This is a genomic window from Roseomonas sp. KE0001, from assembly GCF_016107285.1.
Classification (GTDB): Bacteria; Pseudomonadota; Alphaproteobacteria; order Acetobacterales; family Acetobacteraceae; genus Pseudoroseomonas.
Genome location: NZ_RCVQ01000012.1, coordinates 1 through 55,993, shown reverse-complemented (window position 1 = coordinate 55,993; position 55,993 = coordinate 1). Strand labels below are relative to the sequence as shown.

Here is a 55,993-nt window from a genome sequence, read left to right as displayed (position 1 = left end):
CCGAGAACGGCTGGGCCTACGACTACCTGCCCAAGCTCGACGTGCCCTCCTACGACGTGCTGCGCATGTTCGAGCTGATGAACCACGGCAAGGTCAACGGCTATCTCTGCCAGGGCTTCAACCCGGTGCTGGCCTTCCCCAACCGGGGCAAGGTGGTGGCCGGGCTGTCGAAGCTGAAGTTCCTGGTCACCATGGACCCGCTGGAGACGGAGACCGCGCGCTTCTGGGAGAACCACGGCGCGTTCAACGACGTGAACACCGCCAGCATCCAGACCGAGGTCTTCCAGCTTCCCACGCGGTGCTTCGCGGAGGACCAGGGCTCGCTGACCAATTCCGGGCGCTGGCTGCAGTGGTTCTGGCCGGGCGGCACCGCGCCCGGTGAGGCCAGGCCGGACACCTGGATCATGGCGCAGATCTTCCTCCGCATGCGCGAGCTGTACCGCAAGGAGGGGGGCGCCTTCCCGGATCCGATCCTCAACCTGTCCTGGGAGTACCACGACCCGAACGAGCCGGAGCCGGAGGAGCTGGCGAAGGAGATCAACGGCCGGGCCCTGACCGACCTGACCGATCCGAACGATCCGTCGAAGGTGATCGTGGCGGCCGGCAAGCAGGTGCTGAACTTCACGCAGCTGCGCGATGACGGCTCAACCATGTGCGGCTGCTGGATCTATTCGGGCTGCTTCAACGAGGCCGGCAACAACATGGCCCGGCGCGACAACAGCGATCCGGACCAGACCGGCACGCATCCCAACTGGACCTGGGCCTGGCCGCTGAACCGGCGGACGCTCTACAACCGCGCCTCCGCCGACCTGAACGGCAAGCCCTGGGACCCCAGCCGCAAGATCATCGAATGGGATGGCACGCGCTGGACCGGCTATGACGTCCCCGATATCGGTGTCACCGCCAAGCCGGGCGAGGTCATGCCCTTCATCATGAACCAGGAGGGGGTGTCGCGCCTCTTCACGCGGGGCATGATGCGGGACGGGCCTTTCCCGGCGCATATGGAGCCCTTCGAAAGCCCCATCGCCAACGTGATGAACCCGCGCATGCGGGGCAATCCGGTGGCGCGGCTTTTCGAGAGCGACCTGGCGCAGTTCGGCACCTCGGAGGAGTTCCCCTTCGCGGCGACCTCCTACCGGCTCACCGAGCACTTCCACTACTGGACGAAGCACAACCGGGTGAATGCCGCGCTGCAGCCCGAGTTCTTCGTCGAGATCTCGGAGGAGCTGGCGGCGCTGCGGCAGATCACCCCGGGCGGCTGGGTGCGCGTCTGGTCGAAGCGCGGCTCGGTCAAGGCGAAGGCGGTGGTGACCAAGCGCATCCGGCCGCTGATCTGCGATGGCAAGACCGTCCATGTGGTCGGCATCCCGCTGCACTGGGGCTTCACCGGCTCGGCGAAGAAGGGCTTCGGCCCGAACTCGCTGACGCCCTTCGTGGGCGACGCCAACATCGAGACGCCGGAGTACAAGGCCTTTCTGGTGAACATCGAGCCGTCCTCGGCGCCCGGGGTGACGTCATGAGGCGGTCCGTGAAGGGGATAGCGGCATGAGCGACAGTCCGCGCACCGCGGTCAGCAACCCGCCGACCCAGCCCATGGCCAGCAACTTCGGCGAGCGGGATCTGGTCCGCCGCTCGGCGACGGAGGACCTGCCGCCGCCCGAGCGGCAGCTCACCCCGGTCGCCAAGCTGATCGACGTCTCCAAGTGCATCGGCTGCAAGGCCTGCCAGTCGGCCTGCGTGGAGTGGAACGACACCACGCCGGCGATCGGCGAGAACACGGGCGTCTACGAGAACCCGCACGATCTCACCGAGAACATGTTCACCCTGATGCGGTTCACGGAATGGGTGAACCCGGAGACCGACAATCTGGAGTGGCTCATCCGCAAGGATGGCTGCATGCACTGCGCCGATCCGGGCTGCCTCAAGGCCTGCCCGGCCCCCGGCGCCATCGTGCAGTACACCAACGGCATCGTGGACTTCATCCACGAGAACTGCATCGGCTGCGGCTATTGCATCAAGGGATGTCCCTTCAACATCCCCCGCATCTCCAAGGCCGATCACCGCTCCTACAAGTGCACCCTCTGCTCCGACCGTGTCGCGGTGGGCCAGGGGCCGGCCTGCGCCAAGGCCTGCCCGACCCAGGCCATCGTCTTCGGCACCAAGGAGGACATGAAGCAGCATGCCGCCGGGCGCATCGCCGACCTGAAGTCACGCGGCTTCGCCAATGCCGGGCTCTACGATCCGCCGGGCGTGGGCGGCACGCATGTCATGTATGTGTTGCACCACGCCGACAAGCCGCAGATCTATGCCAACCTGCCGGAGAATCCGCGCATCTCGCCCCTGGTGCAGAGCTGGAAGGGCGTGACCAAGTATGTCGGCCTCGCCGCGATGGGCATGATGGCGGTCGGCAGCATCGTCCATGGCGTCTTCGCGCGGCCCAACCGCGTTTCGCGGGAGGATGAGGAGAACGCCGAGAAGCTGGTGGAGGGCAAGCCCGTGCCGCCGCCAGGGGAGCATGCGTGATGGTGGAGCGCGTCCAGCCCGGCGATGCGGTGCATCCCGGCAAGCCGGTCACGGTCAACCGCTACGGCGCCGGCGCCCGGCTCAACCACTGGATCACGGCGACCAGCCTGATCCTGCTGGCCCTCTCCGGCCTGGCGCTGTTCACGCCCTCGCTCTACTTCCTGACCGCGCTCTTCGGCGGCGGACAGAACACCCGTGCCTTCCACCCCTGGATCGGCGTGGTGCTCTTCCTCAGCTTCTTCATCTTCTTCTTCCAGCTCTGGAAGGCGAACCTGCCGGAGAAGGTGGATATCGTCTGGCTCAGCCGCATCCGCGACGTGATCGGCGGGCGCGAGGAGCGGCTCCCCGAGCTCGGCAAGTACAATGCCGGCCAGAAGTTCATCTTCTGGGCGATGACCGGGCTGATCCTGCTGCTGATCGTCAGCGGGGTGGCGATCTGGGAGGCCTATTTCGCCGCCTATGTCTCGATCCCGATGCGGCGGGTCGCGGTGCTGGCGCATTCGGTGGCGGCGGTGCTGATCATCTGCGTCTTCATCCTGCACGTCTATGCGGCCTTCTGGACGCGTGGCACGCTGCGCGCCATGACGCGGGGCACCGTCACCGGCGGCTGGGCCTGGCGGCATCACCGCAAGTGGTTGCGCGATCTGGCGGGGCAGCGCAAGACCGGCCCCGCCGAATAATCCCGAGGCGCATGTGGCCGGTCCGGCCCGCGAGGTGAGATGTCCGCTTTCCATGGGCTGCAGCCCGACCCCTCCGCCATCGGGCGGCTGAGCAAGCCGCCCTTCGCCCTGCTGCCCGATCCCGCGGCGCTGTTCCGGCAGCGCGCCGAGCGGCTGGAGGTTCTGGCGGCGGAGAACCCGCTCGGCCCCTATCTGCGCTTCCTGGCCGGGATCTGCGCGGCCCAGGCGGAGGTCGCCGCCGGCCTGCCGCCGCCCGACCCGCTTCCGGCCGGGCAGGTGGAGCGGGCGCGGGACGGCCGCATGCCGCCGCTCGACCGCCACGCCCTGGCGCGCGACGCCGCCCTGCCGGGCCTGGTCACCCGCTTCCTCGACAGGCTGGCGCCATCGACCATGCCGGAGCCCGCCGCCGCCGCCATCGCCGCCCTGCGCGAGGCCGGGCCGGAGGCGCTGGGCGCGATGCTGGAGGCCGTCGCGGAGGATTCGCTCCCGGTGGAGCAACTGCCGGAGCATATCCTCCTCGCCGCCGCCCTGCAGGTCGCCATGGCGCGGTGCGCCGCCACCCTGCCGGCGGAGCGGCTGGTGCCGATCGAGACCGGCGTCTGCCCGGCCTGCGGCGGCCCGCCCGCCGCCTCCCTGGTGACCGGGCGGCCGGGCGCCGAGGGCGCGCGCTACGCCGCCTGCGCCGCCTGCGGCACGCAATGGAACGAGGTGCGGATCAAGTGCCTGGCCTGCGGCTCGACCCAGGGCGTGGGCTACAAGGAGGTGGAGCCGGCGGCCGGATCGGACGAGGCCGCGACGGTGAAGGCCGAGACCTGCGACGCCTGCCGCTCCTGGGTGAAGATCTTCTACCAGAACCTCAACCCCGCCCTGGAGCCCATCGCCGACGACGTGGCCAGCCTCGGCCTCGACCTGATGATGCGCGAGACCGCGTATCGCCGCGCCGGCTTCGACCCCTTCCTGATCGGGTACTGAGCCATGGCCGCGCCGGACGCGCTGCGTGCGCTGCCCTCGGTGGATCATGTCCTGCTCCTGGCCGGCGGCGCGATCGAGCGCTTCGGCCGCGCGGAGGTGACGGCCGCGGTGCGGGAGGAACTGGCCCGGCTGCGCGCCGCCGGTGGCGCCGGCCTGGAGCGGGAGGCCGCCGCCGCCGCCGTGGCCGCCGCCGCCCTGGACCGTCTGGCGGCCCGGGAGCGCTCGGGCCTGCGTCCGCTCTTCAACCTGACCGGCACGGTGCTGCACACCAATCTCGGCCGCGCGCAACTGGCCGAGGCCGCCATCGAGGCCGCGACGGCGGCGATGCGCGAGGCGGTGGCGCTGGAGTTCGACCTGGAGAGCGGCGGGCGCGGCGAGCGGGACGACCACCTGCGCGACCTGTTGCGCGAGCTGACCGGGGCCGAGGACGCCACGGTGGTGAACAACAACGCCGCCGCCGTGCTGATCGCGCTGAACACGCTGGGCGAGGGGCGGGAGGCCATCGTTTCGCGGGGCGAGCTGATCGAGATCGGCGGCGCCTTCCGCATGCCCGACATCATGGCGCGCGCCGGGGTGCGGCTGGTCGAGGTCGGCACGACCAACCGCACCCATGCGCGCGACTACCGCGCGGCGCTGCGGCCGGAGACCGGGCTGCTGCTGAAGGTGCATCCCTCCAACTACCGGATCGAGGGCTTCACGGCCGAGGTACCGGGCGCGGAACTCGCCGCCATCGCCCATGAGGCCGGCGTGCCGCTGCTGAACGACCTTGGCTCCGGCACCCTGGTCGATCTGTCCGCCCATGGGATGGCGCGCGAGCCGACGGTGAGTGAGGCGGTGGCGGAGGGGGCGGATCTCGTCACCTTCTCGGGCGACAAGCTGCTCGGCGGGCCGCAGGCCGGCTTCATCCTGGGGCGGCGGGACCTGATCGCCGCCATCAACCGCAACCCGATGAAGCGGGCGCTGCGTGTCGACAAGATCCGCCTCGCCGCGCTGGAGGCGACGCTGAAGCTCTACCGCGACCCGGCGCGGCTGGTGGACCGGCTGCCGACCCTGCGCCTGCTGGCCCGGCCGGAGCCGGCGATCGCCGCCCAGGCGCGGCGCCTGCTGCCCGAGGTGGCGCGGCGCCTGCCCGGCGGCATCGCCGTGGCGGCGGCGCCCTGCCGCAGCCAGATCGGCTCCGGCGCCCTGCCGCTCGACACCCTGCCGAGCCATGGCCTGCGCCTGACCGCGCCGGCCGGCCGCATGCTCGAGGCCCTGGCCACCGCGCTGCGCGCCCTGCCGCGCCCGGTGATCGGCCGGCTGCGCGACGGGGCGCTGCTGCTCGACCTGCGCTGCCTGGAGGACGAGGCGGGCTTTCTCGCCAGCCTGGACGGATTGCCGCATGGGCTGGCTTAGCCGGCTGCTCGGGCGTGCCGCGCCCAGGGATGGCATGGGAGATGGCATGGGGGAAGGCATGGAGGTCGCCATGGCCGTCTTCCAGGCCGGCGACCCGGCCCGCGCGCTCGCTCTCTGGGAGCCGCTGGCGCGCGCCGGCGATGCCCGCGCCGCCGCCAATATCGGCGCCTGCTTCGCCGAGGGGATGGGCGTGCCGGTCAATGCGCCGCTGGCCCGGCAGTGGCTGAGCCTGGCCGCCGGGGCCGGCCACGCGCCCGGTCAGCGCAACCTGGCCACGCTCTATCTGCGCGGCGGCGAGGGGGTGGAGGCCGATCCGGCCCGGGCCGCCGAACTCTACCGGGCCGCCGCCGCGCAGGGCGATGCCCAGGCGCAGGACATGCTGAGCTGGATGCTGCTGGAGGGCGAGCTGATCCCGCCCGATCCGGCCGAGGCGTGGCGCTGGGCGCGGGCGGCGGCGGAAGGCGGCATCGCCTCGGCCATGACGCGGATGGGCATGCTGTATCACCATGCGCTCGGCGTGGAGCGCGACGTGGCGCTGGCGGCGCGCTGGTGGGCGCTGGCCGCCGCGCGCGGCGATGCCGATGGGCAGGCCATGTTGGGCGCGGCCTTGCATCTCGGCGCCGGGGTCGCGCCCGATCCGGTGCAGGCCCTTGCCTGGCTGCTGCGCGCCGAGCGGAGCGGCAGCGCCCTGGCCACGCCCTTCCTCGGGCCGGTGCGCGCCGGGCTGGACGCGGCGGCCCGGGCGCGCGCCGCCGCCCTGGCCGGGACGCCGCTGCCCGCACCACCGGCGGCGGAGGCGCTGCCGCCATGATCGTCGGCACCGCCGGCCATATCGACCATGGCAAGACCGCCCTGGTGAAGGCGCTGACCGGCATCGACACCGACCGGCTGAAGGAGGAGAAGGCGCGCGGCATCACCGTCGATCTCGGCTTCGCCTATCTCGGCGCCGAGGGCGGGCCGGCCCCGCTCGGCTTCGTCGATGTGCCGGGGCACGAGCGCTTCGTCCACACCATGCTGGCCGGCGCCACCGGCATCGACTTCGCCCTGCTGGTGGTCGCCGCCGACGACGGCGTCATGCCGCAGACCCGCGAGCATCTCGCCATCCTCGACCTGCTCGGCCTGCGGCGCGGCGTGGTGGCGCTCAGCAAGGCCGATCTCGCCGATGCGCCGCGCCGCGCCGCGCTCGCCGGCGAGATCGCGGCGCTGCTGGCGGGCACCGGCCTGGCCGGCGCGCCGGTGCTGCCGGTCTCGGCGCGCAGCGGGGAGGGGATCGCGGCGCTGCGCGCGGCACTGGAGCAGGCCGCCGCCGAGACCCCGCCGCCGGGCGGGACGGGCGCCTTCCGCCTGTCGGTGGACCGCAGCTTCACCCTGACCGGGGCTGGCACGGTGGTCACCGGCACGGTGCTCTCCGGCCGCGTCGCCCAGGGGGAGGCGGTGCTCGTCAGCCCCGCCGGGCTCGCCGCGCGCATCCGCTCGATCCATGCGCAGAACCGGCCGGCGCCGGAGGGGGTGGCCGGGCAGCGCTGCGCCCTCAACCTCGCGGGGGAGGGCATCACCCGGGAGGCCATCGCCCGGGGGGACATGGTGCTGGCGCCGGCGCTGCACGCGCCGACCGACCGCATCGATGCCGAATGCCGCATCCTGCCCGGCGAGCCGAAGCCGCTCGGCACCTGGTTCCCGGCCCGGCTGCACCATGCCAGTGCCGAGGTCGGCGCGCGGCTGGTGCCGCTGGGCGATGCCCTGGCACCGGGCGGCGGCGGCCTCGCGCAGCTGGTGCTGGACCGGCCGATCGCCGCCGCCGCCGGGGACCGCTTCGTGCTGCGCGATGTCTCGGCGCAACGCACCATCGGCGGCGGCCGCTTTCTCGACCTGCGGCCGCCCGCCCGCAAGCGCCGCACGCCCGAGCGCCTGGCGCAGCTCGATGCCCTGGCCGGGCGTGACCCGGCCACGCGGCTGCGCCGCCTGCTGGAGACGCCGCCGCGCCACGTCGAGCTGGTCGCCTTCGCGCGGGACAACGCCCTGCGGCAGCAGGAGGTCGAGGCGCTGGCCGCCGATGTCGGGGCCGAGATCCTGGAGGCGGGCGGCCAGCGGCTGGCGCTCGCGCCCGAGGGCTGGCGGGATTTCCGGGACGGGCTGCTGGAGCAGCTCGCCCGCCACCACGAGGAGAACCCGGATCAGCAGGGGCTGGGGCGGGAGCGGCTGCGGCTCATGCTCCGCCCCCGCCTGCCGGCCCCGGCCTTCCGCGCCGCGCTGGAGCGCCTGGCGGCGGAGGCGGCGCTGGTGCTGGAGGGCGCCTTCCTGCGCCTGCCGGGGCACGCGGTGCGGCTCGGCGAGGCGGATGAGGCGCTCTATGCCCGCATCGCCCCCCTGCTCGGTGCCGAGGCGCGCTTCCGCCCGCCCCGCGTGCGCGATATCGCCGGTCTCCTGGAGGCACCGGAAGGCGAGGTGCGGCGGGTGCTGAAGGCCTGTGCCCGGCTCGGCCGGGTCGATCAGGTGGCGCATGACCATTTCTTCCTGCGCGCCACCACGGCGGAGATGGTGGGCCTCGCCCGGGACGTCGCCGCGCGGGCGGAGGAGGGCTGGTTCGGCGCCGCCGCCTTCCGCGACCGCATGGACAATGGCCGCAAGGTCGCCATCCAGATCCTGGATTTCCTCGACCGGCTCGGCGTGACCTTGCGCCGCGGCGATCTGCGGCGCATCAATCCTCATCGGGTGGACCTGTTCGGACCGCCCGGGACGGAGGGAAGAGAGGCGTCCCCGGTGGGGCGTCCGGACTTCAAATCCGGGTGGGGCAGCGAGACTGTCCCGGGTGGGTTCGACTCCCATTCTCTTCCGCCACCTCTCCCCGGGAAGGGCCGGGAATGACCGCCCCGATCGACACCGACTTCGACGAATGGCTGGCCGCCACGCATGGCGAGCTAGGCGACTTCACCATGCTCTTCGTGCTGATGCGGATTACCGAGACCACGGTGGAGCCGCTGCGCGGCGCCTGGCTGCATGTGGTGGGGGACGAGACCCGCTGGCCGGAGATGACCGCCCTCTTCGCCGGCGCCGGGGTGTCGTGGTCCGCCGCCGTCTTCTACCGTGCCGGGCGCGAGGGGCTGGTGCCGGACGCCGAGGCCCGCGCCCGGCTGAACGCGCTGACCCGCAAGCTGCACGAGGACCGCACGCTGATCCGCGACGGCGAGTTCTTCAATGCCGAGGGGTTGCGGCTGCGGCTGGAGGACCAGCCGGCGCATTGAGGCGGCGCTGGAGCAGCTGGGGCGCCAGGGCGTCGCCGCAGGAGGGAAGCCCCTCCAGGGGGCGGACCCCGCAGGCCTGCAGATAGGCGGCGATGGCATTGGCCTCCTGAGGGGGGCGGGTGGCATCCTCGGCATGGCCAGGGGGGATGAGAATTACCGTGTCGTACCGCGCCCGCGTCAGCAGCACCCGGTAGGTATTGCGGATATAGCGCCGCATCTCCGGGTGGCTGACCCGGTTCCATCGCGTGCCGGAAAAGCGACGCGCCTGCCAGTGGCCGGCCTCGCGGATGAAGTCGCCACCCCAGGCCATCCCCACCATGTCCAGCTCGAGGCCCTGACAGGAGTACTCGGTGGCGCAGACCTCGAGCGCGTCCGAGGCCCGGATATCCGGCCAGCGGCGGAGGAACCAGTTGACCACCTCGTCGTCGGCGCCGTGCAACTGCACGCCGAGCCCCTCCGCGCGCAGCCGCCGGGCCTTGGACGAACAGACCAGCCCGGCCCGGCGCAGCCCGCGGACGCGCGAACGGAGGGCGGTACGCAGCGCATGGAGGTCGCGGGTCATGAAGAAGGGCAGTCTCCCCGCGGCGGCAATCTCGGCGGCGTCCTGCGGGCGGTCATTCAGCACCGCATCAACCCAGAGCGTGGCGCGATCGTGCAGGACCGATCGTATGGGGATGGCGAGGTTCAGGTCCGGATCAAGCGTGAGCCAGCCTGGCTGTTCCTCCGCCAGACGCTGGGCCGGCTCCGCCGCCTGCAGCGTGGCTGGCGCCGCCACGGCGCGCCAACCGCCGCCGCTCCGAGCTACCACCCGGCCCCATTCCGCCAGGCCAGCCTCGCCGGTGTTGATCTCCTGGCCATTGCCGATCAGGGCGATAATGACGGACCACCCTGGTACCCGATGCATGATCTCCAGCATATGCGCTGGCTCGGACGTGGTCAGGATGGAGCGCCGCCGCTGCGTGTCGCGGCCGGCCTGATCCGCATTCCAGGCGCGCTGCGCCTCGTCGAAGACCACGACGTGTTCGGACGGCGCGGTTTCCGCCTCGCGTACGTAATGCTCCAGAAAGCGATGGACATTCTGCAGCAGCGTGCGTGTCTCGCGCCCTGGCTGGCGGCGGGATCGGCCCTGTTTCGTTGCGTCCAGAAGCAGGGCGCCACGCAGCACCGCCACCAGAGGCGCGTTGCCGGTCAGGAAAGCGGCTCCCTCCGTCGCATGGGTGCCGAAGACGAGGTTGAGGCCGCAGAGTGTCTTGCCGGCCCCGGGGATGCCGGTGACGAAGATGACGCAGCGGGCACTGTCGGCGCGGGCCTGGTCAATCGCCCGACGGATCGCGGCGGTGGTGAGACCAAGGTTGATGGCATCCGTCCTGGAGGCGGCGATCTCCTCGACGCCGTGACGGGCGAAAAGGCGCTGCGCCGCCTCCACGATGGTGGGGACAGGATGATAGGGCGCCGCCATCCAGGCCAGAGCATCAAGCGGCCGGTCCGGTGCGGGGATGCTGGACTGGATCCCTGCCAGCAGCGCGGGGAGGCTCTCGGCGGAGGCGCGCAGCACGGAGGTCACGCCATGCCAGAGCAGCGGCCAGTCATTGCGCGGTGAGGGTGCCGCGCTGGCCAACAGAATGGGAACAACCGGATGCTGACGGCAGGCGGCGTGGAAGTCCCGCAGGGCGAGGGCATAATCCTCGGCCTGCGCGGCATCCTGCGGCGAGAATCCGGCGGCGTTGTTCTTGAACTCGATGACGAGAATGGCGCGATCCGTCAGCACCACCGCGTCGATACGCTTCTCCAGCCGCAGCAGGTCGCATTCCAGCAGGATGACCCAGTCATCGCTGCGCGGATCAGGAAAAGCGCTTTGCAGCACATGGATGAGCGCGCGCCAGGATTCCAGCTGCGCCGGCTGCACCTCCCTCAACTGCCGCGCCTGGGCGGCGGCGAGGCGTGCGGCCCAGTCCGTCGCCGGTTCCCGACGCAGGGCGGCGACCGTGGTGGTGACCCAGCCCCTCATGGCGTGACCCTTCTCGGCCAGGTGGCGAGGCCGATGCTGGCCAGCATCAGCAGGAAGCCGAGCGCGTGCAGCGGCTGGAAGGCCTCGCCCAGCAGGACGACGGCCACCACCGCGGCCGTCGCCGGCAAAAAGACCGTGAAGATGCCCGCGACGCCGGCCGGCGCCCGGCGCAGCCCGGCATACCAGAGCAGCAGGCAGAGCACCGAGGCCGTCAGGCTGTGGAAGACCAGCAGGCCCGCCGTCTCCGGCACCGCCAGCGCCGCCACGCTGCCCAGCACCGGCAGGCAGAAGGGCAGCAGCATCAGCGCGCTGAAGGCCTGCATCCAGAAACTGGCGGTCAGGACCGGCACCCGCCCGGCGATGCGCTTGGCCAGCAGCACATAGGCGGCCTCACCGCAGACGGCGAGAAAGACCAGGGCATTGCCGAGCAGGCTGCCGTCTCCGCCGTCCCCCTCCGCCATCCGCGTCAGGGTGATCGCCGCCATGCCGGAGGCGGCCAGGAGCGCGGCCGCCCATTGCCGGGGCGCGAGCCGCTCGCGCAGCCAGAGGGCGGAGCCCAGCGCGATCACCGCCGGCAGGGTGGCCAGCACCAGCCCGGCCTCCAGTGCCGAGGTATGGCGCAGGCCGGAGAGCAGCGCGGCGTTGTAGAGCAGGGTGCCCAGCAGGGCCTGCGCCGCCAGGTTGCGCAGCACCGGGCCGGAGGGCCGCGCGCCGCCTTCCCGGAGCCGGGCCAGCGGCCAGAGCAGGAGGCAGGCCAGCAGACAGCGCAGCCCGGCGATCATGGCGATGGGCAGGGCCGCCGCCAGCAGCTTCGCCACCGCCACATTGGCGCCGACCAGCGCCATGGCGGTGGCGAGCTGGGTATAGGCGATCAGCAAGCGGGACTCCGTGGCGGCCGGGGCGCCAGGGTCGCAGAGGCGGAGCGGGGCGCCAAGCCCGGCGCCCGCTCCGTCATCCCCGGGCTCAGCTCTTGGCCAGCCCCGCCGCGCGCATCGCCTCGCCCATGGCCTTGTCCGTCTCGGCCATGACCTTGCCGAAGCCGGCGCCATCGGCCCAGTCCATGCCGAAGCCGCGCGACTTCATGAACTCGGCGTACTGCTCCGACTTCGCCACCTTCTCCAGCGCGGCGGTCAGCTTCGCGGCGATCTCGGCCGGCAGCTTGGGTGGGCCGCCGATGCCGCGCCATACGGCGGTCTGGTACTCGACGCCGAGGCTCTCCTTGAGGGTCGGGATGTCGGGGAAGAGCGGGTCGCGCTGCGGCGCCATGATGGCGAGGCTGCGGGCGCGGCCGGCATCGAGCATGGCCCGCGCTTCGGGAATCGAGCAGGGCACGATGTCGATGCCGCCCGCCACCAGGTCCTGCATGCCCGGCGCCGCGCCGTTCGAGGGCACCCAGCGGACATGGTCGGGCTTCAGCCCCATGGCCTGCAGCCAGCCGACCAGGGCGAGGTGCCAGATGCCGCCCTGTCCGGTGCCGGAGGCCTTGAGCTTGCCGGGGGGCGCCGCCTTGATCGCCTCGGCGAGCGCCTTGATGTCCTTGTAGGGCGCGCTGGCGCTGACCTGCACGCCGGGCGCGTCGCGGTTCACCAGGCCGAGCGGCGTGTAGTCCGCATAGGTCAGCGGCGTCAGCCCCTGCCAGTGCATCATCGTGATCTCCACGGTGATGATGCCGATGGTGTAGCCATCGGGATTGCTGGCGTTGATCGCGGCATGGCCGACCACGCCGGAGCCGCCCGTGCGGTTCACGACATTCACCGGCTGCCCCAGCTCCCTCTCCAGCAGCGAGGCGACGATGCGCGCCGTGGCGTCGGTGCCGCCGCCGGCGCCCCAGGGGCAGATCAGCTGCAGGGGCCGCACCGGATAGCGCGTTTGCGCCAGGGCCGGGCGCGCCAAAGCCGTGCCGGCGAGGGGAAGGGCGGCGGCGCCCAGCAGCACGCCGCGGCGGGAGATCGGTGTCATGGACGTGTCTTTCCTGTCGTCAGGCTTGCTCCGGCATGACTGCCGGTTCATGGCGATCATAGGCGTGAAACGCCGCGCCAGCCAGGATGAAGCCTGGCCCGCGCGGCGATGGATCGGCCGGTTCAGCCGCCCTGCGGAGCGGGGCGCCGCGGGGCGCGGCGCCGGCGGCGGATCAGCCAGGCGGCCACCGGCCAGAGCAGGGCGGCGAGGGTGATGGTGGCCAGCACGGCCGAGATCGGCCGCTCGAAGAAGGGCAGCAGGCTGTTGTCCGACTTGATCAGCGAGGTGACGAAGCTCTGCTCCACCATGGAGCCCATGACGATGCCGAGGACCAGCGCCGCCACCGGGTAGCCGTTGCGCTCCATGATGTAGCCCAGCACGCCGAAGAAGCCGACCAGCAGGATGGCGAAGAGGTTGTTGCCGGTGGCGAAGGCGCCCATGGCGCAGAGCATCAGGATGACCGGCATGATCGAGGCGCGGGGCGCGCGCAGCACCCGCGTCGCCAGGCGGATCATCAGGATGCCGAGCGGGATCATGATGATATTGGCCAGGATGAAGATGATGTAGAGCGCGTACATGCTCGACGCCCGCTCGGTGAACAGCGTCGGGCCGGGGTTCAGTCCCTTCATGTAGAGCACGCCGATGGCGATGGCGGTGATGGTGTCGCCCGGGATGCCGAAGAGCAGCGCCGGCACCCAGCCGCTGGCGAGCGAGGCATTGTTGCTGGCGCCGGCCTCGACCAGCCCTTCCGGATGGCCGGTGCCGAATTTCTCCGGCGTTTTCGAGAAGCGCTTGGAGAGGGCGTAGCTGACCCAGGCGGCCATGTCGGCGCCCGCCCCCGGCAGCACGCCGATGATGATGCCGACGACATTGCCACGCCACATCGGCCACTGGAACCTCCTGGTCAGGCTCCACTGCCCGGCCAGGATGCTGCCGAACTTGCGGCGCGGCAGCGGCGGCGGCTCGGCGGTGGCGAGCGCGCGCATCACCTCCGACAGCGCGAAGACGCCCACCAGCGCCGGCAGCGGCTCGATGCCGCCGAGCAGGTCGGTCATGCCGAAGGTGAAGCGCGGCGCGCCGGCCGGATTCTCCATGCCGATGCAGGAGAAGAGCAGGCCGAGCAGCATCGAGGCGATGGCCTTCACCGGCGAGGAGCGCGCGACCAGTGTCGCGCACATCAGGCCGAGGACGGCGAGCCAGAAATACTCGAAGGAGGAGAAGTTCAGCGCCACCTCGGCCAGCGCCGGCGCCATCACCATCAGCGACAGCGTGCCGACGATGCCGCCGATGGCGCTGAACCACAGGCCGATGCCGAGCGCCATCTCCGCCTGGCCCTTGCGGGTCATGGCATAGGCCTCGTCGGTATAGGCGGCCGAGGCCGGCGTGCCGGGGATGCGCAGCAGGCAGCCCGGGATGTCGCCGGAGAAGATCGCCATGGCCGAGGCGGAGATGATGGTCGCCACCGCCGCGATCGGTGAGAGATAGAAGGTGACCGGCACCAGCAGCGCCGTCGCCATGGTGGCGGAAAGGCCCGGCAGCGAGCCCACCACCAGGCCGTAGATGGCGGACAGAAGGATGGCGACCAGCACATCCATCTGTCCGACCATGATGAAGCCGTCGATCAGGTCGCTCATGGCGTCACCAGGGCAGCGCCAGCAGGCCGTCGGGCAGCGGCACGCGCAGCAGCTCGTAGAAGGCCAGATGCAGGCCCACGGGGCCGAGCAGGGCCAGCGCCACGGCGAGCCTCCAGCTTCCGCCGAGGGCGCGGGTCATCACCAGGATGCAGATCGCCGCGGTGATCAGGAAGCCGAGGGTCTCCGAGACCAGCACGTAGAGGACCAGCAGCAGCGGCGCGAGAAAGGCCCGCCATTCGGCGAAGCGCGGCGGCCGCGGCACCGTCTCGCCCGGTTCGGCCGGAATGGTGTCGTCCGGCGCTTCGAAGCTGTGGCCGACGCCGAAGGCGATCATGGCGCCGCATCCCATCAGCCCGAGGCCGATGACGGCCGGAAAGACGCTCGGCCCCACATCCTGGCCCGGCACGCCAGGTTGCAGGGACGCGCCATAGGCCGTGACGCCGCCCAGCGCGATCAGCAGGGCGCCGGTCACCTTGTCGGAAAGCTGCAATGGATCGTCCCCTTCCTTCCCACAACGGCGGGCCGGGCTTGCGCGCCAGGTTCCAGCATCCGTCGGCGGTCCGGATTGTGTCGGCGCTTCAACGAGGCGGTCAAGCGCGCCGATGTCAGCGGGCGGAGTCAGCCGGGCGGGTCGGGACGGTAGAGCCGGATCACAGAGGCGGTGTCGCTCATGCCCTCGCCGCGCGCCACGTGTTCCGCGAAGCGCGCCGTCGCGGCCTCGACCAGCGGCAGCGCCACGCCGTGCTCGCGCGCGAAGGCCAGCACCGCGTCGAGGTCCTTCAGCATCTGCCGCGCGCGGCCGGCCGGCGGTTCGAAGGCGCGTTGCCGCATCTGCGGGAAGATGCGCTGCAGCATGCTTCCATCGGCATGGCCGCCGGCCAGGGCGGCGGGCAGGGCGTCGGCGTCCAGGCCGGCGGCCTCCGCCAGGGCTAGGGCCTCCGCCATCGCGACATAGCCGGCGCCCACGATGGCCTGGTTCAGCACCTTGGCCGTCTGCCCGGCGCCGCTGGGGCCCAGATGCGTCACCCGCGCGCCGAGCGCCGCCAGCACGGGCGCGGCGCGCGCGACATCCGCCTCCGCGCCGCCGGCCATGATGGTGAGCCGCCCCTCGCGCGCCGCCTGCGGCCCGCCGGAGACCGGCGCGTCCACCCAGCCCCAGCCGGTCTCGCGCGCCAGCCGCTCCGCCATCCCGCGCGTCGCCGCGGGCTCGATGGTGGAATGGTCGATCAGCACGCCGCCCGCCGGCGCCCTGGCGGTGGCGATGCCGCCCGGCCCGAAGACCACCTCGCGCACGGCATCGGTGTGCAGCACGCAAAGCAGCAGGATGTCGCTCGCCGCCGCCACGGCCGCGGGCGACTTCGCCGCCACGGCGCCTTGCGGCAGGACGGCCTCCAGCCGCTCCGGCTCGCGGTTCCAGGCGGTGACCGGGAAGCCGCTTTCCAGCAGCCGCAGCACCATGGCCTCGCCCATGATGCCGATGCCGATGAAGCCCAGGCGCGGCGCGCTCATGGCGCCGTTCCGCCGGTGCGGTAGACGGCGCGCGCGGTGTCGCGGAACAGCAGGGCCTGGGCGGCGCGCGGCAGGCAGGCCGTGATCGACTTGAAGCCGGAGAGGATGCTGTCGAGGCTGCCGCAGAGGCTGTCGACCGGGAAGTTGCTGGCGAACATCGCCCGCTCCGGGCCGAAGAGATACACTGTCTCCAGCACGATCCAGCGGTTCTCGACGGCACGCCAGGGGCGGCCCGGCAGGCCGAGGCCGGAGATCTTCACCCGCGCGTTCGGGCATTCGGCGAAGCCGGCCATCGCCTCGCGCCAGCGGCGCAGCGAATCCGCGTCGCGCGCGGCGGGCAGGCCGGCATGGTTCAGGATGATCAGCGTCTCCGGGAAGTCGCGCGCCAGGGCCACCGCCTCGGGCAGGTTCCACCAGGGTGTCTGCAGGTCGAAATGCAGCCCGTGCCGCGCCAGCCGCTCATAGCCGCGCCGCCATGCGGGGTCCGACATCAGCGTGCGCCGCGCGCCCCGCTCGGCCGGGCTGGCCGGGCCGCCGGGCTTGTGGCGCACGCTGCGCACCAGCGGGCACTCCGCCTGCCGGGCCAGCAGCGCCGCGGCATCCGGCCGGTCCAGCCAGGCCTGGGCGACGATGGCGTTGGGCAGGCCGTGGCGTTCCGCCAGCGCCGCGGCGTAGCGCGTCTCGCCCGGACCGTCCGCCGGATCCCACTCGGTCTCGACATAGACGGTCTCGACGATGTCATGCCCGGCGGCGTCGCGGCGGTAGTCCTCCGGCAGGTAGCGGCGCTTGAGGGCGCTGTAGTCGCCGTAGCGGAAGGGGATCGCGGCCTCCGGCGCCAGCCAGGGATTGCGGCCGTGCTCCGGCTCCCAGAAGTGCTGATGCGCATCGACGATCGCGCCGTCCCAGGGATTCTCCCCGCCCATGATCCGGCTTCAGCCCCTGGCCAGACCGAGCGCGCCGAGCAGGTCGGCGGCGGTGCGCGCATAGTCGCGGGCGAAGCCGTCCGCCGCCTCGGCGGATTCCCAGACCGGCACGATGCCGCGCTGGCGGAGCGCCTCCCGCACCTCGGGCCGGGCATGGGCGCGGCCCAGCGCCTCGCGCATCGGCCGGTGCACGTCCTCCGGCAGGCCGCGCGGCGCCACCAGGGCGAACCAGTTCTCGAAGGTCCAGTCGAGGCCGGATTCCCGCAGGCTGGGCACGGCCGGCAGCATGGCCAGGCGCTCGCCCCCCATCACCGCGAGGCAGCGTGCCTGGCCGCCATCGATCAGCCCCTTGCCCTCGATCGGCGAGCATGTGGCCATGCTGATGCCGCCGGCCACCACGTCCTGCATGGCCGGCGCGCCGCCCTGGGATGGCACCCAGCGCACCGCGTTCACCTCCATGCCGGCGGCGCGCAGCATGCCGGCGAGCGCGATGTGCCAGGCGCCGCCGACGCCCGCGCCCGAGGCGGTGTACTGCCCGCGCCGGCCGTCGCGGATGGCGGCCAGGACATCCTGCACGCTGCGCCAGGGTCCGTCGCCCTTCACCGTGACACCGGCCGGCAGGGTGGCGACGCGGGAGAGGATGTCGAAGCTGTCGGGCGAGATCTCGGCCATGCCGAGGGTGCGGAAGTAGGAGATCTCGGAGGTGGCGAGGCCGATCGTGTAGCCGTCCGGCCGCGCCGTGAGGATGGCGGTGTGGCCGACCACGCCATTGCCGCCGGTGCGGTTGACCACATTGACCGGCGTGCGCACCTCCTGCTCCAGCCCGGCGGCGAGGACGCGCGTCACGGTGTCGGCGCCGCCGCCCGCCGCCCAGGGCACGACGATGGTCAGGGGGCGGGCGGGCCAGGACTGCGCCCGCGCGACGGTCGGCGCGGCCAGGAGGCCGGCCAGCGCCGCGGGAAGCGCCCGGCGCGGCAGGAGGGGCATCGACATGGTGCGGCTTTCTCCCTGGACGCCCGCGTCCGGCGCGGGTCTTGCCTTGCGCGAAGGGTCGTTGACGCCCCATGTCTGTGTCAATTCGAAACCGTTGCGGCGGCCGGCCCGACCTTCCCCGCCGGCCTTTGCCCTGACGCCGCGTCGTGGCAGGCTTCGCGGCCGTGAACAGGATGTCGGCGGGCACCCCGCCCGCCGCGCCGGCCCTGGGCCCGCCGTACTCGGGGCCCCGCGCCCGGACCGCAGAGGTGACCAGATCCGATGACCCGAACCGCTCCCCCGCCACGCTGGCGCTCCCTGCTCTTCGTGCCGGCGCATGTCGGGCGATTCGTCGCCCGCGCCCATGAGCGCGGCGCGGACGGCGTGATCCTGGATCTGGAGGATGCCGTGCCGGCGGCGGAGAAGCCGGCGGCGCGTGGCAGCCTGGCGGCCTCCATCGCCGGCATCGCCCGCAACGGCACGGCGGCCATGGTGCGGGTCAACCACAGCCTGCGCCAGATCGGCGCCGATCTGGAGGCGGCCGTGCAGCCGGGCCTCGCTGCGCTGGTCCTGCCCAAGGTGGAGGAGCCGGGCTTCGTGCGCGAGGTGGCGGAGGCCGTCACCGAGCTGGAGGCGGAGCGCGGCCTGCCGCCGGGCGGCATCCGCCTGGTGCTGCAGATCGAGACACCGGGCGCGATCTTCGGCCTGCCCGCCATCGCCGCCGCGCATCCGCGCGTGGCCGCCATGACGCTGGGGCCGGAGGACTATTCCGCCGCGATCGGCGGCGTGCCCGGGCCGGACGCGCTGTTCACGCCGAACTACGCCGTGCTCTGCGCGGCGCGCGCCGCCGGCATCCTGCCGCTCGGCTTCGTCGGCAGCATCGGCGCCTATGACGATCTCGACGCCTTCGCGGAGATGGCGCGCCAGGCCCGGCGCATGGGCTTCCGCGGCGCGCTGATCGTGCATCCCTCGCAGGTGGCGCCGCTGAATGAGGCCTTCGCGCCGACGCCGCAGGAAATCGACTGGGCGCGGCGGGTGGTGGAGGGCGACCGCGCCGCGCGGGCCGAGGGCCGAGGGGCCTTCCAGCTCGATGGACGCATGGTGGATCTGCCGGTGGTGCGGCGGGCGGAGGAGATCCTGTCGCTCGCCGGCTGAGGCGGGCGCGGGCGGCCCTTCGATCGCCCTGCGACGGGGAGGCGGAGGCCCGCCTCGCCCGGCCCACTTTCCAGCCGGGCCGGGATCACCCATCTTCCAGGGGAACGAGGGTGGAGGAGCGAGGCGAGATGCAGGATCAGGCACCGCGGCTGACGGAACTGGCGCATGGCGGCGGCTGCGGCTGCAAGCTGGCGCCCGCGGTGCTGCGGGAGCTGCTGGCGGAGATGCCGGCGGCCGGCACCTTCAGCCAGCTCCTGGTCGGCGCCGAGACGGCCGATGATGCCGCCGTCTGGCAGGTGGATGACCATCTCGCCGTGATGGCCACCACCGACTTCTTCATGCCGATGGTGGATGATCCCTTCGACTTCGGCCGCATCGCCGCCACCAACGCCATCTCCGACATCTATGCCATGGGGGGGCGGCCCATCATGGCGCTGGCGATCCTGGGCATGCCGGTGGGCAAGCTGAGCCCGGAGACGGTGCGGCGCATCCTCGCGGGGGGCGCCGCCATCTGCGCGGAGGCCGGCATTCCGGTGGCGGGCGGCCATTCCATCGACGCGCCGGAGCCGATTTACGGCCTGGCGGTGATCGGCCTCGGGCGGCCGGATCAGGTGCGGCGCAACACCGGCGCGAGGGCGGGGGACGCCCTGATCCTGACCAAGGGGATCGGGGTCGGCATCTATTCGGCGGCGATCAAGCGCGGCGCCCTGCCCGAGGCCGCCTATGCCGAGATGATTGCCTCCACCACCCTGCTCAACCGGGTCGGCGCCAGCCTGGCCACGGAGCCGTCGGTGCATGGCGTCACCGACGTGACCGGCTTCGGCCTGCTCGGCCACGCGCTGGAGATGGCGCGGGGCTCGGGCCTGACGCTGACGATCGCGCGCGATGCCGTGCCCCTGCTGGCCGAGGCCGCCGCCCTAGCGCGGCAGGGCTTCGTCACGGGTGCCTCGCAGCGCAACTGGCAGAGCTATGGCGCCGAGGTGGTTCTGCCGCCCGAATGCCCGGACTGGCAGCGCCTGCTGCTGACCGATCCGCAGACCTCCGGCGGCCTGCTCATCGCCTGCGCCGAGGAGGCCGCCGAGTCCGTGCTGGCCCGCATCCGCGCTGAAGGCTATCCCCTGGCCCGGCGGATCGGCACGGCCGCCGAGGGCCCGCCGCAGGTGGTGGTGGCGTGACGTCGCCGCGCCCGGCCCGGTCGAGGCGCGAAACCCCGGCCCCGGCGCCCCTGGCCCGGCCGGCCGAACAAGAGGAGGCTCCGATGCGAAGCGGATGGATGCGGCGGCTGGTGCTGGCCTTCCCGGTGGCCCTCGCCCTGGCGACTCCCGTGCTGGCCCAGGGACAGGGTGCGGGACAGGGCGCAGGACAGGGCGCGGGACAGGATGGGGGGCAGGCGGGCGGCGCCAGCCAGGAGGTCAGCCCCGCCACGCCGCCGGCGCAGGGGCGCGGCGACGCCACGGCGCCGGGCAATTCGGGATCGACCGGCTGGAGCGGCGGCACCGGCGGCTCCTTCATCGGCACCACCCAGAGCGGCCGCACGCCGGATTCGCGCACCTGGCAGCCGCCGGTGGCGCGGGGCCTCGACCCTTTCAGCAAGCCGCCGCGCGGGTCCTAGGGCCAGCGCGGGCCGGGTAAGGCTTACCCGGCCGGACGCTCCTTCCCTCCAGGCGCGCGAACCGTCAGACGGGGGCGGGGATGCCGAGGGAGGCGGCCGTCTGCAGGATGCCGGTCCAGGTGTCCGGCTGGAGCGGCACGCCCTTGTCCAGCCGTTCGGCGCGGCTGCGAGCCTCCGGCTCACCCGGCAGCAGCACCTGCCCCCCCGGCGTGGCGGGGCGGCTTTCCGCCACCCACGCCACATACTCCTTCGCCATGCGCTGGAACTCCGCCTCGGTGCCGAAATGCGCCGGGGAAAGGTAGATGGACAGCATGCCGTTGGTGATGCGGCCGCGATGGCCGGGCGGCAGCGGGCCGGCGCAGCCGCCGGCGGTGAAGGCGCCCGCCAGCAACTCGCACATCAGCGCCAGGCCCGAGCCCTTGTGGTCGCCGAAGGCGCGGATGGCGCCCGCGCCGCCGGCGGGATTGCGCGGCCCGACCGGCGGATAGTCGCCATAGAGGGTGTGCGGATCGCCGGTGAGGCGGCCATCCGGCTCGATCAGCGCGTCCGGCGGCAGCTCCTTGCCGCCATTGGAGGCGACCAGCACCTTGCCTTCGGCGACGCGCGAGGTGGCGAAGTCGAGCACCACGGGCCGCCCCTCGACCGGCGCGCCGATGGCGATGGGGGCGGTGGAGAAGCGCCGGTCCACGCCGCCGAAGGGCGCGACCAGGGTGGAGCCGGCGACATTGACGAGGTGCACCGACACCAGCCCCGCCCCGAGCGCCATCTCGGCATAATGGCCGATGCGGCCGACATGCCCGGCGTTGCGGAGCGCGATGACGGCGGCGCCGTGCTGCCGGGCGCGGGCGATGCCCAGCTCGGTGGCCTGCCGCGCCACCGTCTGGCCGAAGCCGTAATCGGCGTCCAGCAGGGCGAAGGCGCCGCCATCCGTGACCACCTTCACCGTGCGGCCGAAATACATGTCGCCACTGCGCAACCAGTCGATATAGCGCGGCACGCGGGCGACGCCGTGGCTGTCATGCCCGGCAAGGTTGGCGCCCAGAAGATGCTGCGCGATGTTCGCCGATTCCTCGGCCGAACCGCCGGCGGCGACGAAGATGTCCGTCACCAGCTTCTCCAGCGTCTCGGCGGCGATCAGGACGGGGGGCTGGGCATCCATGGGCAAGCGTTCCTCGGAGCGTTTCTGTTGCGCCCCAGCATGCCCCAGCTGGCCAGGATGACAAGCGGCACCGGAGGGGAAAGCGGGGCCCCGCGCCCTTCCTTCTCCCCTCCCGCATGTCAGGGCATCGCCGCGACCTTCTGCGCCTCGGCCGCCTGGAACCGGTTCCAGGTCGGTGTCACCAGCATCTCGTTGATGCAGACGCGTTCGGGCAGATTGGCGACGAAGAGTACCGCCGCCGCCAGATCCTCCGGCTGCAGCATGCGCGCCCGCTCCTCGTCGGAGACGGGGACGGGGCGCTTGTCCAGGATCGGCGTCACCACCTCGCCCGGGCAGATGCAGGTGGAACGGATGTTGTGGATGCCGTTCTCCGCGTTCAGCGAGGCGGAGAGCGCGACGAAGCCCGTCTTCGCCGCGATGTAGCCCGGGCCGGAGACGGCGGAGGTGCCCTTGCCGGCCATCGAGGCGATCTGCACGATCAGCCCGCCGCCGCGCGCCTTCATCGCCGGCAGCACGGCGATGCTGGTGAGGAAGGGCGCGGTGAGATTGGCGTTCACCAGCAGGGCGGCATCGGCGGCGCCGAGCTGGTGCCAGTGCCGGCGCGGCACGTTGCTGCCGGCGTTGTTCACCAGGAGGTCGGGGCCACCGAGCGCCTCGGCGACGCGCCGCGCCGCGGCATCGACCGCCGCCGCGTCGGTCAGGTCGGCGGGCAGGATCAGCGCCTCCTGCCCGGCGAGCCCGGCGGTCTCGCGCAGCGGCGCCTCGCGCCGGCCGGTGAGGGCGAGGCGGTAGCCCGCCTGGCCCAGCGCGATGGCGACGGCGCGGCCAATCCCGGAGCCGGCGCCGGTGACCCAGGCGGTGCGGCTCACAGGACGCGCCCCGTCTGCGGGTCGAGAATGTGCATGTTGCTCATGTCCACGGCCATCGGCAGCGGCTGTCCCGGTGCCGCCGGGGCATTGGGATCGACGCGGCCGCAGATCTCGGCCCCCTGCATCTTGAAGTGCACCAGGGTTTCCATGCCCATGGGTTCGGTCACTTCCGGCGTCGCCGTCATGGGCGCGACATGCGGCCGGTCGAGGTTCTTCGCCTCGGTCAGGTGCTCCGGGCGGATGCCGAAGATGATCTCGCGCCCGGCCAGGTTGCTGTAGCGCGCCGTGCGCTCGGCCGGCACCGGCAGCACGATGTCGCCCGGCAGATGGACGCGCAGCGCGCCGGACCCGTTCTCCAGACGGCCGGGGATGAAGTTCATCGCCGGGCTGCCGATGAAGCCCGCGACGAAGCGCGTGGCCGGGTTGTGGTAGAGCTCCTGCGGCGGGCCGACCTGCTCGATGATGCCGCCGTTCATGACCACCACGCGGTCGGCCAGCGTCATCGCCTCCACCTGGTCGTGCGTGACGTAGATGGTCGTGGTCTTGACCGTCTGGTGCACCTTCTTGATCTCGGTGCGCATCTGCACGCGCAGCTTGGCATCGAGGTTGGACAGCGGCTCATCGAAGAGGAACACCTTGGGATCGCGCACGATGGCGCGGCCCATGGCCACGCGCTGCCGCTGCCCGCCCGAGAGCGCCTTGGGCTTGCGCAGCAGCAGCGGCGTGATGTCGAGGATGCGCGCGGCGTTGTCGACGCGGCGCTTGATCTCCTCCTTCGGGAACTTCCGCAGCATGAGCCCGAAGGCCATGTTGTCGAACACCGTCATGTGCGGATAGAGGGCGTAGTTCTGGAACACCATGGCGATGTCCCGGTCACGCGGCGGCACGTCGTTGATGACCTTGCCGCCGATGGCGATCTCGCCGTCCGAGATCTCCTCCAGTCCGGCGATCATCCGCAGCGTGGTCGACTTGCCGCAGCCGGAAGGGCCGACGAGGACGACGAACTCGTGGTCCGCGATGTCGAGGTCGATGCCCTTCACGGCCTGCACGCCGCCCTCATAGGCCTTGACCACCTTGCGGAGTGTTACCTGCGCCATTCTTCGTTCTCTCCCCTCAGCCCTTGGTCGCGCCGGCCGTCAGGCCCGCGATGTAGTAGTCCATGAGGAAGGCATAGACGAGCAGGGGCGGCAAGGCGGCCATCAGGGCGCCCGCCATGATCTTGCCCCACTGGAAGGTGTCCGCCCGGATCAGGTCGGAGACGATGCCCACCGTCAGCACCATCTGGTCGGAGCTGACCAGGAAGGCGATCGGATAGATGAAAGCCGCCCAGGACACCGTGAAGGCGAAGATCATCGCCGCCAGGATGCCCGGCAGGGCGACGGGGATGAAGATCTTCCACAGCATCTGCAGGTGGCCGGCACCGTCGATCAGCGCCGCCTCGTCCAGCTCCTTCGGGATCGAGGCGAAGTAGCCGATCATGATCCAGGTGCAGAACGGCACCGTCAGCGTCGGGAAGATCAGCACCATGGCCCAGAGGTTGTTGTAGAGGCCAAGGCCACCGATGATCTGGAACATCGGGATGAAGAGCAGCGTCTCCGGCACCAGGTAGGTGAGGAAGACGCCCGTGGCGAGCGTCGCGCTGCCCCAGAACTTCATCCGCGCCAGGGCGAAGGCCGCCAGCGTCGAGATCACCATGCTGATCAGCACGGTGCTGACCGTGACGATGATCGAGTTCTTGAAATGGATCAGATAGTTCCCCTGGGTCAGCAGTTCCCAGTAGTTCTGCAGCGTCGGCGCGCTGACGATCCAGGGATTGCCCGACAGGTCGGCGATCTCGCCCGAGCTCTTCAGGCTGGTCATCAGCATGTGGAAGGGCGGCGTCATGAAGAAGATGACGAAGACCGCCAGCGCGACATAGGCGCCGATCATCGCCCAGCGGCGCTCACGCTTCAGGCTGCCATGCCTCGTCTCGGCGGGGGTGAAGGAGGCGGCGGTGGTACTGCTCATCTCAGGTCATTTCCTTCGTCCGCTTGTTCACGCCGCGCAGGGTGAGGATGGCGAAGACCGCCAGCAGGGGAAACATGAACAGGCTGACCGTGGCGCCGAGCGGGATGTCGCCCGACTGGATGCCGACCTGGAAGGCATAGGTCGCGAAGACATGCGTGCTGTCCTGCGGCCCGCCATTGGTCAGGATGCGGACGATGTCGAAATTGGCGAAGGTGACGATCAGGCTGAACAGCACGGTGATCGAGATGATGTTGCGCATCATCGGGAAGGTCACGAAGCGCAGCTTCTGCCACCCGGTGGCGCCATCGATCGCCGCCGCCTCGTAGAGCTGATCGGGCACGGACTTCAGCGCCGCCAGATACATGATCATGAAGAAGGGCGAACCGTACCAGACATTGACCAGGATCACCGAGAAGCGCGCCCATCCTGTGGCGCCGAGCCAGGGCACGGGATCGACGCCGATTCCCGCCAGCGCCCAGTTGAAGGCGGAGTAGGAGGGATCGAACAGCCACCACCAGGCCAGCGTCGAGATGGCGGGCGGGATGACCCAGGGCACCAGCAGCATGCCGCGCCACTTGCGCTGGCCCTTGGAGGGCAGGGCGTGCAGCACATGCGCCAGGATGAAGCCGATCAGCGCCTTGAGCAGCACGGCGGAGACGGCGAAGAGCACCGACTGGAACACGACGTTCCAGAAGGTCTCCCGCCCGAACAGGAAGGTGAAGTTCTCCCAGCCGACGAAGCGCGTCATGCGCTTGTTCAGCATGGAGAGATAGATGGCGTAGAGGAAGGGATAGACGACGAGGCCGAGGATCAGCAGGATCAGCGGCAGGGTGAGCAGGAAGGCGACGGTGGAATTGCGCCGCGACAGGCGGCGCATCGCGCTGTTGCGGGGCGGCGCGGTGCTGCCCGGCGCGATGGAGGCGGAAAGCGTGCCCTGGGACATGCCGGATTCCCTCGGTGTCAGGACGATGAGATGCGAGGCGCGCGGGAGGGCCCGCGCGCCCGCCATGGTTCAGGCGGCGGCCCTCAGCCCCGCTTGAAGCCCTCCAGCTCGCGTTCGGCCCAGGCGATGGCGCGGTCCGGCGCCTCATTGTTCTGCACCACGCGGGCGATCATCTTGGCCTGGATGCCCTGGTTGTACATCTGCACCGCGATCTCCGGCGGCGCCGGGTAGCAGGCGATGAACTGCTGCGCGTTGTGCTGTGGCTTGACCGGGTAGTTGAACACCACGCCGGCCGGCGGCCCCTCCGTCTCCCAGGTCTTGAAGTCGGTCATGCTGGTGAAGGGCGGGATGTCGTAGCCGTTGCTGGCGGCCACCATGGTCTCGGCCTGCTCGCGCTGGCTCAGATACTCGATCAGCGCCTTGCCCGCGCCCTTGTTGCGGCTGAAGCTCCAGACCCCCCAGAAATAGGGCAGGTAGGGGGTGTAGCGCCCCTGCGATCCGGCCGGTGCCGGGAAGGTCCAGCAATGCTCGGCCACCTGCGGCGCGTCGCGCTTGGCCACCGACCAGGCGGAGGGCGGGTTGAAGATCAGCGCCGACTTGCCGGAGATCAGCGCCCGGTTGTTGGAGGCATCGTCCCAGGAGAAGACATCGCCCGGCAGGAAGGCGCAGAGCTGCTTGGCGTATTCCAGAACCTTTCGGACATTGTCCGACTTGGCGGTGATGTCGCCCTTGCTGTTCACCAGTTCGGCGCCGAAGGAGCGGAACATGCTGCCGATCCAGTCGGTGGCATCGGTGAACTGCCCGACCGCCAGGCCGAAGGGAACCCCCGCCTTGTGCGTGCCCTCGGCGGCCTTCAGGAACGTGTCCCAGTTCCAGTTGGCGGCCTCGGGGCTTGCCGTCGCGCTGGCCGGATACATGGCCTGGATGTCGATGCCGGCATGCTGCTTCAGCAGGTCGATGCGGCCGAGGGCCGGCTTGTTCTGCGAACCGGAGATGGCGGGGACGGCGCGCCACTTGCCCTCGACCTTGGCCAGATACTCGGTGATCGGGTTCAGCGCGCCGTACTTCTCGGACAGGCGGCCCATGATGTCGTCCATGGGCTCGAGCAGATCGGCCTTGGAGTGCACCTCCCAGGTCGGGAAGGAGAGCACGTCATGGCCCTGCTTCGCCTGGGATTCGGCGGCGATGGTCAGTAGGTTCTTGTTGCCGACCGAGGTGATGAAGTCGAGCTGGATCTCGACCCTGTTCTTCTGCCCCCAGTCCATGACGAGCTTGCGCATGGCGTCGTTGCCAGCTGGCACCCAATGGTCCCAGAGGCCCAGGGCGAGTTTGCCGCCGGAACTCTGTCCATGCACATTGACCAGGGGGAGGGTGCTCGCCGCCGCGCCGAGCGCACTGGCGCGCAGCACCGTGCGGCGGGAAATCCCGTTGCCTTCCATTCGGTAACCTCCTTGAACGGGCGGTGATGTCCGCCACGGGCCTTATGGCCACTCGTTGCAGGCGAGAGGTTACGCATCCCCGCGCACGCATGGCAACGGTTCCCTGGTTGTGGACGCGCCGGGGGCCCACCTCCCGCCCGGCCCCCGCCGGCAGGGGGCGCCCGAGGGGCGTCGGCCGCCGGGGCGTGTCCCCGCGCCATCTGGCGGGCTTGCCGGCGCGGGTGCGGAAGGCGAGGCTACGTTCCTACGCCCCGCACCGAGGTCCTGAGATGAACGCCCTGACGCCGCCCGCCCATGCCGATGTCCTCGCCGCCGCCGCGCGGCTGCGGGGCCGCCTCCTTCGCACGCCGATGCTGCGGCACCCGCTGCTGGACGAGCTGGCCGGCGGGACTGTCCTGGTGAAGCCGGAGCCGCTGCAGCGCACCGGCAGCTTCAAGCTCCGCGGCGCCACGAACGCCATCCTGCGCCTGTCGCCCGAGCAGCGCGCCGCGGGGGTGGTCACGCATTCCTCCGGCAATCACGGCCAGGCGGTGGCCTGCGCGGCGGCGGCCGAGGGTCTCTCGGCCCTGATCGCGATGCCGCGGGACGCGCCCGCCATCAAGGTGGAGAGCACGCGCCGCTGGGGCGCCGAGATCACCTTCTTCGACCGCGCCGGCACCGACCGCAACGCCCTGGCGCTGGAGCTGGCGCGGCGGACCGGCCGCACCCTGGTCCCCCCCTTCGACCACCCCGATGTCATCGCCGGCCAGGGCAGCGTGGCGCTGGAGCTGATCGAGGATGCCCGCGCCGCCGGGCTGACGCTGGATGCGCTGGCCGTCTGCACCGGCGGCGGCGGACTGGTGGCCGGCTGCGCCCTGGCGGCCGAGGGCGCCTCGCCCGGCACGCAGGTCTGGGCGGTGGAGCCGGAGGGCTGGGACGACACCCGGCGCTCCCTGGCCGCCGGCGAACGCCTTTCGGCGGACGGCCAGGGCTCCCTGCTCTGCGATTCGCTGTTGTCCCTGGCGCCGGGCGAGCTGACCTTCGCGGTCAACCGGGCGCGCCTGACGGGCGGCGTGGCGGTGTCGGAGGCGGAGGTGTTCCGCGCCATGCGCTTCGCCTTCGAGGCGCTCAAGGTCGTGGTGGAGCCGGGCGGCGCCGTGGCGCTGGCCGCCGTGCTGGCCGGGCGGATCCCGGCGCGTGGCCGCACGGTCGGCGTGGTGCTGAGCGGGGGCAATGTCGATCCGGCGGTCTTCGCGCGCGCCCTGACGGCGTGAGGCGCGCCGCGTGACCGGTTGGCCGGGCCGGCAGAGGATCAGCACGCTGTCGCTGCTGGCCGGCCTTCTGGGCGGGGGGCTGGCCTATGCCTATGGCCTGCGCTGGCTGCATGCGGCGCTGGCCGGCTGGTGCGTGCTGGTGGCCGTGCATCTGGCCCTGCTGTTCCGCCGCCTCTGGTCGGCCGGGCCCGAGGCGATGCGCCGCCATGCCGAGGTGACGGACGAGCGGCGCACCATGGTGCTGACGCTCTCCCTGTTCGCCGCCGCCACCTCGGTGGCGGGCGTCGGGCTCGACGCGGCGACAAGCGCCGGCGGCGTGCCGGCCTTCGGCATGGTGACGGTGGCGCTTTCCTGGTTCTACGTCCACACCCTCTTCGCGCAGGACTACGCGCGGGAATTCTGGCTCAGCGGCGGCGGCATCCGCTTCCATGGCGGTGAGGACGACCCACCCTTCTCCGAGTTCCTCTACATGTCCTTCAGCATCGGCACGACGAACGGCGTGACGGATGTGGATACGCATTCCGCGGCGATCCGCCGCATCGCCACGCTGCACAGCATCATCGCCTATGTCTTCAACGCCGTGATCGTCGCCGGCACGGTCGGCGTCGTCACCGGCCTGCTCGGCGGGGAATAGGCAACGGGCGCCCGGGGGCGCCCGCCATGCCGTGGCCGGAAGGAGGGGGAGGCGCGATCCCGCGCCCGCCCCGTCGCGGTCAGCCCTCCAGCTTGTCGTCGTGATAGGCGGTGCTCGGCGTCGGGATCGAGCTGGCCTGGGGCGGCGCCTTCAGCCCGTGCAGCGAGGGCGGGATGGCCGGCTCGGTCGCCCAGCCATGGCTGTGCACCAGGCCGTCGTCGAAATCGTCACTGTGCGTCATGGTCGTGCGTCCCTGTCTGGCGTTGTCGGTTACTGGGCCATCGCCGGGGTGGCGTGGCTCGTCTCGTCATGGAACTGCGCCGTCTCGGTGCTGTGCGCCATGGCGGTCGTGCTGGAGGCACCGCCCGAGGCGGCGGTGGCGACGGCGTCGAAGTAGCTGACGCCGACCTCGCGCTGGTGGCGCGTCGCGGTGTAGCCATCGGCCTCGGCGGCGAACTCGGCCTGCTGCAGCTCGGAATAGGCGCCCATGCCGCGCTCCTTGTAGCCCTTGGCGAGCTGGAACATCGAATAGTTCAGGCTGTGGAAGCCGGCGAGGGTGATGAACTGGAACTTGTAGCCCATGGCGCCGATCTCGCGCTGGAACTGCGCCGCGGCGGCATCGCCCATCTTGCGCTTCCAGTTGAAGCTCGGCGAGCAGTTGTAGGCCAGGAGCTTGCCGGGGAACTCCTTGTGAATGGCCTCGGCGAAGGCTCGGGCGTCGTCGAGATCCGGGTCCGATGTCTCCCACCACAGCAGGTCGGCATAGGGGGCGTAGGCCAGGCTGCGGGCGATGGCGTACTCCTTGCCGACGCCCGGCTTGATGCGGAAGAAGCCCTCGGCGGTGCGCTCGCCGCTGATGAAGGGGCGGTCACGCTCGTCGATATCGGCGGTCAGGAGCTGCGCGCTCTCGGCATCGGTGCGGCAGAGCAGGACGGTTGGCACGCCCTCCACATCGGCCGCCAGGCGCGCGGCGTTCAGCGTGCGGATATGCTGGCTGATCGGCACCAGGACCTTGCCGCCGAGATGTCCGCACTTCTTCTCGCTGGCCAGCTGGTCCTCGAAATGCACGCCGGCGGCACCCGCCTCGATCATCGCGCGCATCAGCTCATAGGCATTCAGCGCGCCGCCGAAGCCAGCCTCGGCATCGGCGATGACCGGCGCCATCCAGGTCGTGTCGTCCTCGGCCTTGCCCTGCAGCCGCTCCATGTGCGCGATCTGGTCGGCGCGGCGCAGCGCGTTGTTGATGCGCGTCACCACCTGCGGCACCGAGTTCACCGGATAGAGCGACTGGTCCGGATACATGGTGGAGGCGGTGTTGGCGTCCGCCGCCACCTGCCAGCCGGAGAGGTAGATCGCCTTCAGCCCCGCCTTCACCTGCTGCAGCGCCTGGTTGCCGGTCAGCGCGCCCAGCGTGTTCACATAAGGCTCGCTGTGCAGAAGCTGCCACAGCCGCTTCGCCCCCATCTCGGCCAGCGTGTGCCGGACGCGGAAGGAGCCCGCCAGCCGCTCGACATCGGCCGGGCTGTAGTCGCGGCGGATTCCGGCAAAGCGGTCGCCGCCCGCAGGGCTGCCGGCGGCACTGCCATCCGGTGCGAAAAGGGGGCTCGGGGTCGGACGCATGCTGTCTCTCCTGATCGTCTCTCGGCCGATCGGCCATGCGTCAATAATTCACATTGCGGCCGCGAAGTTCACCCTCCAATCTGCCATATCCCTGGCAACACAGTGGCTGCCTTCACTGTTAAGCCGGTAAATTTGTAAAGGCTGTAAAGATGGCCCGTCCCCTGATCGGGCGCACGCTCCGCCGGCTGCGGCAGGAGCAGAACCTGACCCAGCAGGCGCTGGCGGCACGGCTCGGCATCTCCGCCAGCTACCTGAACCTGATCGAGCACGATCAGCGCGGCGTCACCGCCGCCCTGCTGATCAAGCTGGGGCACACGCTGCAGATCGACCTGGCCGCCCTGTCCGGTGCCGAGGAGCGGCAGCTGGAGGGCGGGCTGCGCGAGGTGCTGGCCGACCCGCTGCTCGGGCTGGAGGAACTGCCGGAGGAGGAGATGCGCATTCTCTCGGGCAGCGCGCCCAATGCCGCCCGCGCCATGCTCGCCCTCTACCGCGCGCTGCGTGTGGCGCGGGAGGACAGCAGCGGCATCGCCCTGCCGAGCGGCCGCCGCATCCTGCTGCCGACCGAGGAGGCGCGTGATTTCTTCAGCGACCATGCCAATTGCTTTCCCGCCCTGGAGGAAATGGCGGAGGCGATCGGCGGCGAGCTCGCCGCCTCGCCCTCCGAGCTAAACCACGCCATCGCCGAGCGGCTGCGGCAGCGGCACGGCGTGCGGGTGCGCGTCGGCCCGCTGGAGGGCAGCCTGCGCCGCTACGATCCCGCCGCGCGGCTGCTCGACCTCTCGGAATCCCTCCCCCGCGAGAGCCGCGGCTTCCAGATGGCCTTCCAGCTCATGCTGCTGGAGGCGCGCGAGGCGGTAGAGGGCATCCTGGGCCCCGCCGCGCCGAGCACGCCGGAGGCGACGGCGCTGATCCGCATCGGCCTGCTGAACTACGCCGCCGGCGCCCTCATCATGCCCTACGCGCCCTTCCTGGAGGCGGCACGGGCGCTGCGCCACGACCTCGACCTGCTCGCCGCCCGCTTCGGCGTCAGCTACGAGCAGGTGGCGCACCGTCTCTCCACCCTGCAGCGCGAGGGCGCGCGGGGCCTGCCCTTCTTCTTCCTGCGCGTCGATCCCGCCGGGAATGTGGACAAGCGCTTCTCGGCGGCGGGCTATCCCTTCGCGCGGTTCGGAGGCTCCTGCCCGCGCTGGGTGGTGCACACCGCCTTCGCCACGCCGGGGAGCCTGCGCGTGCAGATCGCCGAGCTGCCGGACGGCGCCGCCTTCCTCTGCTTCGCCCGGACCGTCACCGGCCCGGCCCTGCGCTGGGGCGAGCCCGCGCCGGTGCAGGTGGTGGCGATGGGCTGCGACCTCGGCCGCGCTGCCGAGGTGGCCTATGCCGACGGGCTGGACCTGGAGAGGGCGCGCACCGGCATCGGCCTGTCCTGCCGCCTCTGCGACCGCGCCGACTGCCGCAGCCGGGCCTTCCCGCCGCTGGAGCACCGGCTGACGCTGGACCCGAACGAGGAGAGCGCGACGCCCTGGCGCTTCGAGAAGTAGCCCGCCGCCGCCACGGCCGGGGCGCAATCCGGCCATGATCCTGTGGTCTGGGCAGGGGGTGATCGAGACCCATCGCCCCGCCGAGCGCCCCGTCGCCGAACGCCCCGTCGCCGAACGCCCCGTCGCCGAACGCCCCGCCGCCGAACGCTCCGGCCCGCGCCGGATCGCCTTCCTCATCCTGTGCCTGGCGCCCGGCGCCGGCCTCCTCTTCCTCATGCTGCGCGGCCTCGGCGCCGGCGGCTGGAGCGGCTGGGAGCTGCTGATCCTGCTGCTCTGGCTGGGCACGCTGCCCTGGACCTGCCTCTGCGCCGGCAATGCCGTGCTCGGCCTGCTGCTGCGCCTGCGCCATGCCGATCCGGCGGCGATCCTGGTGCCGCAATACCGGCGCGACCCGCCGCCGCCGCGCAGCCGGACCGCCATCGCCCTTTGCCTGCGAGACGAGGACACCGCGCAGGTGCTGGCCGGGCTGGTGCCCTTGCTGGAGGGGCTGGAGGCAGCCGGGGCGGGCGGGCATTTCACCCTCTGGCTGCTCTCCGACACGCAGGATGCGGACCGGGTGGTGGCGGAGGAGGCGGCGGTCGCCGCCTTCGCCCGGCTGCGCGAGGGGCGCGCGCCGGCGCTGCGCTACCGCCGGCGCACCGAGAACCGCGGCTTCAAGGCCGGCAATGTCATGGACTTCCTCGACCATCACGGCCAGGGCTTCGAGTTCTTCCTGTGCCTGGACGCGGATTCGGAGATGTCGGCGGAGGCCGTGCTGCGCCTCGTGGCCGCCATGGAGGCCGATCCGAAGCTTGCCATCCTGCAGCAGCTCATCGTCGGCCGGCCGGCCGACAGCGCCTTCGCGCGCCTGTTCCAGTTCGGCATGCGCGCCGGCATGCGAAGCTGGGCCACCGGCCAGGCCTGGTGGCAGCTCGACGAGGGGCCCTATTGGGGCCACAACGCCATCCTGCGCGTCGTGCCGTTCCGGGACCATGCGCGGCTGCAGCCTTTGCCGGACGGCAGCCCGATCCTCAGCCACGACCAGATCGAGGCGGTGCGCCTGCAGGCCGCCGGCTGGAAGGTGCGCTGCCTGCCGGAGGAGGCGGGCAGCCAGGAGGGCAACCCGCCCAGCCTGATCGACTTCCTGCTGCGCGACCGGCGCTGGGGCGCGGGCAACATGCAGTACCGGCGGTTGCTCGGCCTGCCGGAGCTGACGCCGATGGGCCGCTGGCAGCTGCTGCAGGCCATCATGCTCTTCCTCGGCGCGCCGATCTGGCTGCTGTTGCTTTTCGCGGCGGTGATGAACGCGGCGACGGGCGGCGCCGAGGGCACTCCGCCCGCATGGCTGGCCGCCATGCTGCTCGGCAACTGGCTGGCGCTGCATGCGCCGAAGCTGACCGGCTATCTGGAGCTGATGCTGCGGCCCGCCCGCGCGGCGCCCTATGGCGGCCGCCGCGCCGTGCTGCGCGGCGCGGCGGCGGAGATCGCCTTCACCACCGTCCTCGACCCGATCAGCCTGGTGGACAAGGCGCTCAGCCTCGCGCGGATGGCGCTGGGCGCGCAGGGCGGCTGGCTGCCGCAGAACCGCCGGGCCCAGGGGCTGCCCTGGCGCGCGACGGCCCGGATGCTCTGGCCGCATACGCTCGTCGGCCTCGGCACCGCGGCGGGGCTGGTCTCGGCGGGGGGCACCGCCTGGCTGTGGGGCGTGCCGGCCTGGCTGCCGCTGCTGCTCTGCATCCCCTTCGCCGTGCTGACGGCCGATCCGGCGCTGTCGGCGCGGCTGCGGCGGCGTGGGCTCTGCGCCACGCCGGAGGAGGCGGTTCCGGAGCCGGTCACGCCGGGCGCGCCGGCCGTGCCCGCCATGCCCTGAGCGGCGGCGCCCTCCGGTCTGCGTCCCGCGGCCTGTGCGTCAGGAGGATCAACGCACCGTGAAGCGGCTGATCTCGCAGACGTTCACGTCCCGCTTCTCGATCCTGCTGCCATTGGTCATCACCGCCAGGAAGTCGAAGCGGCAGGCGCCGGAGCCGTCGTCGATATCGATCATGATGCTCTCGCCGAGGGACAGCGTGTCACGGCCCAGGATGTCCTCCTCCCAGCTCGAGCACCTGATGTTCGAGGCTGGAACTCGCGCAGCTCGACGCGGCGATCGGCCGCCTGCGCGGCGCCGGACAGGGCCGGGGCGGGCGCGTCTCAGTCGTCGCTCCGGCGGGCCAGCACCTCGCGCTTGCCGACATGGTTGGCGGGGCCGACGATGCCTTCCTTCTCCATCTGCTCGATCAGCTTGGCGGCGCGGTTGTAGCCGATCGAGAGATGCCGCTGGATGAAGGAGGTCGAGGCCTTGCCCTCGCGGGTGACCAGCGCCACCGCCTGGTCGAACAGGCCCTTCTCGCCATCCGAGGCGCCGGCGATGCCGGAGAGGCCGCCCTCGCCGTCCTCCTCCTCCGATTCGGTGACCTCCTCGATATAGGCCGGCTCGCCCTGCTCGCGCAGCCAGTCGACCACGCGCTCCACCTCCTGGTCGGAGACGAAGGGGCCATGGACGCGGCTGACGCGGCCACCGCCGGCCATGTGCAGCATGTCGCCCTGGCCGAGCAGCTGCTCGGCGCCCATCTCGCCCAGGATGGTGCGGCTGTCGATCTTGCTGGTCACCTGGAAGGAGATGCGGGTCGGGAAGTTGGCCTTGATGGTGCCGGTGATGACATCGACCGAGGGGCGCTGCGTCGCCATGATGACATGGATGCCGGCGGCGCGCGCCATCTGCGCCAGGCGCTGCACCGCCGCCTCGATCTCCTTGCCTGCGACCAGCATCAGGTCGGCCATCTCGTCGATGACGACGACGATCATCGGCAGGGCCGCGAGCGCCAGCGGCTGGTCCTCGAAGACCGGGCGGCCGGTCTCGGGGTCGAAGCCCACCTGCACGCGGCGCGTCAGCACCTCGCCGCGCGCCAGCGCCGCCTGGACCTTCTCGTTGTAGCCGCCGATGTTGCGCACGCCGAGTTGCGACATGGCGCGGTAGCGGCGTTCCATCTCGCGCACCGTCCACTTCAGCGCACCGATCGCCTTGGGCGGCTCGGTGACGACGGGGGCGAGAAGATGCGGGATGCGGTCATAGACCGACAGTTCCAGCATCTTCGGGTCGATCATGATGAAGCGGCACTCATCCGGCGTGAAGCGGTAGAGCAGCGACAGGATCATGGTGTTGATGCCGACCGACTTGCCCGAGCCGGTGGTGCCGGCGATCAGCAGGTGCGGCATGCGGGCGAGGTCGGCGATGACCGGCGCGCCGCCGATATCCTTGCCGAGCGCCAGCGGCAGCTTGCCGCCATTGCGGCCCCAGTCCTCGGCGATGATCATCTCGCTGAAGAACACCGTCTCGCGCTTGGCGTTGGGCAGTTCGATGCCGATGACGTTGCGCCCCGGCACGGTGGCGATGCGCACCGCCATGACGCTCATGCTGCGCGCGATGTCATCCGCCAGGCCGATGACGCGAGCCGATTTGGTGCCCGGCGCCGGCTCCAGCTCATAGAGGGTGACGACCGGGCCGGGGCGGATCTCGACGATGCGGCCGCGCACGCCGTAATCCTCCAGCACGCTCTCCAGCAGGCGGGCGTTGTTCTGCAGCGCCTCCTCGGTCGGGCCGGCGGCGCGGCGGGCGGGCGGCGGGGCCAGCAGCTCGAGCGGCGGCAGCTGGAAGGCCGGCTCCTCGCGCGGCGGAGGCGGCGGCGCGCGGCGCGGCTCGGCGCTTTCCGGCGGGCGGGCGGGCGGCGGGGGCTTGCGCACCGGCGGGGGCGGGGCCTGGATCCGGTCGTCATCCTCGTCATCGGCCTCCGCGACGGGGGCGGGGGCGCGATGGACCGGAGCGGGGCGCGGCGGCATCGCCGGCTCGGCCCGCGGGCGGCCGGGGACGCCCCGGGGAGCGCCGGCGGGGGGCGCGAAGGGCTGCGCCGTGCCTTCCGCCGCGGCGATATCGGCGGCCCTGAGCATGGCGGCGAGTTGCGGCGAGGGCGCCTCGCTGCGCTGGGTCAGGCGGCTGACCGCGCTGCCCATGGCGCCGCTGACGGCGCGAAAGGGTGCGGCCAGGCGGCTGCCCAGGCTCGGCTCGCCGGCGGCCGGCGCCTCTTCCTGCCAGGCCCGGGCATAGGGCGGCGGCTCCTCCGGCACGACGATGCTTCGCTTCAGCGCCCGCGCGGTGACGCTGGCGCCGCCGCGCGCCGCGGAGCCCGCCATCCGTCCCGCCTGGCGCCAGGCGAGCAGGGGCACGCCCAGCGCCGCGAAGGACAGCGAGCCGGCCAGGGCGACGATGCCGACCTGCCCGATCACGTGGCCGAAGGGGCCCAGCAGGTCGCCGGCCCATTGCGTGATGCTGCCGGCGAGCAGCGCGCCCACGGCGCCGCCCGGCCCTGGCATGGCCGGGCTGCCGGCGGGCAGTGGCGCCAGGCTGAAGGCGGCGGCCAGCAGGGGCAGCGCCGCCAGCACCGCGGCGACCCGCCCGGCGAAGGGCGACAGGCCGCGATGCGTCGCCAGCCGCCAGGCCCAGCCCAGGCTGACCGCGACCGGCAGCATCCCGGCCCAGCCGAAGCCCTGCAGCAGCAGGTCGGCGGTGACGGCGCCGCCGGTGCCGGCGAGGTTGGTGGGTTCCAGGGTGGTCGCGGTGGAGAGCGAGGGATCGCGCGGATTGTAGCTGACCAGGGCCAGCAGCAGGCCGACGCCGCCCAGGGCCAGCACCAGCCCGGCGAGTTCCGCGCCGCGCCGGCGCAGCGCCGCCATGACCGCGGGCGAGGCGAAGCGGCCCGACTCCTGGCCCAGCCGGCCGGCGGCGGAGCTGGGGGAGGGGTCGCTGTGGCGGTCGGCAAAAGCGCGCGGCATGGGCCTCGGTCGTCTGCTGCTGAGTGAGGAATGCAACCTAGCATGGCAAGAGTTTGGTTTGAAAGGAAAGCGCGGCCGCCGGGAGTGACGGATGCCGCGACTCGCGGGCTGCCCCGCGCGGCGTGGCGCCGCTATCCTGCGCCGTTTCTCCGGGAAGGTCCGAAGCCTGTGCGAATCCTGCTTCTGAACGGCAATACCGACGCCGCCATGACCGGCCGCATGCTGCGCCTCGCCGAGGCGGCGCTGCCGGGCCTCGGCCTCGCTCATCTCCGGCTGATTCCAGCGACGGCCCGGTTCGGCGCCCGCTACATCGCCAGCCGCACCGCCGCCGCCATTGCCGGCCATGCGGTGCTGGAGCGGGTCGCCGAACACGCGGGCGCGGTGGAGGCCATCGCCATCGCCTGCTTCGGCGATCCCGGGCTGGACGCGGCGCGCGAGCTGGCCGGCATCCCGGTGACCGGCATGGCCGATGCGAGCCTGCGGGTGGCGCTGGAGATGGCGCCCCGCGTGGCCCTGCTGACCGGCGGCGCGGCCTGGGTGCCGATGCTGGAGGAATTCGCCGCCAGCCGGGGATGCGCGCCCGGCTCGGTCCTGGTGCGCGCGGTGGCGCCGACCGGGGACATGATCGCCCGCGAGCCCGAGCGGGCGCTGGATCTGCTGGCGGCGGAGGCAGCGGAAGCGGTCGCGGCGGGGGCCGGCGTCGTGGTGCTGGGCGGCGCGGGGCTGGCCGGGCTCGCGCCGCGCCTGGCGCCGCGCCTGCCGGTTCCGGTGCTGGACAGTCTGGACTGCCTGCTGCGCGTCGCGGCGCGTCCGCTGCCCGTGCCGCCGGGTCCGGGCGCCACGCCGACCACCGGCCTCGCCCCGGCCCTGGCGGCGCGGCTGGAGCCTTGACGCGGCGCAACATGCCGGCGCACGAAAGCGCCATGTCCAGGACCGATCTTTCCGACCCGCCCCCGCCCTATCACGAGCTGCTCGGCATCCGCCTGATCGAATGGCGGGACGGCTTCGCCCGTGTCGTCTGCGATGCCGGGCCGCAGCACATGAACCGCAGCGGCATCGTCCATGGCGGGGTGATGCTGTCGCTGATCGACCAGGCGGCCGCCTTCGCCGGCCTGTGGTGCAGCGTTCCGGGCAACCTCCGCAAGGCGGTGACCATCGATCTCGACTGCCGCTTCACCGGGCAGGTCAGCGGGGGCGAGATCGTGGCGGAGGGCAAGGTGGTCTCGCGTGGCCGCAACATCTTCTTCGCCCGCACGGAGGTCTTCGACGCCGCGGGCCGGATGGTGGCCTTCGGCGCCTCCACCCACCGCTGGCGCAAGGGCAGCGAGAGCGTCGAGGGCAGCCCGGCCGAAGGCGCCTGACCGTCCCGCCGCCCGCGCCCGCCGAAGCTGGGCCCGATGGAGGACAAGGGCGCCAGGGGACGAAGGCCCTCCTCCCGGGGCCTTCCGGCCCCGAGGCGGGGCCAGGAAGCGGGCTCGCCGCGGGCGCTCCGCCCGGGCTAGGACGCCGCCTCGATCCGCCGCCAGCCCTGCCGCAGCGCGCGGTCCTGGCGACCGAAGGTGAAGATGTTCCCGCCACCCTCGCCCGGTTGGTCCGCCGCGCGGCTGATCGGCTGTCCCGCCAGGTGGCAGAGCAGCAGCGCTCCCACCGCGCCATGCGCGACGATGGCGATATCGCCCGGCGTTCCGGCCAGGCCCAGCACCCGCCCGACCGCCGCCACCATGCGGGCCTGGGCATCGACGGCGCGCTCCCAACCCCGGATGCTCACCTCGGGATGGGCGAAGAACAGGTCCGCCGTGGCCTCGAACTCCGGGCCGGGCAGGAAGCCGGTGGCGCTGCGGTCATTCTCGCCGAGTCCGGCATCGACCACGACCTCGAGCCCGAGCGGCGCGGCCAGGATCGCCGCCGTCTCGCGCGCCTTGCGCTCCGCGCTGCTGGCGACGAGCCGCAGCCTTCGGGCCCAGCTCTGGCGCGGCATGGCCAGGGCCCGCACCCGGCCGCGCTCCGACAGGCCCCAGTCCGGCACCGGGATGGCGGGGTCGATGGCGACCTCGGGATGGGTGATCAGATGGACGAGGCTCATGCGCGCCGCGGCTCCCGCACCGTCAGCAGGATGACGGCGCCGAGCGCCAGGAAGACCAGCACCGTGGCCATGCCGGCGCGCTGGCTCTGCGTCGCCGTGGTCACCGCCGCCAGGGCGGCCGGACCCAGGAAGCCGGTGATGCGGCCCGAGAGCGCGAAGAGGCCGAAATGCGCCGCCACCTCGCCGGGCGGGGCGAGCTGCGCCATGTAGCTGCGCGAGGCCGACTGCGCCGGGCCGAGGAACAGGCCGAGCAGCAGCGCCAGCCCCCAGAAGAGCGTCTTGTCCGTGGTCAGCACCAGGCCGAGGCCGAGGATCAGCAGGGCGGCCAGCGCGGCCAGGATGGTCCGCCGCGAGCCCAGCCGGTCCTCGATCAGGCCGAAGCCGGCGGCGCCGAGGCCGGCGGTGATGTTGAGCGCGATGCCGAAGAGCAGGATCTCCTCGAAGCCCATGCCGAAGACACCGGCGGCGTAGACGGCGCCGAAGGCGAAGAGGGTGTTGAGCCCGTCGGTGTAGAACAGCCGCGCCAGCAGGAAGCGGCCGACGGCCGGGTTGCGCGGCAGGCCGCGCAGCACGCCGGCGATCTCGTCCAGCCCGCGCCGCGCCGCCTCCGCCCAGCCCGGGCGCGGCGGTGGCGGATCGGGGAGCAGGGCCAGCACCGGCCAGCCGAAAAGCAGCATCCAGGCCGCGACCAGCAGGGCGGTGGCGCGCAGATGCTCGGCCGCGTCGCGGTCCAGGCCGAAGAGCGCGGGATCGGGCCGGACCAGCAGCAGCAGGCAGAGCACCAGGCAGGCCAGCCCCCCGGCATAGCCCAGCCCCCAGGCCAGGCCGGAGATGCGCCCGAGCCGCGCCGGGGGTGCCACGCCGGGCAGCATGGCGTTGTAGAAGACCGTGCCCAGCTCGAACCCCACCGTGGCGAGGCCGACGCAGACCAGCGCCTGGACGGCGAAGGCGGGATCGGGCTCGGCGAACCAGAGAAGGCCGGTGCAGAGGGCCGTGAGCAGCGTGCAGAGCAGCAGCATGGCGCGCCGCCGCCCGCCGGCATCGGCCACCGCGCCCAGCACGGGGGAGAGGAGGGCGATGGCAAGGCCCGCCGCCGTCTGCATCCAGCCCCACATCGCCTGCCCCTCGGCGGGCGTGGCGGCGATGCCCTGGGTGAAGTAGGCGGCGATGACGAAGGTGGAGACAACGGTGGGAAAGGCGCTGTTGGCCCAGTCGTAGAGCGCCCAGGCCCAGATCTTCAGGGTCGGATATGCCGGCATGGGCGTGACCATGCCCGGTGGGGGCGGCCATGGCCAGGGGGGCGCCCGGCCATGGCCCAGGGAAAGCGCACGGCCCCTGGCCGGGTTCAGGCCACCTTGGCCAGCTCCCGCACCGCCACGGTGACGCCGGCGAGGTCGGGCCGCGCCGCCGCTTCCTGGGCGATGCGGATGGCCGCCTCCGCCCGGGGCAGGGCGCCGCGCAGCGCGGCCCCGGCCAGCCGGGCCTGCAGCCCCGCGAGGTCGTCCAGCAGCGCCGCCTTGGCGCGGGTGCCGAAGGGGCCGGTGGCGACGGCGCGGTTCGCCGCCTGCCGCAGCGCCGTCAGATGGAAGCCGTCCCCCGCCTCCCGCCAGGCCGCCGCCGCCTGGGCCGGCGGCACCCCGGCCTCGGTGGCGAGCCGGATGATGGCCGGCGCCGCCGCCAGGGCGGGCGCCGCTGCGGCCAGCCGCGCCACCTGCTCCGGCAGGCCCGGGGCGGCCGGCTCGGCGGTGGCGGTCTCGGTGGAGACCAGGCTGGCGACGCCCGGCCGCAGCCGGTCCAGCGCGTCGCGCAGGGGCAGCTCCGTCTCCGGCATGGCCAGCAGGTCGCGCGCCGTCGCCGCCTGCAGCTGCCGCAGCGCCAGCAGGGCGCCGTAGCGCTCCGCCGCCGGCGCCGGGGCGGCATCGGCGGCCCGCGCCGCCTCCTCCAGCCCGAACAGCCGGTCGGCCAGGATGGCGGCGCGGGCGACGCTGCCGGGCTCGCTGCCCGCGGCGAGGCGGGCCAGCTCGGCCGGGCCCAGGCGGTTGGCCACGGCATTGGCCAGGATGGTCGCCAGCAATTCGCGCCGCAGCCGGTGGCGGGCGATGAAGGGGGCGAAGTCGCGCCGCAGCTCGGTGGGGAAATACTCCTCCAGCAGCGGCAGCAGGGCCGGATCGTCCGGCAGGTCGCCGGCCTCGATCGCCTCGGCCAGCCACAGCTTGGCGAAGGGGAGCAGCGCGGACAGTTCCGGCCGGGTGAGCGGCTGGCCGGCGGCGATACGATCGGCCAGGGCCGCGGCGTCCGGCAGGCCGGCCACGGCGCGGTCCAGCAGGCCGATGCCCTCCAGCCGCGCCATCAGCGCCGCATGCGCCGGCAGCGCCTCCGCCCCCGCCGCCGCCTCCAGCGAGATGGCGAGCGACTGCTCGGTGTTGTCGCGCAGCACCAGGGCGCCGACCTCGTCGGTCATGCGGCGCAGCAACTCGTCGCGCTGGCGCAGCGTCAGCGCCCCGGCGGCGATGGCGTCCGACAGCAGGATCTTGATGTTCACCTCGTGATCCGAGGTCGAGACGCCGGCGGAATTGTCGAGCGCGTCGGTGTTGAGGCGCACGCCATGGCCCTCCGCCCCGTGCCGCGCCGCCTCGATGCGCCCGGCCTGGGTGACGCCGAGATTGGCGCCCTCGCCGATGACCCGGGCGCGCACCTCGCGCCCGTCGACGCGGATGGCGTCGTTGGCGCGGTCGCCGGCCTCGGCCTGACTCTCGGAGGCGGCCTTGATGTAGGTGCCGATGCCGCCGAAGTAGAGCAGGTCCACCTTCGCCCGCAGGATCGCCTTCATCACCGTCGCCGGATCGGGCTTCTTCTGCGCGATGCCGAGCAGGGCGCGCGCCTGCGCGGAGAGGGGGATGGAGCGGGCGTTGCGCGGATAGACGCCGCCCCCTTCGCTGACCAGCCGGACATCGTAATCCGCCCAGGAGGAGCGCGGCAGGGCGAAGAGCCGGGCGCGCTCGGCATAGGAGCGTTCCGGGTCCGGGTCGGGGTCGATGAAGATGTGGCGGTGGTCGAAGGCCGCCAGCAGCCGGGTCTTGCGGGACACCAGCAGCCCGTTGCCGAAGACGTCGCCCGACATGTCGCCGACGCCCACCATGCTGAAGGGCTCGGCCTGGATGTCGTGGCCCATCTCGGCGAAGTGCCGCCCGATCATCACCCAGGTACCCTTGGCGGTGATGCCCATGGCCTTGTGGTCGTAGCCCTGGCTGCCGCCGGAGGCGAAGGCGTCGTCCAGCCAGAAGCCGTATTCCTGCGCCAGCCCGTTGGCGATGTCGCTGAAGGTCGCCGTGCCCTTGTCGGCGGCGGCGACGATATAGGGGTCGTCGCCATCGCGGCGGACCACCAGGGGCGGCGGCACCACGGCCTCGCCCTTCAGGTTGTCGGTCACGTCCAGCATGGCGCGGATCAGCGTCCGGTAGGCGGCGATGCCGGTGGCCATGAAGGCCTCGCGGTCGCTGGCCGGCGGCACGGTGCCCTTCAGCACGAAGCCGCCCTTGGCGCCGGTCGGCACGATGACGACGTTCTTGAGCCGCTGCGCCTTCATCAGCCCCAGGATCTCGGTGCGGAAATCCTCGCGACGGTCGGACCAGCGGATGCCGCCGCGCGCCACCGGACCGGCGCGCAGATGGCAGCCCTCCATGTGCGGGGCGTGCACGAAGATCTCGCGCCAGGGGCGCGGCGCCGGCATCTCGCCGCCCTTCGCGCTGTCGATCTTCAGCGCCAGATAGGGCTTGTCCTGATAGAAGTTGGTCCGCAGCACGGCCTCGAGGGCGGTGCGCAGGCGCGAGAGGATGCGGTCGGCATCCGGGTCCTCGATCGTCTCCATCAGCGCCGCCCAGGCGGCCTCGGCGCGGTCCTCGGCCGCCGCGCGATCGCCCTCCGGGGCAGGGTCGAAGCGGGCATGGAACAGGTCGATCAGCAGCCGCGCGGCCTGCGGCGTGGCGGCCAGCGCCGCCTCGACCGAGCCTTGCGCGAAGGTGAAGCCGAGCTGCTTCAGCCAGCGGAACAGGGCGCGCAGCAGCCAGGCCTCGCGCCAGGCCAGGCCGGCCCGCGGCACCAGCCGGTTGAAGCCGTCCACTTCCGCCCGGCCGGACTGCAGCGCCTCCAGCGCCTCCAGCAGGAGCGGGAAGCGCTCCTCGTCGAGCTCGCCGCCGGTTTCCAAGTTGAAGACATGCAGCACGGCGCGGGTCGTCTCGCCCTCGCGCAGGTGGAAGGGCCATTCCTCGATGGCGCGCAGGTCCAGGCTCTCGAAGACCGGCAGCACATCGGCCAGCGGAACCGGCCCGCCGGGATGGGCCAGGCGGAGCACCAGGCTGCGCCGGCCGGTGCCGGGGCGTCGCTCGATCCGCGCCGCCGGGCGGCCGGTCGCCGTGGCCGCCTCCACCAGCCGCAGGTCGGCCAGCGCGGTTTCGGCGCTGTGGAGGTCGGCATAGGCATCGGGGAAGGCCTCGCCCCAGCGGGCCACGGCCTCGGCGGCGGCGGCCTCGCCGCGCTCGGCGGTCAGCGCCTCGCCCAGCCGGTCGGCGAAGGAGCGGGCGGCCTGGGCGACGGCCGCCTCCAGCGCCGTGTCCTCCACCTCGGCCACGGCGCCCGGCACCGTGCCGATGATGTAGTGCACCCGTGCCAGCGGCGTGTCGCCGAGCGCGATGTGGAAGGCGGAGAGGCGGCCGCCGAAGGCGCGGGCGATGATGCCGCCGACCTTCTCGCGCAGGCGGGTGTCGAAGGTGTCGCGCGGCAGCCAGGCGATGGCCGAGATGAAGCGCTCGAAGGGGTCGCGGCGGATCGACAGCGCCGGGCGCGGGCGGATGAACAGGTCGAGCGCCCGGTGGGCGCCGGCCAGGACCGAGGCGTCGTCGGCCTGGAACAGCTCGTCGCGCGGCCAGGTGTCGAGGATGTTGCGCAGCGCGCGGCCGTCATGGCTGTCGGGCTGCACCCCCGCCATGGCCAGGATGCGCTCCACCTTGGAGGCGAGCCAGGGAATGCTGCGCGGGTTGCGATTATACGCCGAGGCGGCGAAGAGGCCGAGGAAGAGTCGCACCCCGGCGACCTCGCCGCCGGGGCCGAAGACCTTGGTGGCGATCACGTCGGCATGCTGCGGGCGATGCACGCGGGCGCGCATATTGGCCTTGGCGATGGCCAGCGGCGCGCCTTCCCGCAGCGAGGCGCGCACGGCGGGCGGCACGGCGGCGAGGTCGCGCAGCGCATCGAAGACCGGCAGGCTCTCGTCGCGCAGCAGGCCCAGGTGATCCTCCGCCATGTCCGGCGCGCCGTCACGGCCGAAGCGGATCAGCCGGTGGCCGAGAAAGACGAAGTTGTCCTCCGCGAGCCAGGCGAGGAAGGCGCGGCCGGCCTCGATATCGGCGCCCGCATCGCCGCCGGCGCCGATCTCCCCGCCGGCCTGACGGAGCCGCTCCAGCACGGCGGGGAAGTCCCGCACCGCCAGCCGGACCTCGGTCAGGGCGCGGTTCAGCGCCGCCTCGGTGGCCGCCCAGCCCTCCCGCGGCGGCTCGCCGCCGCCGATCTGGCGCGCTTGGCCGGGGGCGATCTCGATATGCATCAGGCTTTCGGCAGTGCCCTCGGGGGCGAATTCGAGCAGCCGCCCGGCCGCGTCGCGCCGGACGCGCAGCACCGGATGCAGGAGCCGGTGCGGCGTGCGGCCGGAGAGCGCCAGGGCCGCCAGGACGCTGTCGACCAGGAAGGGCATGTCCTCGGTGGCGATCTCGGCCACCGCCACGGCGCCCCGCCCGGGCCCCGGCGGCAGGAGCCGCACCTTGGCGCTGCCGGGCTGCCGCTCGGCGGCATGGGCGAAAAGGCTGGCGGCGGCCCGGGCCAGCCGTTCCGGCGGCTCGGCCGCCAGCTCCGCGGTGGGCAGGGCCTCGCTCAGCCGGTGCAGCAGTTCGGTGGCCGCCGGGGGGAGGTCGGGCGCGTGTCGGTGCAGGGCCTCGACAGCCGCGCGCAGCAGCTCGACGCGTACCCCGCCACCGTGGATATCGCCTTCCGGCATGCCCTTCGCCTCCTTCGCTCGGTTTCAGCCCTTCTGGCAGGATCGGCCGCCGGGCTATCCGGTTCAAGGCATGGCGTGCCGCTTTTCTTGGCAGGCTGCATGATTCTTTGGCGTCGATGGGCGGTCGGAGAGGAGATGTCAGGGGGAGCCGGACCCCTCCTCGACCCCCCTGGCCGCCGCCGCCCTTCCAGGGTTAACCTGCGGCCATGACCCTGACGCTCGCCGATCTCCTCGCCCCGATCACGCCGGAGCAGTTCTTCGCCGAGTATTATGACAAGCAGCCGCTGCACGTTCAGGGCGGCGCCGCCAAGTTCGCCGCGGTGCTGTCCTGGCGGCAGATCAACCGCCTGCTGGACCAGACGCACATCTGGTCCAGCCAGTCGCTCAAGCTGGTGCTGGACGGCACGCCGGTGCCGCCCGAGCAGTACTGCGTCCGCGCCACCGGGCGGGACAACACCCCGGTGCAGCAGCCGGATGCGCGGATGGTGGCGCAATGGGTCGGGCGCGGCGCCTCGATCGTGATGAACGACGTGGACAGCCTGACGCCGGGCCTCGCCGCCGTCTCGGACGCGCTGGAGGAGGCCGGGCTCGGCAAGGCCCAGGCCAATGTCTACATCTCCTGGCAGAGCCATAAGGCCTTCCCCTCCCATTTCGACACGCATGACGTCTGGGCCGTCCAGGTCGAGGGCGAGAAGAGTTGGAACATCTGGGAGGGGCGGGCCGAATGGCCGATCGCCCATCCCGCCTTCCGCAGCCTGGGCCAGGCGCATCACGACCAGGCCAAGGGGAGGCTGCGCGGCAAGGTGACGGTGAAGGCCGGCGACCTGCTCTACCTGCCGCGCGGCTGGTACCATGACGCCCTGGCCGAGGCGCCGAGCTCGGTCCACATCGCCTATGGCGTCAGTGCGCCGCTGGGGATGGACCTGATGAACATGCTGCTGGAGCGGGTGCTGTACGAGCCCGCCTTCCGCCAGCCCCTGCCGCGGCAGGACGGCAGCGCGGCGGCGAGGTTCGCCCTCACCAGCCGCGCCGCGCAGCTGGGCCAGCGCCTGTCGGAGCTGACGCGCGACCCGAAGGTGATGGAGGTGCTGGCGAAGTTCGTCGCCGACTACCGCCATCGCCGGGGCGGCAACGACCTGCTGGCGGCGCGCGGCATCGCCCCGGCGGCGGCCGGTGCCGGCCCCGCCGGAGGGGGTGCCGAGGCCGAGGGCGCGGCCTTCCGCGTGCTGGTGCCGGGGGCCAAGGCGGTGCGGCGCGGCGCCGAATGGGTGCTGAAGGCGCCGGGCGGGGCGGTGACGCTCGCCCCCGCCGAGGCCGAGGCGGCGAACTGGCTGCTGAGCCGCCCGGACAGTACCGAGACCGAGTTGCGTTCGGCCCATCCCGCCGTGGAGGCCGCCGCGCTGCTGCGGCGCCTGGCCCAGTCCGGAGTCCTGGCCCCGACATGATGCCTCTTCTGTTGCCGGCCCTCCTGCTGGCCCTGGCCGCCAGTTCCGCCGCGCTGGCGCAGCCGCGCGAGTTCAACTGCGTCGGCGCCGAGAAGCTGGAGGACGATGTCTTCGAGGTGCCCTTCGCGCCCCGCAGCGCCCGGCCGGGCGAGGCCGCCCGCACCCCGGTGGCGGCCGCCGCCGCCCTGGCCCGGGAGAATCCGGCCCGCAACCTCTGCGTCCTCGGACATGCGGTGCGGGAAGGGGGGCAGGCCACCAGCACCCAACTCGCGGCACAGCGGGCGCGGGAGATCTCGGAGATGCTCTCCGTCGAGCATGGCATCGAACGGGACCGCATCCGCGCCGAGGCGCGCAACCCGGGCTTCGCCACCCGCACGCCCAACCGCGAGGCGCGCAGCGTCACCATCGTCGTGCTTCCCTGAACCACCCCCCCCGGGGCGCGGCGGCAACCCGGCGGGGGATCGTCGCGCTAGCCTTCCGGCGGCGACCCCGCGCGCGGAGGCGGCGGGAGGGCGCGCGCCGTGCAGAAGAAGGACGCCCCATGCCCCGCGACATCGCTCAACGCCTTACCGCCGCCTGCCGCGTCGAGCACGGCAAGGACTTCCGGCTGGCCGACCACCCGACCCGACACAAGACCGACGACCTGGATCGCGGCGATGCCAAGAAGCTGCTGCAGGAAGGCGTGGCCCGCCTCTCGGAACTGCAGGATCGGCTCTACGCCCAGGACCGCCACGCGGTCTTCGTCATGTTCCAGGCGATGGACGCCGCGGGCAAGGACGGGGCCATCAAGCACGTGTTCACCGGCCTCAATCCGCAGGGTTGTCAGGTCCATGCCTTCAAGGCGCCGGGGCCGGTCGAACTCGACATGGACTTCATGCGCCGTCATGTGCTGCGCCTGCCGAGTCGCGGGATGATCGGCATCCACAACCGCTCCTGGTATGAGGAGGTGCTGGTGGTGCGGTTGCATCCCTCCATCCTGGAGCGGCAGAAGCTGCCGCCCGAGGTGGTCTCGCCGGAGATCTGGGACCAGCGGCTGGAGGATATCGCCGCCTATGAGCGCTATCTCGCGCGGCAGGGCATGGTGGTTCTGAAGTTCTTCCTGCACCTGAGCCCGGAGGAGCAGCGCCGACGCTTCCTCGACCGCATCCGCGAGCCCGAGAAGAACTGGAAGCTGGAGCCTTCAGACATCGCCGAGCGGCGGCACTGGACGGCCTATCAGGAGGCTTATGAGGCGGCGATCCGCGCCACCGCCGCGCCGCACGCGCCCTGGTATGTGGTGCCGGCGGACCAGAAGTGGATGACCCGGCTGATCGTCGTCGAGGCCATGATCGAGGCGCTCGAGGGCATCGATCCGCATTACCCGAAGATGACCGAGGCGGGCCTGAAGGCCATGGCGGAGGCCAGGCAGGCGCTGGAGGCGGAGACCGACCCGGTCTCCTGAAACGCGGCGGGCGCGGAACCGGCCTTGCGGTTCCGCGCCCTGACCGGGTGCTATCCGGTCCGGCGGCCGGTTCAGTCCCAGCGGCGGGACGTCAACAGGCCCAGCACGTAGCCGATGGCGCCGACGATCAGCAGCGAGGTCACCGGCTGCTGCTCCACCACGCGGACCACCCGCTCCCCGGCATGCTGGGCATAGTCCTTGGCCTCGCCATAGGCTTCCTGGGCGCGGCCGGCGACCTGCTTGGCCAGCCCCTCGGCCTGGTGCTGCTCGTCGCCGGTCAGCTTGCCGAAGCCTTCCTGCACACGGCCGGTGACGTCGCGGGTGGTGCCTTCGATACGGTCGCTGTTCATGATGATGTTGTTCCTCTCAGGTTCGATCAACGATAGGCGCTGCGGGCCAAAGGGCGGTCGGCATAGGTGGCGCGGGTTCCGGCGCGTGCGCCCAGGATGGCGACGATGGCGCCCAGCAGCAGGGTGCCGAAGGCGAAGTAGGCGGCGAGGGAGGCCGCGCGGGCCGCGGCATCGGCCGCCTCGCGGGCCTGCCGCTCCGCCTGCTCCAGAGTCTGCTGCGCCTGCTGCTCGGCCTGCTGGATGCGAGCCCGCGCCTCGTCGGGGCTGACGCCCGCCTCGGCGGCCACCAGGTTCACCAGGCGGTCGCGGTCCTGCTGGGGCAGCTGGCCATCCGTCAGGCGCTGGCCCACCAGCCGGCCGATCTCGGCCTTGCGCTGGTCACTGTTCATCTGTGCCGGGTCGCCGCCGGTGGCGGTGAGGGCGTTGCGCGCGCGGTCGATCACCTGCTGCGCGGCGGATTGCAGCGTGTCATTGCCGGTGCGCTCGGAAACCTCGCTGCCGGCGGCGGAGGCCAGGTTGCCCGCCCCGCGCGCCGCGCCGCCGACGATGCTGCTGACGCCGCTGCCCACGGTGGAGATGGCGCTGCCCGCGACGCTGCCCAGCACGAGGGCGGTGAGCAGGGTGGTGGTTCCCCAGGTGGCCAGGCCGTGCAGCGTGCCGTCCGTGCCGTCGGCGGTGCCGGAAAGGCGCGCCGCCGCATAGGCGCCGAGGCCGAGGCCGATCAGGTTGGAGAGCAGCAGCCAGATGCCACCGCCGATGCCGAAGCTGCTGGCTTCGGGCGTCGTCTGCTGGGTGGTGTCCACCAGGTTGGCGCCAATGGCGGCGCCCAGGATATTGAGGGTCGCGCCCACCGAGATGGCGATCACGGTGCCGGCGAAAACGGCTCCCCAGGAGATGCGGGTGTGCAGGCTGGGTGCGCCCTGGACGCTGGCCCCATAGGAATCTGCGGTCGTGCTGCTTGGCATCGGTTCCATCTCCGGCCGGTCAGGGCCAGTCTGAAGGCTTTCCTGGTCGCGCGCCGGGGAGCCGGCGCGGCGGAGCGGCGGCGCGGAGCGAGCGTCCGGGGGCGCGCGATGGCGGCGCCCCCGGCCGGTCGTCTTCTGGCCGCCTCAGCAGGCTGCAGCGATCAGCGGCTGACGGTATCCCGCGCCGCGTCCTTGACCTTGCCGGCGGCGCTCTGCGCCTTGCCCTCGGCCTTGTCGGCCTTGCCTTCGATCTCGGTCGAGGTGCTGCCGGTCACCTTGCCGGCGGCTTCCTTGATGGCGCCCTTGGCCTGCTTGGCGGCGCCCTCGATGCGATCCTTGTCGACCATGGCTTTCCTGCTTTCATTGTCGGCGCGGCAGAATTGCCGCCCGGCCACTCATCATGGTGGCTCTGACAGGGAAACGGCCGGGGCCTTGCATTGGTTGCGACAGCGCTTCCCGCAACACGGGAGGCCCGGGGGAGCGGCAGGCAGGAAGCGCCGGTGCCGCGACGAGCGTCGGTCAGCCGCCGCTGGGCAGCCGGCCCCGCAGGATGGCGCGGGCGCGCTCCAGGTCCTCGGGCGTATCGACGCCGAGCGGCACCTCGGCCACCTCCATCGCGTCGATCCGCATCCCCGCCTCCAGGGCGCGGAGCTGCTCCAGCTTCTCGCGCTGCTCCAGGGTGGACGGCGGCAGCCGGACGAAGCGCGCCAGCGCCTCGCGCCGCCAGGCATAGAGGCCGATATGGTGGTAGAGCGGCCCCTCGCCCCAGGGTGCCTGGGCGCGGGTGAAATAGAGCGCGCGGAAGCGTCCCGCCCCGAGCGGCGTGCCCACCATCTTGACCACGCTGGACGCCTCGCGCTCCTCCTGGCGCAGGATCGGCGCGACAGCGGTGCCGATGGCCACCTCCGGGTCCGAGAGCGGCTGCGCGGCGGCGCGGATGGTGGCGGGGGCCACGGTCGGCAGGTCACCCTGCACGTTGATCACGGCATCGAAGCGATGCTCGGCGTCGATCCGGTTCAGCGCCTCGAAGACCCGGTCGGAGCCGGAGGGATGGTCCGGCGCGGTGAGCACCGCCTGCCCGCCGGCGGCCCGCACGGCCTCGGCGATGGCCGGCGTGTCGGTGGCGATCCAGACCGGGGCGACATCGGCCTCGACGGCGCGGCGCCAGACGGCGACGATCATCGGCTCGCCATGCAGATCGGCCAGCGGCTTGTTGGGCAGGCGCGTCGCCGCCAGCCGCGAGGGGATCAGGACGACGGGGTTCACGCCGACGCCTCCGCCTGCTGCGCCTTGCTCAGCCGGTCGAGCGCGATCAGCTGGGCCAGCAGCGGTTCGAACGCGGCGAGCGGCACCATGTTGGGGCCGTCCGAGGGAGCGCGGTCCGGGTCCTGGTGGGTCTCGATGAACAGCCCGGCGACGCCCACCGCCACGGCGGCGCGCGCGAGGACGGGGACGAACTCCCGCTGCCCGCCGGAGGAACCGCCCTGGCCGCCCGGCTGCTGCACCGAATGGGTGGCGTCGAAGATCACCGGCGCGCCGGTGCGGGCCATGACCGGCAGGCCACGGAAGTCGGAGACCAGCGTGTTGTAGCCGAAGCTGGTGCCGCGGTCGGTCAGCAGCACATTCGGATTGCCCGCGCCGGTCAGCTTCTCGACCACATGGGCCATGTCCCAGGGCGCCAGGAACTGCCCCTTTTTGACATTGACGGCCCGGCCGGTGGCGGCGGCGGCCAGCAGCAGGTCGGTCTGGCGGCAGAGGAAGGCCGGGATCTGCAGGATGTCCACCACCTCGGCCACCGGCGCGCAGTGCTCGCGCTCGTGCACGTCGGTCAGCACGGGCAGGCCGAGGCTCTCGCGGATCTCGGCGAACACCGGCAGGGCGGCCGCCATCCCCATGCCGCGCGCGGCGCTGGCGCTGGTGCGGTTCGCCTTGTCGAAGGAGGTCTTGTAGACGAGGCCGATGCCGAGCCGGGCCGCGATCTCCCTCAGCGCCTGCGCCGTCTCGAGCGCGTGCTGGCGGCTCTCCATCTGGCAGGGGCCGGCGATGACGGCCACGGGCAGGTGGTTGCCGAAGCGGACGGCGCCGACCTCGACGATGGGATTGGGGGGGAGCATGACGCGGCCTCCGGAAACACGGCGAGGCCGGGCGCGCGCCCACCCTCGTCCGATAGATCAGCGCTTACTTAACCGCCGGGGCCGGCGCGGGCCAGCCGCCGCCGCCCGGGGCCGTTCGTTCAGTGCCGCTCGTAGAGCAGCCGGGCGCGCAGCGTGCCGGGGATCTCGCGCAGCGCCGCCAGCACCGCCTCGGGCTCCAGCACCTGCTCCGCATCGACCACGACATAGCCGATCTCGGGATCGGTCTGCAGATACTGGGCGCTGATGTTCAGGCTGAAGCGGCTGAACACCTCGTTCATCGCCGCCAGCACGCCGGGGGCGTTGCGGTGGACATGCATGAAGCGGGTGCCGGAGGGCCGCGCCGGCAGCGTCACCTCGGGGAAGTTGACCGCGCCCAGCGTGGCGCCGGTGTCCGAATAGTCGGAGAGCTTGCGCGCCGTCTCCTCGCCGATGCGATCCTGCGCCTCCTCGGTGCTGCCGCCGATATGCGGCGTCAGGATGACGTTGGGCAGGCCCTGCAGCGGGGAGGAGAAGCGCTCGCCATTGCGCTTCGGCTCCTCGGGGAAGACATCGGCGGCGGCGCCGAGCAGATGGCCGGTGCGCAGCGCATCGGCCACCGCCTGCAGATCCACCACCTTGCCGCGGGCATTGTTGATCAGGATGGTGCCGGGCCGCATGGCGGCGACCTCGGCGGCGCCGATCATCCCCTCGGTGGCGGGGGTCTCGGGGACATGGAGGCTGACCACATCGGCGGCGCCGAGCAGATCGGTCAGGCTGGCGGCGGCGACGGCATTGCCGTGCGGCAGCTTGGGCACGGTGTCGAAATAGACCACGCGCATGCCCAGCGCCTCGGCCATGACCGAGAGCTGGCTGCCGATATTGCCGTAGCCGACGATGCCGAGCGTCTTGCCGCGCACCTCGCGGCTGTTCGCCGCCGACTTGTCCCAGCCGCCCTCATGCGCGCTGCGGGAGCGGTCGGGGATGCGTCGCAGCAGCATGATGATCTCGCCCATCACCAGCTCCGCCACGCTGCGGGTGTTGGAGAAGGGGGCGTTGAAGACCGGGATGCCGAGGTTCTTGGCGGCGCCGAGATCGACCTGGTTGGTGCCGATGCAGAAGCAGCCGACGGCGATCAGCCGGTCCGCCGCCTCCAGCACCTCGCGCGTGAGCTGGGTGCGGGAGCGGATGCCGAGGAGATGGACGCCCTGCAGCGCCTGCTTCAGCGCCTCGCCTTCCAGGGCCTTCGACTCGCGCTGGACATTGGTGTAGCCGGCGGCGGCCAGCAGCGAGAGGGCGGTATCCGCCACCCCTTCCAGCAACAGGATCCGGATGCGGTCCTTCGGCAGCGAGATCCGCTGGTTCGAGAGTTGCGGCGGCAGGGAGTTCGGCATGGCGCGCTGGATCTTCGACATGGGCGGGTTCAATGCCCCGGCGACGGGCTTTCGAGAAGTGCGAAACGCTCGGACGAGGCCCGCGTCGGCGGTCAGGCCCGTGGGGGGCGCTTCGCCCCGTCCAGAAACATGGGGTGCGGGGAGCCATGCGGAAGACGGGCGGCTCGGAGCCGGATTCGCCTTGTGGCGCCGGCCGCCCCGGCCCATGTCCCGGTCTCATGCTCCGCCATCCGAAGAAGCGGGGAACGAATGGAGATTCCGACATGGCTGTCGAAATGATGGAACTGCCGCCGGCCGGGCGCCGGCGGGTGATGATGGATGCGCTGGGCGAGATCGCCCGGGGCGAACTGATCGAGCGCCTGCGGCTGGACGCGGCGGCGCGCATCCTGGACACCGCCCGCCGGGCGCGGGCCCTGGGCGGGCAGGATATGCCGCCGCCGGAGGCCCTGGCCGGCTGGGATGCGGAGGCCGTGACCGCGCGCGAGCACGCCGAGTCCCTCTCGCCCGTCAGGCTGGACGGCCTGCTGCGGGAGGCCCCGCGCTGGGCCGCGGCCCTGCTGCGCGGGACGGCGGCCCGGCCCCTGGCCGCCTGAGACGCTCCCGGACCGGGATCAGGGCCGCCGCCGGCCGAGATCCCAGGGGGCGCGATGGGCCTCCTCCAGGGCCTCGGCCCGGCTGAGCCCGATGTCCTTGAGCATCCGCGCGTCCATCTCGGCCAGCTGCTGGCGGGTCTCGATGGCGTGCAGGGCGCGGCGGAGGAAGGCCCTCCAGCCGGCGGCGGCCGGGCGGGCGGAGACCCGTGCGGCCAGAGCGCGAGGGGTGGCGCAGTTCGAGGGCGGGGGAGGGCTGAGATAGGCGGACATGGCCTGTGGCCTTTCCTCTCAGGGTGGCGGATGCCATCAGGATGGATGCGCCATCGACATAAGAAAAACGAATTGTTTTGACGGAGGGCATCAGCATCGTTGATGCTGATCCCATGCTTGCCCTCCCGCCAGGCCTGGACCCCGACCTGCTGCGCTCCTTCGTGCTGATCGCCGAGGGCGCGAGCGTGACCCGCGCCGCGCAGCGCGTGGGGCGAACCCAGTCTGCCGTCTCGATGCAGATGCGCCGGCTCGAGGAGATGCTCGGCCAGCCGCTGCTGGTGCGGGGCGCGCGCGGCTTCTCCCTGACGCCGCACGGCGCCTGGCTGCTGGACCGCGCCCGCCCCTGGCTCAGCATGCATGACGAGATGCTGGCCAATTTCCGCACGCCCGAGATCGCCGGGCTGATCCGCCTGGGCACGCCGGACGACTATGTCCTGCTGTGGCTGCCCGAGATTCTGGCCCGCTTCGCCGAGGCGCATCCGGCGGTGGAACTGGAGGTGATCTGCGCGCCCTCCAACGAGCTTCTGGAGCGAATGGAGCGTGGCGAGCTCGACCTCAGCCTCTACTCGGCCGGCAATGAGCGCGAGCCGCGCGCCGGCCTCACGCTCTGGCGCGGTCCGCTGCAATGGGTGGGTTCGGTGGCGCATGCGGTGCACCGCCAGCGGCCGCTGAAGCTGTCGCTGGCGCAGCCCAGCTGCGTCTGGCGCACCGCGGCGACGACGGCGCTCGACGCCGCCGGGGTGCCCTGGCGCCTCACCTACAGTTCCAGCGCGCAGATGGGCACCCATGCCGTGGTCCTGGCGGGGCTCGCCATCACGGTCGGGCTGGCGGCCCCCCTGCCGCCGGGGCTGAGGATGCTCGATGCCGCGGACGGGCTGCCGGCGCTGCCGGAATTCGAGATCGCCCTGGCCCGGGCCTCGGAGAGTTCCTCGGCGCGGGCCCTGGAGCGCCACATCGTGGAGGGCTTCCGCCACGAGCCCGGTGGGCTGCCAAACGGCGCTTGATGACAGCGGCGGGGCAGTGCTCTCCTTCACTTGAAGGGGAGAGGGAGCCTGCATCGGGTGTCCGGCCGCGACGAGGGTCCAGCGGACCTGATCGCAGGCCGCGGCCGGTACGGAGCCGTTCTCTCCTTTCGTCCAAGAAAGAAGACCGCCGACGGGCCTGCCCCGGCGGCGAATGAGAGAGGATGAGACGGGAATGTTCATCAAGCGCCGAGGCCTGCTGGCGGCGGGCACGGGGTTGCTGGCGATGCCGGGGGTCCTGCGGGCCGAGACCGGCTGGCCGGACAAGACCATCCGCCTGATCGTCGCCTGGCCCCCGGGGGGCAGCACCGATACGGTCGCGCGGATCTTCCAGCCGCGGTTGCAGGAGATCCTGGGACGGGCCGTGGTCATCGAGAACCGCGGTGGCGCCTCCGGCGCCATCGGGGCCGGCGAGGCGGCGCGGGCCGAGCCGGACGGCTATACCTGGTTGCTGGCCTATGACACCCAGGCCACCAACGAGAGCGTGATGCGGCTGCCCTTCCGCACCATGGAGGCCTTCACGCCGGTCAGCCTGGTGGCGACGGGGCCGCTGGCCCTCGTGGCGCATCAGAGCACCCCCTTCCGCAGCTACGCCGACATCGTCAAGGCGGCCAAAGCGGCCCCGAACACGCTGAACTTCGCCACCAGCGGCGTCGGCGGCCTGGCGCATGTGGCGACCACCCTGCTGCAACAGCAGGGGGACTTCCGCATGGTGCATGTCCCCTATCGCGGGGGCGGGCCGGCGACGCAGGATGCCGTGGCGGGCCACGTGCCGCTGTTCATGTCCAACGTGGTGGTGATCAACCAGCACATCCGCTCCGGCGTGCTGCGCCCCATTGGCGTCACGACTCGGGGCGAGACGCGCCACGTGCCGGGCGTGCAAAGCTTCGCGCAACAAGGGGTGGGAGACTTCGAGGCGCCGACCTGGTGGGCCTTCCTCGGGCGCGCCGGCACGCCCAAGCCGATCGTGGACAAGATGCAGGCGGCGCTGGCCAGGACCCTCGCCGAGCCGGCCGTCCGGCAGAAGATCGAGGAGCAGGGCGCCGACGTGAAAGCCACGGGGCCGGAGGAATGCGGCCGCTTCCTGGAAGGCGAGATCGCCAAGTGGGGCAAGGTGATCCGGGAGAATGACATCCGCGCCGACAGCTGAGGCGCATGGGGAGGGCCGCCACGCCGCGGCCCTCGTTCCGGAAGAGGAATGGTAAAAAAAGGGGTTTGACGGGATGCGGGATGCCCCGTAAAAGCCCGTCCACGCCGCCGGTTGGCGCTGCTGAACGGCGAACGGACTTCGATTGGCTGATGATAGAGGGGTTGACGGGCGGCCGAAGGGCTCCTAGATACGCCTTCCTCTGCTGAGCGGAGAGGCTACGGGCTTCGGCCCA

At 72.2% G+C, this 55,993-nt stretch carries 50 protein-coding genes, 1 tRNA gene and 1 pseudogene (1 of these 52 cut by a window edge); 24 read left to right on the top strand and 28 right to left on the bottom strand.

Features of this window, described 5'->3' with window-relative positions; all coding sequences use genetic code 11:
* From fdnG to D9598_RS18640, 9 genes and pseudogenes are all read left to right on the top strand, one after another.
* Positions 1-1,520 carry the end of a formate dehydrogenase-N subunit alpha gene (gene fdnG, locus D9598_RS18680; RefSeq protein WP_255528799.1) on the top strand. The gene continues 1,567 nt to the left of window position 1, outside the view, so only the last 1,520 of its 3,087 coding nucleotides appear in the window; the start codon falls outside the window, past its left edge; it ends in the stop codon at positions 1,518-1,520.
* A gap of 73 nt (positions 1,521-1,593) precedes the next feature.
* Positions 1,594-2,523 carry a formate dehydrogenase subunit beta gene (fdxH, locus tag D9598_RS18675; RefSeq protein WP_198368071.1) on the top strand — a complete coding sequence of 310 codons (930 nt, stop codon included), beginning with the start codon at positions 1,594-1,596 and terminating at the stop codon, positions 2,521-2,523.
* The gene (locus D9598_RS18670; protein ID WP_198368056.1) at positions 2,523-3,203 is read left to right on the top strand and encodes a formate dehydrogenase subunit gamma; all 681 of its coding nucleotides are present in this window, start codon (positions 2,523-2,525) and stop codon (positions 3,201-3,203) included. Before fdxH ends, D9598_RS18670 begins: the two co-directional genes overlap by 1 nt.
* Positions 3,204-3,242: 39 nt before the next feature.
* Positions 3,243-4,175, top strand: coding sequence for a formate dehydrogenase accessory protein FdhE (fdhE, locus tag D9598_RS18665; RefSeq protein WP_198368055.1), 933 nt, complete (start codon positions 3,243-3,245; stop codon positions 4,173-4,175).
* Positions 4,176-4,178: 3 nt separating this feature from the next.
* Positions 4,179-5,570 carry an L-seryl-tRNA(Sec) selenium transferase gene (selA, locus tag D9598_RS18660; protein ID WP_198368054.1) on the top strand — a complete coding sequence of 464 codons (1,392 nt, stop codon included), beginning with the start codon at positions 4,179-4,181 and terminating at the stop codon, positions 5,568-5,570.
* Entirely contained in the window at positions 5,557-6,381 is an 825-nt protein-coding gene (locus D9598_RS18655) for a tetratricopeptide repeat protein (protein ID WP_232477432.1), read from the top strand. The genes selA and D9598_RS18655 overlap by 14 nt, the downstream gene beginning before the upstream one ends.
* Positions 6,378-8,207: pseudogene (selB, locus tag D9598_RS18650) on the top strand (selenocysteine-specific translation elongation factor); the annotation flags it as partial. The gene D9598_RS18655 and the pseudogene selB, both read left to right, overlap by 4 nt.
* A 105-nt stretch (positions 8,208-8,312) precedes the next feature.
* Positions 8,313-8,408 (top strand) — tRNA-Sec (locus D9598_RS18645).
* Between the two features lie 23 nt (positions 8,409-8,431).
* Positions 8,432-8,812 (top strand): hypothetical protein, encoded by a 381-nt coding sequence (locus D9598_RS18640; RefSeq protein WP_198368053.1) that lies wholly within the window; start codon positions 8,432-8,434, stop codon positions 8,810-8,812.
* On the opposite strand, the gene D9598_RS18635 is transcribed toward D9598_RS18640, so the two are convergent.
* The 8 genes from D9598_RS18635 to D9598_RS18600 form a co-directional block, all read right to left on the bottom strand.
* Positions 8,763-10,820 carry a DUF2075 domain-containing protein gene (locus D9598_RS18635; protein ID WP_198368052.1) on the bottom strand — a complete coding sequence of 686 codons (2,058 nt, stop codon included), beginning with the start codon at positions 10,818-10,820 and terminating at the stop codon, positions 8,763-8,765. The genes D9598_RS18640 and D9598_RS18635 overlap by 50 nt on opposite strands.
* Positions 10,817-11,698, bottom strand: coding sequence for a DMT family transporter (locus tag D9598_RS18630; protein ID WP_232477431.1), 882 nt, complete (start codon positions 11,696-11,698; stop codon positions 10,817-10,819). Before D9598_RS18630 ends, D9598_RS18635 begins: the two co-directional genes overlap by 4 nt.
* 85 nt (positions 11,699-11,783) lie before the next feature.
* Positions 11,784-12,779, bottom strand: a complete 996-nt coding sequence (locus tag D9598_RS18625; RefSeq protein ID WP_198368051.1) for a tripartite tricarboxylate transporter substrate binding protein — start codon at positions 12,777-12,779, stop codon at positions 11,784-11,786.
* Positions 12,780-12,901: 122 nt separating this feature from the next.
* Positions 12,902-14,413 (bottom strand): tripartite tricarboxylate transporter permease, encoded by a 1,512-nt coding sequence (locus tag D9598_RS18620; protein WP_198368050.1) that lies wholly within the window; start codon positions 14,411-14,413, stop codon positions 12,902-12,904.
* Between the two features lie 4 nt (positions 14,414-14,417).
* On the bottom strand, positions 14,418-14,903 hold the full coding sequence (locus D9598_RS18615; protein ID WP_198368049.1) for a tripartite tricarboxylate transporter TctB family protein: 486 nt from the start codon (positions 14,901-14,903) through the stop codon (positions 14,418-14,420).
* 128 nt (positions 14,904-15,031) lie between these two features.
* The gene (locus D9598_RS18610; RefSeq protein ID WP_198368048.1) at positions 15,032-15,922 is read right to left on the bottom strand and encodes an NAD(P)-dependent oxidoreductase; all 891 of its coding nucleotides are present in this window, start codon (positions 15,920-15,922) and stop codon (positions 15,032-15,034) included.
* Positions 15,919-16,845, bottom strand: a complete 927-nt coding sequence (locus D9598_RS18605; protein WP_198368047.1) for an amidohydrolase — start codon at positions 16,843-16,845, stop codon at positions 15,919-15,921. The genes D9598_RS18610 and D9598_RS18605 overlap by 4 nt, the downstream gene beginning before the upstream one ends.
* A 9-nt stretch (positions 16,846-16,854) precedes the next feature.
* Positions 16,855-17,838: a tripartite tricarboxylate transporter substrate binding protein gene (locus tag D9598_RS18600; protein WP_198368046.1), complete on the bottom strand. Its 984-nt coding sequence runs from the start codon at positions 17,836-17,838 to the stop codon at positions 16,855-16,857.
* A gap of 261 nt (positions 17,839-18,099) precedes the next feature.
* On the opposite strand from D9598_RS18600, the gene D9598_RS18595 reads away from it, so the two are divergent.
* From D9598_RS18595 to D9598_RS18585, 3 genes are all read left to right on the top strand, one after another.
* On the top strand, positions 18,100-18,972 hold the full coding sequence (locus D9598_RS18595) for a CoA ester lyase (RefSeq protein ID WP_198368045.1): 873 nt from the start codon (positions 18,100-18,102) through the stop codon (positions 18,970-18,972).
* A 128-nt stretch (positions 18,973-19,100) separates the two neighbouring features.
* Positions 19,101-20,147, top strand: a complete 1,047-nt coding sequence (selD, locus tag D9598_RS18590) for a selenide, water dikinase SelD (protein ID WP_198368044.1) — start codon at positions 19,101-19,103, stop codon at positions 20,145-20,147.
* Positions 20,148-20,230: 83 nt separating this feature from the next.
* Positions 20,231-20,584 carry a hypothetical protein gene (locus D9598_RS18585; RefSeq protein WP_198368043.1) on the top strand — a complete coding sequence of 118 codons (354 nt, stop codon included), beginning with the start codon at positions 20,231-20,233 and terminating at the stop codon, positions 20,582-20,584.
* Positions 20,585-20,648: 64 nt separating this feature from the next.
* On the opposite strand, the gene D9598_RS18580 is transcribed toward D9598_RS18585, so the two are convergent.
* From D9598_RS18580 to D9598_RS18555, 6 genes are all read right to left on the bottom strand, one after another.
* Positions 20,649-21,743 carry a malate/lactate/ureidoglycolate dehydrogenase gene (locus tag D9598_RS18580; RefSeq protein WP_198368042.1) on the bottom strand — a complete coding sequence of 365 codons (1,095 nt, stop codon included), beginning with the start codon at positions 21,741-21,743 and terminating at the stop codon, positions 20,649-20,651.
* A gap of 119 nt (positions 21,744-21,862) precedes the next feature.
* Positions 21,863-22,612: an SDR family NAD(P)-dependent oxidoreductase gene (locus D9598_RS18575; protein ID WP_198368041.1), complete on the bottom strand. Its 750-nt coding sequence runs from the start codon at positions 22,610-22,612 to the stop codon at positions 21,863-21,865.
* Positions 22,609-23,709: an ABC transporter ATP-binding protein gene (locus tag D9598_RS18570; protein WP_198368040.1), complete on the bottom strand. Its 1,101-nt coding sequence runs from the start codon at positions 23,707-23,709 to the stop codon at positions 22,609-22,611. The genes D9598_RS18575 and D9598_RS18570 overlap by 4 nt, the downstream gene beginning before the upstream one ends.
* Before the next feature lie 16 nt (positions 23,710-23,725).
* Entirely contained in the window at positions 23,726-24,619 is an 894-nt protein-coding gene (locus tag D9598_RS18565) for a carbohydrate ABC transporter permease (protein ID WP_198368039.1), read from the bottom strand.
* A 1-nt stretch (position 24,620) separates the two neighbouring features.
* Complete coding sequence (locus D9598_RS18560; RefSeq protein WP_198368038.1) at positions 24,621-25,562, bottom strand: carbohydrate ABC transporter permease; 942 nt, start codon at positions 25,560-25,562, stop codon at positions 24,621-24,623.
* A gap of 83 nt (positions 25,563-25,645) precedes the next feature.
* Entirely contained in the window at positions 25,646-27,001 is a 1,356-nt protein-coding gene (locus tag D9598_RS18555; protein ID WP_198368037.1) for an ABC transporter substrate-binding protein, read from the bottom strand.
* A gap of 269 nt (positions 27,002-27,270) precedes the next feature.
* Between D9598_RS18555 and D9598_RS18550 the strand changes: the two genes are divergently transcribed.
* The gene (locus D9598_RS18550) at positions 27,271-28,254 is read left to right on the top strand and encodes a threonine/serine dehydratase (RefSeq protein WP_198368036.1); all 984 of its coding nucleotides are present in this window, start codon (positions 27,271-27,273) and stop codon (positions 28,252-28,254) included.
* Positions 28,255-28,264: 10 nt separating this feature from the next.
* Entirely contained in the window at positions 28,265-28,888 is a 624-nt protein-coding gene (locus tag D9598_RS18545) for a DUF1345 domain-containing protein (protein WP_198368035.1), read from the top strand.
* 79 nt (positions 28,889-28,967) lie between these two features.
* On the opposite strand, the gene D9598_RS18540 is transcribed toward D9598_RS18545, so the two are convergent.
* Together D9598_RS18540 and aceA are read right to left on the bottom strand one after the other, a co-directional pair.
* Positions 28,968-29,129 carry a hypothetical protein gene (locus tag D9598_RS18540; protein ID WP_198368034.1) on the bottom strand — a complete coding sequence of 54 codons (162 nt, stop codon included), beginning with the start codon at positions 29,127-29,129 and terminating at the stop codon, positions 28,968-28,970.
* Between the two features lie 29 nt (positions 29,130-29,158).
* Positions 29,159-30,508: an isocitrate lyase gene (aceA, locus tag D9598_RS18535; protein ID WP_198368033.1), complete on the bottom strand. Its 1,350-nt coding sequence runs from the start codon at positions 30,506-30,508 to the stop codon at positions 29,159-29,161.
* 149 nt (positions 30,509-30,657) lie between these two features.
* Here aceA and D9598_RS18530 point away from each other — a divergent pair, with 149 nt between their 5' ends.
* A complete protein-coding gene (locus D9598_RS18530; RefSeq protein WP_198368032.1) occupies positions 30,658-32,046 on the top strand; it encodes a short-chain fatty acyl-CoA regulator family protein in 1,389 nt (462 codons plus the stop codon).
* Between the two features lie 34 nt (positions 32,047-32,080).
* On the top strand, positions 32,081-33,895 hold the full coding sequence (mdoH, locus tag D9598_RS18525; protein ID WP_198368031.1) for a glucans biosynthesis glucosyltransferase MdoH: 1,815 nt from the start codon (positions 32,081-32,083) through the stop codon (positions 33,893-33,895).
* Between the two features lie 48 nt (positions 33,896-33,943).
* Here mdoH and D9598_RS21430 read toward each other — a convergent pair whose 3' ends face one another.
* Entirely contained in the window at positions 33,944-34,069 is a 126-nt protein-coding gene (locus tag D9598_RS21430) for a hypothetical protein (RefSeq protein WP_255528798.1), read from the bottom strand.
* A gap of 146 nt (positions 34,070-34,215) precedes the next feature.
* Positions 34,216-36,891: a DNA translocase FtsK gene (locus tag D9598_RS18520; protein WP_198368030.1), complete on the bottom strand. Its 2,676-nt coding sequence runs from the start codon at positions 36,889-36,891 to the stop codon at positions 34,216-34,218.
* Between the two features lie 168 nt (positions 36,892-37,059).
* On the opposite strand from D9598_RS18520, the gene D9598_RS18515 reads away from it, so the two are divergent.
* Together D9598_RS18515 and D9598_RS18510 are read left to right on the top strand one after the other, a co-directional pair.
* Positions 37,060-37,782 carry an aspartate/glutamate racemase family protein gene (locus D9598_RS18515; RefSeq protein ID WP_198368029.1) on the top strand — a complete coding sequence of 241 codons (723 nt, stop codon included), beginning with the start codon at positions 37,060-37,062 and terminating at the stop codon, positions 37,780-37,782.
* Between the two features lie 32 nt (positions 37,783-37,814).
* Positions 37,815-38,252, top strand: a complete 438-nt coding sequence (locus D9598_RS18510; RefSeq protein WP_198368028.1) for a PaaI family thioesterase — start codon at positions 37,815-37,817, stop codon at positions 38,250-38,252.
* A 137-nt stretch (positions 38,253-38,389) separates the two neighbouring features.
* On the opposite strand, the gene D9598_RS18505 is transcribed toward D9598_RS18510, so the two are convergent.
* From D9598_RS18505 to D9598_RS18495, 3 genes are all read right to left on the bottom strand, one after another.
* Complete coding sequence (locus D9598_RS18505) at positions 38,390-38,974, bottom strand: histidine phosphatase family protein (protein WP_198368027.1); 585 nt, start codon at positions 38,972-38,974, stop codon at positions 38,390-38,392.
* Positions 38,971-40,233 carry an MFS transporter gene (locus D9598_RS18500; RefSeq protein WP_198368026.1) on the bottom strand — a complete coding sequence of 421 codons (1,263 nt, stop codon included), beginning with the start codon at positions 40,231-40,233 and terminating at the stop codon, positions 38,971-38,973. The genes D9598_RS18505 and D9598_RS18500 overlap by 4 nt, the downstream gene beginning before the upstream one ends.
* An 86-nt stretch (positions 40,234-40,319) precedes the next feature.
* Positions 40,320-45,020 carry an NAD-glutamate dehydrogenase domain-containing protein gene (locus D9598_RS18495; protein ID WP_198368025.1) on the bottom strand — a complete coding sequence of 1,567 codons (4,701 nt, stop codon included), beginning with the start codon at positions 45,018-45,020 and terminating at the stop codon, positions 40,320-40,322.
* A gap of 206 nt (positions 45,021-45,226) precedes the next feature.
* Between D9598_RS18495 and D9598_RS18490 the strand changes: the two genes are divergently transcribed.
* The 3 genes from D9598_RS18490 (at position 45,227) to D9598_RS18480 (ending at position 47,906) form a co-directional block, all read left to right on the top strand.
* Positions 45,227-46,465, top strand: a complete 1,239-nt coding sequence (locus tag D9598_RS18490; protein ID WP_198368024.1) for a cupin domain-containing protein — start codon at positions 45,227-45,229, stop codon at positions 46,463-46,465.
* Complete coding sequence (locus D9598_RS18485) at positions 46,462-46,887, top strand: OmpA family protein (protein ID WP_198368023.1); 426 nt, start codon at positions 46,462-46,464, stop codon at positions 46,885-46,887. Before D9598_RS18490 ends, D9598_RS18485 begins: the two co-directional genes overlap by 4 nt.
* A 119-nt stretch (positions 46,888-47,006) precedes the next feature.
* Positions 47,007-47,906 (top strand): PPK2 family polyphosphate kinase, encoded by a 900-nt coding sequence (locus D9598_RS18480; RefSeq protein WP_198368022.1) that lies wholly within the window; start codon positions 47,007-47,009, stop codon positions 47,904-47,906.
* 71 nt (positions 47,907-47,977) lie between these two features.
* Here the strand turns inward: D9598_RS18480 and D9598_RS18475 are convergent, their stop codons facing one another.
* From D9598_RS18475 to serA, 6 genes are all read right to left on the bottom strand, one after another.
* A complete protein-coding gene (locus tag D9598_RS18475) occupies positions 47,978-48,256 on the bottom strand; it encodes a CsbD family protein (protein WP_198368021.1) in 279 nt (92 codons plus the stop codon).
* Positions 48,257-48,282: 26 nt separating this feature from the next.
* The gene (locus tag D9598_RS18470; RefSeq protein WP_232477430.1) at positions 48,283-49,221 is read right to left on the bottom strand and encodes a hypothetical protein; all 939 of its coding nucleotides are present in this window, start codon (positions 49,219-49,221) and stop codon (positions 48,283-48,285) included.
* A 161-nt stretch (positions 49,222-49,382) separates the two neighbouring features.
* The gene (locus D9598_RS18465; RefSeq protein WP_198368020.1) at positions 49,383-49,568 is read right to left on the bottom strand and encodes a CsbD family protein; all 186 of its coding nucleotides are present in this window, start codon (positions 49,566-49,568) and stop codon (positions 49,383-49,385) included.
* Positions 49,569-49,740: 172 nt separating this feature from the next.
* Positions 49,741-50,487 carry a 3-deoxy-manno-octulosonate cytidylyltransferase gene (locus D9598_RS18460; RefSeq protein ID WP_198368019.1) on the bottom strand — a complete coding sequence of 249 codons (747 nt, stop codon included), beginning with the start codon at positions 50,485-50,487 and terminating at the stop codon, positions 49,741-49,743.
* On the bottom strand, positions 50,484-51,335 hold the full coding sequence (gene kdsA, locus D9598_RS18455) for a 3-deoxy-8-phosphooctulonate synthase (RefSeq protein ID WP_198368018.1): 852 nt from the start codon (positions 51,333-51,335) through the stop codon (positions 50,484-50,486). Before kdsA ends, D9598_RS18460 begins: the two co-directional genes overlap by 4 nt.
* A gap of 119 nt (positions 51,336-51,454) precedes the next feature.
* On the bottom strand, positions 51,455-52,747 hold the full coding sequence (serA, locus tag D9598_RS18450) for a phosphoglycerate dehydrogenase (RefSeq protein ID WP_232477429.1): 1,293 nt from the start codon (positions 52,745-52,747) through the stop codon (positions 51,455-51,457).
* A gap of 242 nt (positions 52,748-52,989) precedes the next feature.
* Between serA and D9598_RS18445 the strand changes: the two genes are divergently transcribed.
* Entirely contained in the window at positions 52,990-53,319 is a 330-nt protein-coding gene (locus tag D9598_RS18445) for a hypothetical protein (RefSeq protein WP_198368017.1), read from the top strand.
* A gap of 18 nt (positions 53,320-53,337) precedes the next feature.
* Here D9598_RS18445 and D9598_RS18440 read toward each other — a convergent pair whose 3' ends face one another.
* On the bottom strand, positions 53,338-53,589 hold the full coding sequence (locus tag D9598_RS18440; protein ID WP_198368016.1) for a DUF1127 domain-containing protein: 252 nt from the start codon (positions 53,587-53,589) through the stop codon (positions 53,338-53,340).
* Between the two features lie 113 nt (positions 53,590-53,702).
* Here D9598_RS18440 and D9598_RS18435 point away from each other — a divergent pair, with 113 nt between their 5' ends.
* Together D9598_RS18435 and D9598_RS18430 are read left to right on the top strand one after the other, a co-directional pair.
* Positions 53,703-54,593, top strand: coding sequence for a LysR substrate-binding domain-containing protein (locus D9598_RS18435; protein ID WP_198368015.1), 891 nt, complete (start codon positions 53,703-53,705; stop codon positions 54,591-54,593).
* A 193-nt stretch (positions 54,594-54,786) separates the two neighbouring features.
* Positions 54,787-55,761, top strand: a complete 975-nt coding sequence (locus D9598_RS18430) for a tripartite tricarboxylate transporter substrate-binding protein (RefSeq protein ID WP_198368014.1) — start codon at positions 54,787-54,789, stop codon at positions 55,759-55,761.
* Positions 55,762-55,993: the final 232 nt, after the last annotated feature.

Coding starts and splice junctions, on each gene's coding strand:
- D9598_RS18640 (WP_198368053.1), top strand. CDS start 8,432: ATGACCGCCCCGATCGACACCGACTTCGACGAATGGCTGGCCGCCACG.
- D9598_RS18520 (WP_198368030.1), bottom strand. CDS start 36,891: ATGCCGCGCGCTTTTGCCGACCGCCACAGCGACCCCTCCCCCAGCTCC.
- selD (WP_198368044.1), top strand. CDS start 19,101: ATGCAGGATCAGGCACCGCGGCTGACGGAACTGGCGCATGGCGGCGGC.
- D9598_RS21430 (WP_255528798.1), bottom strand. CDS start 34,069: ATGATCGATATCGACGACGGCTCCGGCGCCTGCCGCTTCGACTTCCTG.
- D9598_RS18475 (WP_198368021.1), bottom strand. CDS start 48,256: ATGAACAGCGACCGTATCGAAGGCACCACCCGCGACGTCACCGGCCGT.
- D9598_RS18500 (WP_198368026.1), bottom strand. CDS start 40,233: ATGCCGGCATATCCGACCCTGAAGATCTGGGCCTGGGCGCTCTACGAC.
- D9598_RS18550 (WP_198368036.1), top strand. CDS start 27,271: ATGAACGCCCTGACGCCGCCCGCCCATGCCGATGTCCTCGCCGCCGCC.
- D9598_RS18560 (WP_198368038.1), bottom strand. CDS start 25,562: ATGTCCCAGGGCACGCTTTCCGCCTCCATCGCGCCGGGCAGCACCGCG.
- D9598_RS18600 (WP_198368046.1), bottom strand. CDS start 17,838: ATGTCGATGCCCCTCCTGCCGCGCCGGGCGCTTCCCGCGGCGCTGGCC.
- serA (WP_232477429.1), bottom strand. CDS start 52,747: ATGTCGAAGATCCAGCGCGCCATGCCGAACTCCCTGCCGCCGCAACTC.
- selA (WP_198368054.1), top strand. CDS start 4,179: ATGGCCGCGCCGGACGCGCTGCGTGCGCTGCCCTCGGTGGATCATGTC.
- D9598_RS18625 (WP_198368051.1), bottom strand. CDS start 12,779: ATGACACCGATCTCCCGCCGCGGCGTGCTGCTGGGCGCCGCCGCCCTT.
- D9598_RS18655 (WP_232477432.1), top strand. CDS start 5,557: ATGGGCTGGCTTAGCCGGCTGCTCGGGCGTGCCGCGCCCAGGGATGGC.
- D9598_RS18620 (WP_198368050.1), bottom strand. CDS start 14,413: ATGAGCGACCTGATCGACGGCTTCATCATGGTCGGACAGATGGATGTG.
- D9598_RS18670 (WP_198368056.1), top strand. CDS start 2,523: ATGGTGGAGCGCGTCCAGCCCGGCGATGCGGTGCATCCCGGCAAGCCG.
- kdsA (WP_198368018.1), bottom strand. CDS start 51,335: ATGCTCCCCCCCAATCCCATCGTCGAGGTCGGCGCCGTCCGCTTCGGC.
- D9598_RS18465 (WP_198368020.1), bottom strand. CDS start 49,568: ATGGTCGACAAGGATCGCATCGAGGGCGCCGCCAAGCAGGCCAAGGGC.
- D9598_RS18430 (WP_198368014.1), top strand. CDS start 54,787: ATGTTCATCAAGCGCCGAGGCCTGCTGGCGGCGGGCACGGGGTTGCTG.
- D9598_RS18555 (WP_198368037.1), bottom strand. CDS start 27,001: ATGGAAGGCAACGGGATTTCCCGCCGCACGGTGCTGCGCGCCAGTGCG.
- D9598_RS18510 (WP_198368028.1), top strand. CDS start 37,815: ATGTCCAGGACCGATCTTTCCGACCCGCCCCCGCCCTATCACGAGCTG.
- D9598_RS18610 (WP_198368048.1), bottom strand. CDS start 15,922: ATGAGCGCGCCGCGCCTGGGCTTCATCGGCATCGGCATCATGGGCGAG.
- D9598_RS18435 (WP_198368015.1), top strand. CDS start 53,703: ATGCTTGCCCTCCCGCCAGGCCTGGACCCCGACCTGCTGCGCTCCTTC.
- fdxH (WP_198368071.1), top strand. CDS start 1,594: ATGGCCAGCAACTTCGGCGAGCGGGATCTGGTCCGCCGCTCGGCGACG.
- fdhE (WP_198368055.1), top strand. CDS start 3,243: ATGTCCGCTTTCCATGGGCTGCAGCCCGACCCCTCCGCCATCGGGCGG.
- aceA (WP_198368033.1), bottom strand. CDS start 30,508: ATGCGTCCGACCCCGAGCCCCCTTTTCGCACCGGATGGCAGTGCCGCC.
- D9598_RS18495 (WP_198368025.1), bottom strand. CDS start 45,020: ATGCCGGAAGGCGATATCCACGGTGGCGGGGTACGCGTCGAGCTGCTG.
- D9598_RS18480 (WP_198368022.1), top strand. CDS start 47,007: ATGCCCCGCGACATCGCTCAACGCCTTACCGCCGCCTGCCGCGTCGAG.
- D9598_RS18580 (WP_198368042.1), bottom strand. CDS start 21,743: ATGGATGCCCAGCCCCCCGTCCTGATCGCCGCCGAGACGCTGGAGAAG.
- D9598_RS18530 (WP_198368032.1), top strand. CDS start 30,658: ATGGCCCGTCCCCTGATCGGGCGCACGCTCCGCCGGCTGCGGCAGGAG.
- D9598_RS18440 (WP_198368016.1), bottom strand. CDS start 53,589: ATGTCCGCCTATCTCAGCCCTCCCCCGCCCTCGAACTGCGCCACCCCT.
- D9598_RS18540 (WP_198368034.1), bottom strand. CDS start 29,129: ATGACGCACAGTGACGATTTCGACGACGGCCTGGTGCACAGCCATGGC.
- D9598_RS18505 (WP_198368027.1), bottom strand. CDS start 38,974: ATGAGCCTCGTCCATCTGATCACCCATCCCGAGGTCGCCATCGACCCC.
- mdoH (WP_198368031.1), top strand. CDS start 32,081: ATGATCCTGTGGTCTGGGCAGGGGGTGATCGAGACCCATCGCCCCGCC.
- D9598_RS18565 (WP_198368039.1), bottom strand. CDS start 24,619: ATGAGCAGTACCACCGCCGCCTCCTTCACCCCCGCCGAGACGAGGCAT.
- D9598_RS18585 (WP_198368043.1), top strand. CDS start 20,231: ATGCGAAGCGGATGGATGCGGCGGCTGGTGCTGGCCTTCCCGGTGGCC.
- D9598_RS18445 (WP_198368017.1), top strand. CDS start 52,990: ATGGCTGTCGAAATGATGGAACTGCCGCCGGCCGGGCGCCGGCGGGTG.
- D9598_RS18605 (WP_198368047.1), bottom strand. CDS start 16,845: ATGGGCGGGGAGAATCCCTGGGACGGCGCGATCGTCGATGCGCATCAG.
- D9598_RS18595 (WP_198368045.1), top strand. CDS start 18,100: ATGACCCGAACCGCTCCCCCGCCACGCTGGCGCTCCCTGCTCTTCGTG.
- D9598_RS18635 (WP_198368052.1), bottom strand. CDS start 10,820: ATGAGGGGCTGGGTCACCACCACGGTCGCCGCCCTGCGTCGGGAACCG.
- D9598_RS18470 (WP_232477430.1), bottom strand. CDS start 49,221: ATGCCAAGCAGCACGACCGCAGATTCCTATGGGGCCAGCGTCCAGGGC.
- D9598_RS18490 (WP_198368024.1), top strand. CDS start 45,227: ATGACCCTGACGCTCGCCGATCTCCTCGCCCCGATCACGCCGGAGCAG.
- D9598_RS18485 (WP_198368023.1), top strand. CDS start 46,462: ATGATGCCTCTTCTGTTGCCGGCCCTCCTGCTGGCCCTGGCCGCCAGT.
- D9598_RS18570 (WP_198368040.1), bottom strand. CDS start 23,709: ATGGCGCAGGTAACACTCCGCAAGGTGGTCAAGGCCTATGAGGGCGGC.